The sequence below is a fragment of the Sphaerisporangium sp. TRM90804 genome (genome assembly GCF_029846175.1).
GTDB lineage: Bacteria > Actinomycetota > Actinomycetes > Streptosporangiales > Streptosporangiaceae > Sphaerisporangium.
The window spans coordinates 517763-568936 of the sequence record NZ_JARWAC010000007.1; the positions used below are offsets into that span (position 1 = coordinate 517763).

Annotated in this window: 74 protein-coding genes and 1 tRNA gene (1 of these 75 running past the window's edge); 66 read left to right on the forward strand and 9 right to left on the reverse strand. The window is 70.6% G+C overall.

What is annotated here, in order from left to right:
• Window positions 1-44 carry the beginning of a MauE/DoxX family redox-associated membrane protein gene (locus PYR91_RS09830; protein WP_279779132.1) on the reverse strand. 796 nt of this gene lie to the left of the window's left edge, so 44 of the gene's 840 nt are visible here — the first part of the coding sequence; its start codon is at window positions 42-44; its stop codon lies beyond the left edge, outside the window.
• A 65-nt stretch (window positions 45-109) separates the two neighbouring features.
• A complete protein-coding gene (locus PYR91_RS09835; RefSeq protein ID WP_279779133.1) occupies window positions 110-1048 on the reverse strand; it encodes a hypothetical protein in 939 nt (312 codons plus the stop codon).
• A gap of 290 nt (window positions 1049-1338) precedes the next feature.
• On the opposite strand from PYR91_RS09835, the gene PYR91_RS09840 reads away from it, so the two are divergent.
• Window positions 1339-1857, forward strand: a complete 519-nt coding sequence (locus PYR91_RS09840; RefSeq protein WP_279779134.1) for a SigE family RNA polymerase sigma factor — start codon at window positions 1339-1341, stop codon at window positions 1855-1857.
• An 83-nt stretch (window positions 1858-1940) separates the two neighbouring features.
• Window positions 1941-3542, forward strand: coding sequence for a fatty acid--CoA ligase (locus PYR91_RS09845; RefSeq protein WP_279779135.1), 1602 nt, complete (start codon window positions 1941-1943; stop codon window positions 3540-3542).
• 4 nt (window positions 3543-3546) lie between these two features.
• Here the strand turns inward: PYR91_RS09845 and PYR91_RS09850 are convergent, their stop codons facing one another.
• Window positions 3547-4125 carry a MarR family transcriptional regulator gene (locus PYR91_RS09850; RefSeq protein WP_279779136.1) on the reverse strand — a complete coding sequence of 193 codons (579 nt, stop codon included), beginning with the start codon at window positions 4123-4125 and terminating at the stop codon, window positions 3547-3549.
• A 103-nt stretch (window positions 4126-4228) separates the two neighbouring features.
• Between PYR91_RS09850 and PYR91_RS09855 the strand changes: the two genes are divergently transcribed.
• The gene (locus PYR91_RS09855) at window positions 4229-4792 is read left to right on the forward strand and encodes a YceI family protein (protein ID WP_279779137.1); all 564 of its coding nucleotides are present in this window, start codon (window positions 4229-4231) and stop codon (window positions 4790-4792) included.
• A gap of 458 nt (window positions 4793-5250) precedes the next feature.
• A tRNA-Ser gene (locus PYR91_RS09860) sits at window positions 5251-5340 on the forward strand.
• 104 nt (window positions 5341-5444) lie between these two features.
• Here PYR91_RS09860 and PYR91_RS09865 read toward each other — a convergent pair.
• The 3 genes from PYR91_RS09865 to PYR91_RS09875 form a co-directional block, all read right to left on the reverse strand.
• The gene (locus PYR91_RS09865) at window positions 5445-6599 is read right to left on the reverse strand and encodes a site-specific integrase (protein ID WP_279779138.1); all 1155 of its coding nucleotides are present in this window, start codon (window positions 6597-6599) and stop codon (window positions 5445-5447) included.
• A gap of 213 nt (window positions 6600-6812) precedes the next feature.
• Window positions 6813-7184, reverse strand: a complete 372-nt coding sequence (locus tag PYR91_RS09870; protein ID WP_279779139.1) for a hypothetical protein — start codon at window positions 7182-7184, stop codon at window positions 6813-6815.
• 153 nt (window positions 7185-7337) lie between these two features.
• Window positions 7338-7835 carry a hypothetical protein gene (locus PYR91_RS09875; protein WP_279779140.1) on the reverse strand — a complete coding sequence of 166 codons (498 nt, stop codon included), beginning with the start codon at window positions 7833-7835 and terminating at the stop codon, window positions 7338-7340.
• 460 nt (window positions 7836-8295) lie between these two features.
• Between PYR91_RS09875 and PYR91_RS09880 the strand changes: the two genes are divergently transcribed.
• The 34 genes from PYR91_RS09880 to PYR91_RS10045 all read left to right on the forward strand — a co-directional run bounded on the left by PYR91_RS09880 (window position 8296) and on the right by PYR91_RS10045 (window position 22195).
• Window positions 8296-8511 (forward strand): helix-turn-helix domain-containing protein, encoded by a 216-nt coding sequence (locus tag PYR91_RS09880; RefSeq protein WP_279779141.1) that lies wholly within the window; start codon window positions 8296-8298, stop codon window positions 8509-8511.
• A 72-nt stretch (window positions 8512-8583) separates the two neighbouring features.
• Window positions 8584-8784: a BldC family transcriptional regulator gene (locus PYR91_RS09885; RefSeq protein ID WP_279779252.1), complete on the forward strand. Its 201-nt coding sequence runs from the start codon at window positions 8584-8586 to the stop codon at window positions 8782-8784.
• Entirely contained in the window at window positions 8781-9155 is a 375-nt protein-coding gene (locus PYR91_RS09890; RefSeq protein ID WP_279779142.1) for a hypothetical protein, read from the forward strand. The genes PYR91_RS09885 and PYR91_RS09890 overlap by 4 nt, the downstream gene beginning before the upstream one ends.
• The gene (locus PYR91_RS09895; protein WP_279779143.1) at window positions 9152-9451 is read left to right on the forward strand and encodes a hypothetical protein; all 300 of its coding nucleotides are present in this window, start codon (window positions 9152-9154) and stop codon (window positions 9449-9451) included. The genes PYR91_RS09890 and PYR91_RS09895 overlap by 4 nt, the downstream gene beginning before the upstream one ends.
• Window positions 9448-9732: a hypothetical protein gene (locus PYR91_RS09900; protein ID WP_279779144.1), complete on the forward strand. Its 285-nt coding sequence runs from the start codon at window positions 9448-9450 to the stop codon at window positions 9730-9732. The genes PYR91_RS09895 and PYR91_RS09900 overlap by 4 nt, the downstream gene beginning before the upstream one ends.
• A complete protein-coding gene (locus PYR91_RS09905; protein ID WP_279779146.1) occupies window positions 9722-9907 on the forward strand; it encodes a hypothetical protein in 186 nt (61 codons plus the stop codon). Before PYR91_RS09900 ends, PYR91_RS09905 begins: the two co-directional genes overlap by 11 nt.
• Complete coding sequence (locus PYR91_RS09910) at window positions 9897-10166, forward strand: hypothetical protein (RefSeq protein WP_279779147.1); 270 nt, start codon at window positions 9897-9899, stop codon at window positions 10164-10166. Before PYR91_RS09905 ends, PYR91_RS09910 begins: the two co-directional genes overlap by 11 nt.
• A complete protein-coding gene (locus PYR91_RS09915) occupies window positions 10166-10621 on the forward strand; it encodes a hypothetical protein (protein ID WP_279779148.1) in 456 nt (151 codons plus the stop codon). Before PYR91_RS09910 ends, PYR91_RS09915 begins: the two co-directional genes overlap by 1 nt.
• Window positions 10618-11046: a hypothetical protein gene (locus tag PYR91_RS09920; RefSeq protein ID WP_279779150.1), complete on the forward strand. Its 429-nt coding sequence runs from the start codon at window positions 10618-10620 to the stop codon at window positions 11044-11046. Before PYR91_RS09915 ends, PYR91_RS09920 begins: the two co-directional genes overlap by 4 nt.
• A gap of 65 nt (window positions 11047-11111) precedes the next feature.
• A complete protein-coding gene (locus tag PYR91_RS09925; protein ID WP_279779151.1) occupies window positions 11112-11408 on the forward strand; it encodes a hypothetical protein in 297 nt (98 codons plus the stop codon).
• Entirely contained in the window at window positions 11405-11848 is a 444-nt protein-coding gene (locus tag PYR91_RS09930; protein WP_279779152.1) for a hypothetical protein, read from the forward strand. Before PYR91_RS09925 ends, PYR91_RS09930 begins: the two co-directional genes overlap by 4 nt.
• Window positions 11835-12047: a hypothetical protein gene (locus PYR91_RS09935; protein ID WP_279779153.1), complete on the forward strand. Its 213-nt coding sequence runs from the start codon at window positions 11835-11837 to the stop codon at window positions 12045-12047. The genes PYR91_RS09930 and PYR91_RS09935 overlap by 14 nt, the downstream gene beginning before the upstream one ends.
• Window positions 12048-12115: 68 nt before the next feature.
• On the forward strand, window positions 12116-12364 hold the full coding sequence (locus PYR91_RS09940; protein WP_279779155.1) for a hypothetical protein: 249 nt from the start codon (window positions 12116-12118) through the stop codon (window positions 12362-12364).
• A gap of 22 nt (window positions 12365-12386) precedes the next feature.
• On the forward strand, window positions 12387-12815 hold the full coding sequence (locus tag PYR91_RS09945; protein WP_279779156.1) for a hypothetical protein: 429 nt from the start codon (window positions 12387-12389) through the stop codon (window positions 12813-12815).
• The gene (locus PYR91_RS09950) at window positions 12815-13186 is read left to right on the forward strand and encodes a hypothetical protein (RefSeq protein ID WP_279779157.1); all 372 of its coding nucleotides are present in this window, start codon (window positions 12815-12817) and stop codon (window positions 13184-13186) included. The genes PYR91_RS09945 and PYR91_RS09950 overlap by 1 nt, the downstream gene beginning before the upstream one ends.
• On the forward strand, window positions 13183-13353 hold the full coding sequence (locus PYR91_RS09955; protein ID WP_279779159.1) for a hypothetical protein: 171 nt from the start codon (window positions 13183-13185) through the stop codon (window positions 13351-13353). The genes PYR91_RS09950 and PYR91_RS09955 overlap by 4 nt, the downstream gene beginning before the upstream one ends.
• Window positions 13354-13384: 31 nt before the next feature.
• A complete protein-coding gene (locus PYR91_RS09960) occupies window positions 13385-14368 on the forward strand; it encodes a hypothetical protein (protein WP_279779161.1) in 984 nt (327 codons plus the stop codon).
• Window positions 14365-14601, forward strand: coding sequence for a hypothetical protein (locus tag PYR91_RS09965; RefSeq protein ID WP_279779162.1), 237 nt, complete (start codon window positions 14365-14367; stop codon window positions 14599-14601). Before PYR91_RS09960 ends, PYR91_RS09965 begins: the two co-directional genes overlap by 4 nt.
• A 20-nt stretch (window positions 14602-14621) precedes the next feature.
• Window positions 14622-14900: a hypothetical protein gene (locus PYR91_RS09970; RefSeq protein WP_279779164.1), complete on the forward strand. Its 279-nt coding sequence runs from the start codon at window positions 14622-14624 to the stop codon at window positions 14898-14900.
• The gene (locus tag PYR91_RS09975; protein ID WP_279779165.1) at window positions 14897-15259 is read left to right on the forward strand and encodes a hypothetical protein; all 363 of its coding nucleotides are present in this window, start codon (window positions 14897-14899) and stop codon (window positions 15257-15259) included. Before PYR91_RS09970 ends, PYR91_RS09975 begins: the two co-directional genes overlap by 4 nt.
• Window positions 15256-15429 (forward strand): hypothetical protein, encoded by a 174-nt coding sequence (locus tag PYR91_RS09980; protein WP_279779166.1) that lies wholly within the window; start codon window positions 15256-15258, stop codon window positions 15427-15429. The genes PYR91_RS09975 and PYR91_RS09980 overlap by 4 nt, the downstream gene beginning before the upstream one ends.
• A gap of 44 nt (window positions 15430-15473) precedes the next feature.
• Window positions 15474-15704 carry a DNA-directed RNA polymerase subunit alpha C-terminal domain-containing protein gene (locus PYR91_RS09985; protein ID WP_279779254.1) on the forward strand — a complete coding sequence of 77 codons (231 nt, stop codon included), beginning with the start codon at window positions 15474-15476 and terminating at the stop codon, window positions 15702-15704.
• 11 nt (window positions 15705-15715) lie between these two features.
• On the forward strand, window positions 15716-16048 hold the full coding sequence (locus PYR91_RS09990) for a hypothetical protein (RefSeq protein ID WP_279779167.1): 333 nt from the start codon (window positions 15716-15718) through the stop codon (window positions 16046-16048).
• A gap of 7 nt (window positions 16049-16055) precedes the next feature.
• Entirely contained in the window at window positions 16056-16607 is a 552-nt protein-coding gene (locus tag PYR91_RS09995) for a hypothetical protein (protein WP_279779168.1), read from the forward strand.
• Window positions 16594-17160 carry a hypothetical protein gene (locus PYR91_RS10000; RefSeq protein ID WP_279779169.1) on the forward strand — a complete coding sequence of 189 codons (567 nt, stop codon included), beginning with the start codon at window positions 16594-16596 and terminating at the stop codon, window positions 17158-17160. The genes PYR91_RS09995 and PYR91_RS10000 overlap by 14 nt, the downstream gene beginning before the upstream one ends.
• 34 nt (window positions 17161-17194) lie before the next feature.
• Complete coding sequence (locus PYR91_RS10005; protein ID WP_279779170.1) at window positions 17195-17368, forward strand: hypothetical protein; 174 nt, start codon at window positions 17195-17197, stop codon at window positions 17366-17368.
• Complete coding sequence (locus PYR91_RS10010) at window positions 17365-18462, forward strand: hypothetical protein (RefSeq protein ID WP_279779171.1); 1098 nt, start codon at window positions 17365-17367, stop codon at window positions 18460-18462. Before PYR91_RS10005 ends, PYR91_RS10010 begins: the two co-directional genes overlap by 4 nt.
• Window positions 18455-18793: a hypothetical protein gene (locus PYR91_RS10015; RefSeq protein WP_279779173.1), complete on the forward strand. Its 339-nt coding sequence runs from the start codon at window positions 18455-18457 to the stop codon at window positions 18791-18793. The genes PYR91_RS10010 and PYR91_RS10015 overlap by 8 nt, the downstream gene beginning before the upstream one ends.
• Window positions 18786-19334: a winged helix-turn-helix domain-containing protein gene (locus PYR91_RS10020; protein ID WP_279779175.1), complete on the forward strand. Its 549-nt coding sequence runs from the start codon at window positions 18786-18788 to the stop codon at window positions 19332-19334. Before PYR91_RS10015 ends, PYR91_RS10020 begins: the two co-directional genes overlap by 8 nt.
• A complete protein-coding gene (locus PYR91_RS10025; RefSeq protein WP_279779176.1) occupies window positions 19331-19696 on the forward strand; it encodes a hypothetical protein in 366 nt (121 codons plus the stop codon). Before PYR91_RS10020 ends, PYR91_RS10025 begins: the two co-directional genes overlap by 4 nt.
• A complete protein-coding gene (locus PYR91_RS10030; protein ID WP_279779177.1) occupies window positions 19683-20183 on the forward strand; it encodes a hypothetical protein in 501 nt (166 codons plus the stop codon). Before PYR91_RS10025 ends, PYR91_RS10030 begins: the two co-directional genes overlap by 14 nt.
• Window positions 20180-20704, forward strand: coding sequence for a winged helix-turn-helix domain-containing protein (locus PYR91_RS10035; protein ID WP_279779179.1), 525 nt, complete (start codon window positions 20180-20182; stop codon window positions 20702-20704). The genes PYR91_RS10030 and PYR91_RS10035 overlap by 4 nt, the downstream gene beginning before the upstream one ends.
• The gene (locus PYR91_RS10040; protein ID WP_279779180.1) at window positions 20694-21311 is read left to right on the forward strand and encodes a hypothetical protein; all 618 of its coding nucleotides are present in this window, start codon (window positions 20694-20696) and stop codon (window positions 21309-21311) included. Before PYR91_RS10035 ends, PYR91_RS10040 begins: the two co-directional genes overlap by 11 nt.
• 35 nt (window positions 21312-21346) lie before the next feature.
• The gene (locus PYR91_RS10045; RefSeq protein WP_279779182.1) at window positions 21347-22195 is read left to right on the forward strand and encodes a hypothetical protein; all 849 of its coding nucleotides are present in this window, start codon (window positions 21347-21349) and stop codon (window positions 22193-22195) included.
• Window positions 22196-22202: 7 nt separating this feature from the next.
• Here the strand turns inward: PYR91_RS10045 and PYR91_RS10050 are convergent, their stop codons facing one another.
• The 3 genes from PYR91_RS10050 to PYR91_RS10060 all read right to left on the reverse strand — a co-directional run bounded on the left by PYR91_RS10050 (window position 22203) and on the right by PYR91_RS10060 (window position 23454).
• Window positions 22203-22643: a hypothetical protein gene (locus PYR91_RS10050; RefSeq protein ID WP_279779183.1), complete on the reverse strand. Its 441-nt coding sequence runs from the start codon at window positions 22641-22643 to the stop codon at window positions 22203-22205.
• Window positions 22640-22879 (reverse strand): hypothetical protein, encoded by a 240-nt coding sequence (locus PYR91_RS10055; RefSeq protein ID WP_279779185.1) that lies wholly within the window; start codon window positions 22877-22879, stop codon window positions 22640-22642. Before PYR91_RS10055 ends, PYR91_RS10050 begins: the two co-directional genes overlap by 4 nt.
• Window positions 22880-22998: 119 nt before the next feature.
• Entirely contained in the window at window positions 22999-23454 is a 456-nt protein-coding gene (locus tag PYR91_RS10060; RefSeq protein ID WP_279779187.1) for a hypothetical protein, read from the reverse strand.
• Window positions 23455-24303: 849 nt separating this feature from the next.
• Between PYR91_RS10060 and PYR91_RS10065 the strand changes: the two genes are divergently transcribed.
• From PYR91_RS10065 to PYR91_RS10200, 28 genes are all read left to right on the forward strand, one after another.
• Window positions 24304-25560: a DUF932 domain-containing protein gene (locus PYR91_RS10065; RefSeq protein ID WP_279779189.1), complete on the forward strand. Its 1257-nt coding sequence runs from the start codon at window positions 24304-24306 to the stop codon at window positions 25558-25560.
• 53 nt (window positions 25561-25613) lie between these two features.
• On the forward strand, window positions 25614-25826 hold the full coding sequence (locus tag PYR91_RS10070; RefSeq protein ID WP_279779191.1) for a hypothetical protein: 213 nt from the start codon (window positions 25614-25616) through the stop codon (window positions 25824-25826).
• A gap of 156 nt (window positions 25827-25982) precedes the next feature.
• Window positions 25983-26243, forward strand: a complete 261-nt coding sequence (locus PYR91_RS10075) for a hypothetical protein (protein WP_279779193.1) — start codon at window positions 25983-25985, stop codon at window positions 26241-26243.
• 723 nt (window positions 26244-26966) lie between these two features.
• Window positions 26967-28085, forward strand: a complete 1119-nt coding sequence (locus PYR91_RS10080) for an XRE family transcriptional regulator (protein WP_279779194.1) — start codon at window positions 26967-26969, stop codon at window positions 28083-28085.
• On the forward strand, window positions 28082-28621 hold the full coding sequence (locus PYR91_RS10085) for a hypothetical protein (protein WP_279779195.1): 540 nt from the start codon (window positions 28082-28084) through the stop codon (window positions 28619-28621). Before PYR91_RS10080 ends, PYR91_RS10085 begins: the two co-directional genes overlap by 4 nt.
• Window positions 28622-28866: 245 nt before the next feature.
• Window positions 28867-29280, forward strand: coding sequence for a hypothetical protein (locus tag PYR91_RS10090; protein ID WP_279779196.1), 414 nt, complete (start codon window positions 28867-28869; stop codon window positions 29278-29280).
• Between the two features lie 688 nt (window positions 29281-29968).
• Window positions 29969-30574, forward strand: coding sequence for an AAA family ATPase (locus PYR91_RS10095; protein ID WP_279779198.1), 606 nt, complete (start codon window positions 29969-29971; stop codon window positions 30572-30574).
• A 187-nt stretch (window positions 30575-30761) separates the two neighbouring features.
• Window positions 30762-31253 (forward strand): phage terminase small subunit P27 family, encoded by a 492-nt coding sequence (locus PYR91_RS10100; protein ID WP_279779199.1) that lies wholly within the window; start codon window positions 30762-30764, stop codon window positions 31251-31253.
• A 6-nt stretch (window positions 31254-31259) separates the two neighbouring features.
• Window positions 31260-33065 (forward strand): terminase TerL endonuclease subunit, encoded by a 1806-nt coding sequence (locus PYR91_RS10105; protein ID WP_279779200.1) that lies wholly within the window; start codon window positions 31260-31262, stop codon window positions 33063-33065.
• Between the two features lie 10 nt (window positions 33066-33075).
• Window positions 33076-33327, forward strand: coding sequence for a hypothetical protein (locus PYR91_RS10110; RefSeq protein ID WP_279779201.1), 252 nt, complete (start codon window positions 33076-33078; stop codon window positions 33325-33327).
• Entirely contained in the window at window positions 33324-34796 is a 1473-nt protein-coding gene (locus PYR91_RS10115) for a hypothetical protein (protein WP_279779202.1), read from the forward strand. The genes PYR91_RS10110 and PYR91_RS10115 overlap by 4 nt, the downstream gene beginning before the upstream one ends.
• Window positions 34786-35220, forward strand: a complete 435-nt coding sequence (locus PYR91_RS10120) for a hypothetical protein (protein ID WP_279779203.1) — start codon at window positions 34786-34788, stop codon at window positions 35218-35220. Before PYR91_RS10115 ends, PYR91_RS10120 begins: the two co-directional genes overlap by 11 nt.
• Window positions 35221-35468: 248 nt before the next feature.
• Window positions 35469-38081 carry a hypothetical protein gene (locus PYR91_RS10125; protein WP_279779204.1) on the forward strand — a complete coding sequence of 871 codons (2613 nt, stop codon included), beginning with the start codon at window positions 35469-35471 and terminating at the stop codon, window positions 38079-38081.
• A gap of 44 nt (window positions 38082-38125) precedes the next feature.
• On the forward strand, window positions 38126-38542 hold the full coding sequence (locus tag PYR91_RS10130; RefSeq protein ID WP_279779206.1) for a hypothetical protein: 417 nt from the start codon (window positions 38126-38128) through the stop codon (window positions 38540-38542).
• Window positions 38542-38826, forward strand: a complete 285-nt coding sequence (locus PYR91_RS10135) for a hypothetical protein (protein WP_279779207.1) — start codon at window positions 38542-38544, stop codon at window positions 38824-38826. The genes PYR91_RS10130 and PYR91_RS10135 overlap by 1 nt, the downstream gene beginning before the upstream one ends.
• On the forward strand, window positions 38823-39812 hold the full coding sequence (locus PYR91_RS10140; protein WP_279779209.1) for a hypothetical protein: 990 nt from the start codon (window positions 38823-38825) through the stop codon (window positions 39810-39812). The genes PYR91_RS10135 and PYR91_RS10140 overlap by 4 nt, the downstream gene beginning before the upstream one ends.
• Window positions 39809-40252: a hypothetical protein gene (locus tag PYR91_RS10145; protein ID WP_279779210.1), complete on the forward strand. Its 444-nt coding sequence runs from the start codon at window positions 39809-39811 to the stop codon at window positions 40250-40252. Before PYR91_RS10140 ends, PYR91_RS10145 begins: the two co-directional genes overlap by 4 nt.
• An 84-nt stretch (window positions 40253-40336) precedes the next feature.
• Window positions 40337-40540, forward strand: a complete 204-nt coding sequence (locus PYR91_RS10150) for a hypothetical protein (RefSeq protein WP_279779212.1) — start codon at window positions 40337-40339, stop codon at window positions 40538-40540.
• A gap of 32 nt (window positions 40541-40572) precedes the next feature.
• Window positions 40573-40845, forward strand: a complete 273-nt coding sequence (locus tag PYR91_RS10155) for a hypothetical protein (protein ID WP_279779214.1) — start codon at window positions 40573-40575, stop codon at window positions 40843-40845.
• Window positions 40842-41576 carry a hypothetical protein gene (locus PYR91_RS10160; protein ID WP_279779215.1) on the forward strand — a complete coding sequence of 245 codons (735 nt, stop codon included), beginning with the start codon at window positions 40842-40844 and terminating at the stop codon, window positions 41574-41576. Before PYR91_RS10155 ends, PYR91_RS10160 begins: the two co-directional genes overlap by 4 nt.
• Before the next feature lie 10 nt (window positions 41577-41586).
• Window positions 41587-41991, forward strand: coding sequence for a hypothetical protein (locus tag PYR91_RS10165; RefSeq protein WP_279779217.1), 405 nt, complete (start codon window positions 41587-41589; stop codon window positions 41989-41991).
• A gap of 9 nt (window positions 41992-42000) precedes the next feature.
• A complete protein-coding gene (locus PYR91_RS10170) occupies window positions 42001-42573 on the forward strand; it encodes a hypothetical protein (RefSeq protein WP_279779218.1) in 573 nt (190 codons plus the stop codon).
• A gap of 8 nt (window positions 42574-42581) precedes the next feature.
• Window positions 42582-43070: a hypothetical protein gene (locus PYR91_RS10175; protein WP_279779219.1), complete on the forward strand. Its 489-nt coding sequence runs from the start codon at window positions 42582-42584 to the stop codon at window positions 43068-43070.
• A 306-nt stretch (window positions 43071-43376) separates the two neighbouring features.
• Window positions 43377-46622 (forward strand): hypothetical protein, encoded by a 3246-nt coding sequence (locus tag PYR91_RS10180; protein WP_279779220.1) that lies wholly within the window; start codon window positions 43377-43379, stop codon window positions 46620-46622.
• The gene (locus PYR91_RS10185) at window positions 46622-49363 is read left to right on the forward strand and encodes a hypothetical protein (protein WP_279779221.1); all 2742 of its coding nucleotides are present in this window, start codon (window positions 46622-46624) and stop codon (window positions 49361-49363) included. The genes PYR91_RS10180 and PYR91_RS10185 overlap by 1 nt, the downstream gene beginning before the upstream one ends.
• Before the next feature lie 10 nt (window positions 49364-49373).
• Window positions 49374-49886 (forward strand): hypothetical protein, encoded by a 513-nt coding sequence (locus PYR91_RS10190; RefSeq protein WP_279779222.1) that lies wholly within the window; start codon window positions 49374-49376, stop codon window positions 49884-49886.
• Between the two features lie 50 nt (window positions 49887-49936).
• The gene (locus tag PYR91_RS10195) at window positions 49937-50434 is read left to right on the forward strand and encodes a hypothetical protein (protein WP_279779223.1); all 498 of its coding nucleotides are present in this window, start codon (window positions 49937-49939) and stop codon (window positions 50432-50434) included.
• A partial coding sequence (locus tag PYR91_RS10200) for a hypothetical protein (RefSeq protein WP_279779224.1) occupies window positions 50431-51174 on the forward strand: 744 nt, incomplete at its 3' end. The genes PYR91_RS10195 and PYR91_RS10200, both read left to right, overlap by 4 nt.

A 51174-nucleotide genomic window follows, 5' to 3' on the forward strand; every position in this document is an offset into this window, starting at 1 on the left:
ACAAGGCCGAGCGCGGCGGTGGCGACCGCCACATCCACCGTCACCCGGCACCTCCACGCGTCACCTGGTCGCCTCCCCGATCACTTCGTCCCCTCCAGCGGGCTCACCGTCATCCCATTCCGACGCGGGCGTTGAAGCAGCCCTTCACCAGATCCCCGCCCAGCTCGACGAACGAGACCGGCGACAGCTCCACGACGCGCCCGCGCGGCGAGGTGCCGCACTCCACGCACCGGTCGCAGAACCGCCCGGCCAGGCATCCGCAGGCCACCACCGGCAGCACCGCCGCGCGGCTCTCGCACACGTTGCTCACGTAGACCCGCGACCCGAGCGCCAGGTAGGGCAGCCCGACGCAGGAGGTCTCGGCGTCCTGGCAGCCGGAGTCGGCACGTTCCAGCATCGGGTACGCGACCCCGGCCTCACCCTCGTCGAAGGCGTCCGACCAGGCGGCCGTCCCGGAGATCCTCGACTGCACGCCGCCGTAAGCGGGCGGCGGCGGCGGGACGGCGACCGCCCGGTAGGGGGGCTGCGAGGTGGCGGGCAGCCGCGCGAAGGCGACGCCGTCCTCGCGGGTGCCGATGGCGTCGAAGAGGTAGCCCGGTTCCATGCGCGGGTGGCGCACGTGGACGCGGCCGGAGGCGCCGTAGGGGATCACCACCGTGCGCGTTCCCCGGTGCGGCCCGCAGTCGAGCTCGACCGTGCGGTCTCTGCCCTGCCGGCCCAGGGCGACGATGATCCCGGTGATCCGGGTGATGCCTGCCCACAGGCACTCGGCCACACGTCCCGACTGACGGGCGCGGATCACGACACGCGCGCCCAGCGGCAGGTCGCCGGGGGCGATCGGGCCCGCGTGCCAGGCCGTGGCCCAGGGCGCGATGACCAGCCGCTCCTCGCGCCCCTCGGGCGTCTCCACGATGACCAGGTGCGGGCTCACGTCGCGGATCTCGCCGTTGACGCCGGTCAGCGCGGGCGACTCCTGCTCCATCGCCGAGGGGGCGGGGCTACGGCCGAGGACGGCCGACGCCAGAGCGTGCCGGCGCTCGACGTCCATGGCCCCTCCCGGTCGCCGTGGCGAGTTCTCTCGCCCGTATAGGGTCACACGATTCGCCGTCGGCTCGGGATGGGGCGGGACAAATAATTCCTTCTCGGGTGAGCGTCGTGGAAAATTACCCACTCCCGGATGAACTCGTCACTGCCCGGCCCCGCCACCCGACTGTAACGATCTTTGCCGTCGGCGGGGCGAAACCTGGATGAAGGTTCAGCCGCATTATGGCCTCGGACTGCGATTCTGACGACGAGAACCCGAATGAATCACGGCCTTCGTCACGGCACGGGGATCGCATGAGCGGCAAGGACGAGGAGTTCCGCGAGTACGTCGTCGCGCGCGGCCCGGCCCTGTTGCGGGTCGCCCTGCACCTGACCGGTCAGCCCGCCGACGCCGAGGACCTGCTCCAGGCCGCCCTGGCCAAGACCTACCTGGCCTGGGACCGCATCAACGACCGCACGTTGCTCGACGGCTACGTGCGGCGCGCCATGGTCAACATCAACATCTCCTGGTGGCGCCGCAGGAAGCTGGAGGAGTACCCCTCCGAGGAGCTGCCGGACCTACCGGTCAGGGACCGGCCCGGCCCGGGCGAGCTCGACGAGCTGCTGGAGCAGGCGCTCAACCGCCTGCCGCCTCGCCAGCGCACGGCCGTCGTCCTGCGGTACTACGAGGACATGAGCGAGCCGGAGGTGGCCGAGGCGCTCGGCGTCAGCGTCGGCACGGTGAAGAGCACGGTGTCGCGGGCGGTGGCGAAGCTCCGCGGCGACCTGGTCGTCCTGGACGCGCCGGTGAAAGAGGCCCAGCCCCAGGTGTGAGGGCGGAGCCGCCTCCGGGTTCGGCCCAGCGCTTGTCTTCCCGGCCGCCGCCGGGCCAGACTCGGTGATCGGAGGTGGCACTGATGCGCAGCACGATGCCCGAACACCCGCTCACCATCACCTCGATCATGCGCCACGGCACCGGCCTGTTCGGCGACCGCGAGGTGGTCACCTACACCGGGACGGGGTACCGGCGCACGACGTACCACGAGCTGGCCCGCGAGACGGCACGTCTGGCCGGCGCGCTGCGCGGGCTCGGCGTCGACGGCGACCAGCGGGTCGCCACCTTCGCCTGGAACACCACCGAGCACCTCGCCGCCTACCTCGCCGTGCCGAGCATGGGGGCGGTGCTGCACACGCTGAACATCCGGCTCTTCCCCGAGCAGGTCGTCTACATCGCCAACCACGCCGAGGACGACGTCGTCATCGTCGACGCGTCCCTGGTGCCGCTGCTCGCGCCGATGCTGCCCGAGATGAAGACCGTGCGGCACGTGATCGTCGTCGGCGGCGCGCAGGTCGACACCACGCCGCTGGAGGCGGCGGGCAAGGAGCTGCACGACTATCGCGCCCTGCTCGACCAGGCGCCCGACCACTTCGACTGGCCCGAGCCGGACGAGCACAGCGCCGCGTCCATGTGTTACACCAGCGGCACCACCGGCCACCCGAAGGGCGTCGTCTACAGCCACCGCTCGGCCTACCTGCACTCCATGAGCGTCTGCACGGCCAACGCCGTGGGCCTGGGCGCGGGCGACCGCGTGCTGCCGATCGTCCCCATGTTCCACGCCAACGCGTGGGGCCTGCCGTACGCCGCGCTGATGGCGGGCGCGTCGCTGGTGATGCCCGACCGCTTCCTCCAGGGCGAGCACCTGGCGAGGATCATCGCCGACGAGCGTCCGACGATCGCCGGAGCGGTGCCCACGATCTGGGCCGACCTACTGCGCCACGCCCGTCAGCACGACTCCGACCTGTCCTCGCTGCGGCTGGTGCCGTGCGGCGGCTCGGCGGTTCCCGAGTCGCTGATGCGCGCGCTGGAGGACGAGTTCGGCGTCCGCGTCGTGCAGGCGTGGGGGATGACCGAGACCTCCCCGGTCGCGACGGTGGCCCACGCCGACTCCTGGGAGCTGCGGGCCACGCAGGGCAGGCTGCTGGCGGGCGTCGAGGGGCGGCTCGTCGGCCCCGGCGACACCGTGCTCGAACCCGACGGCGTGCAGGTGGGGGAGCTGGAGGTACGCGGGCCCTGGGTCACCGCCTCCTACCACCTCGACGAGGACACCTCGCGCTTCCACGACGGCTGGCTGCGCACCGGCGACGTGGGCAGGCTCGACGCCAACGGCTACGTGACGCTGACCGACCGCGCCAAGGACGTGATCAAGTCCGGCGGTGAGTGGATCTCGTCGGTGGAGCTGGAGAACGCGCTGATGGGGCACCCGGCCGTGCTGGAGGCGGCCGTCATCGGGGTGCCCGACGAGCGCTGGGGCGAGCGCCCGCTGGCCTGCGTCGTCCTCGACGGCACGGCCGAGGTGGCCGAGCTGCGCGACTTCCTGCGGGGGAAGGTGGCCCGCTGGCAGGTGCCCGAGCGGTGGGCGTTCGTCGAGGCCGTCCCCAAGACGAGCGTCGGCAAGTTCGCCAAGCGCGCCCTGCGTGAGATGCACGCGCGGGGCGAGCTCACCGTCGTGCAGCTCTGAGCGTCTACGCCTTCGACCGCAGTCGTTCGTCCGGACCGGCCTGGTTCGGAATGGTCTTGCGCGCACCGGCCTGGTCCGGCACGGTCGCGGCCGGCGCGCAGGCGGTGGCCCGAGCGGCCTCGGCGGCGCCGGCGGTCGCGCACGGGCGCACGACGTCCCTGATGACGCGCAGGGTGCCGAGCAGCGTGTCGAGCTGCTCGGGGGTGAGCAGGCCGGTGAACCACGTCTCGATGTCCTGCACGTGGCGGGGGATGACGCCCTCCAGGCGGGCGAGCCCGTCGGCGGTGAGCGTGGCGTAGGAGGCGCGCCGGTCGGAGGCGCAGGCAACCCGCTTGACGAGCCCTTCGCGCTCCAGCCTGTCGACCACGCGGGTCACCCCGCTGGTCGACAGAGACGTCTGCGCGGCTAGGTCGCTCATGCGCAGCTTCTGTTCGGGGGAGCGCCCGAGCCGGATGAGGGTCTCGAAGTCGACCTCGGAAAGCCGGGACTCCGCGAGCGCGGGGGACAGCTTGTCCATGAGGCCGGCCTGGACCTCGACAAGAAGGCCGATGGCCGTGAGGCGAGGGTCGTCGAATGAGGTCACGTGAACATCTTACCCGACGGTAGTTGACGGCGGGAATATTCCTCGGGTACATATCTGTTGAGGCAGACATCCTCACCGCAACTACTCACCGCAGGAGTCGTACATGAGCACTCGCGCCTGGGAAGGCCTGACCATCCCCCAGCCGGGCACCTTCGACCTGGATGCCTCGCACACGCGTATCGGGTTCGTCGCCAAGCACATGATGGTGACCAAGGTCCGCGGCCACTTCGGCGAGTTCACGGGGAGCATCACGCTGGCCGAGAACCCGCTGGACTCCTCCACCGAGGTGACGATCAAGGCCGCCAGCATCGAGACCGGCAGCCCCGACCGCGACACCCACCTGCGCAGCGACGACTTCCTCGCGGCCGACAAGTTCCCCGAGCTGACCTTCCGCAGCACCCGCGTCCTCAGCCACTCGGGCGACGAGTTCACGGTCGCCGGCGACCTCACGGTACGTGACGTCACCAAGGAGGTCACCCTCAAGGTCGAGTACGGCGGCTCCGGCGTGAACCCCTGGGGCGCCGAGGTCTTCGGCTTCTCGCTGGAGACCGAGATCGACCGCGAGGAGTTCGGCCTGACCTGGAACGTGGCTCTGGAGGCCGGCGGCGTCCTGGTCAGCAAGAAGGTCAAGATCGAGATCGAGGGCGAAGCCACCCGCCGAGCCTGACCCCGCAGCCCTCGCCGACGGCCCCACGGCAGCCCTCGCCGCCCCCGATCGCGCTCCACGACGATCCGCGGCAACCCGCCGCCCCGATCGTGAACCGCGACGATCAGCGGCGACCCGCTGTCCCGATCGTGAACCGCGACGATCCGCGGCGACCCGCTGTCCCGGCTCGCGAAACCGCCACGGCCCGCAGCGACCCGCTGTCCCAGATCGCGAAACGATCGCCCCGCGGCGACCTGCTACCTCGGATCGCGGACCGGTACCCACATTCTGTATCCACAGCCTGTGGATACAGAATGTGGGTACCGTCCTTTCTCAAACCCCCGCCCGCTGGCACGGCACCCGCGAGCCTCCACCGCAACGCCCCCGCCCCCACGGCCACCACGACTCACCCACCGACACGGCAACCCACTTTGCCGCCCGGCATGAACGCCGGTACTCTGTGCTGAGCCACTCGGCCAGGAGGCTTCGCCTAGTCAGGTCTATGGCGCCGCACTGCTAATGCGGTTTGGGTCTACAGCCCATCCGGGGTTCAAATCCCCGAGCCTCCGCAGGAAAAGGGCCCTTTCTCGTAAAGCGAGAAAGGGCCCTTTCGACGTCCTTAAGAGATCAACTAAGGCCGTGCCGGACCATTGCCGGACCATCCCGCAAACGATCATGCGCCCTTCCGGCGCCGCGGGATCATCGCCACCGTCGCCTCCGCCGCCGCCTGGGCCAGCTGAGGCAGCACCGCGGCGTACACGTCGGCGGTGAACGCGTACCGCGAGTGGCCCAGCTCGGCGCTCACGACCTTCATATCCACGCCCGCCGCCAGCATGATCGTGGCCGCACAGTGCCGAAGGTCGTGGAATCGAATAGGCGGCAGCCCAGCGGCGCGCGCGATCGCAGCGAACCGCTCTGAGACGTACTCCTCGCGTAGCGGCGATCCGTTCTCCTGCGTGAACAGCCGCCCCGAGTCGACCCACGTGGCACCGGCCGCTAGGCGCTCCTGGCGCTGGCGCAGGCGCCAAGCGCCGAGCAGGCCGACGTTCACCGCGTCGAGGGAGACCGTCCTCCAGGAGGACTCGGTCTTGAGGCCGGTGTCGTCCTCTTCTTCCGACTCCAGCAGGCTGATCGTGCCCTCTGCCAGCGCGGTGTTCTCCCATAACGCGCCGGCCGCCTCAGCTCGGCGCAGGCCTCGCGTCGCCACCAGGTGGTACAGCGGGTACAGCCGTTCCTGTGCCGCCTCGGCCTGGTCCAGGAACTTGCCGCACAACTCCGGTGTCCACACCATGACCTTGCCGGGGACACGTCCGGTCTGCCGCCACCGCTCGATCCGGGCCGCGGTCCACACCAGCGGCCGTACCTTGCGCACGGTCGGGAGTTCGACGTGCGGCGCGGGGTTGTGCACGATGCGCTTTTGACGCCATGCGGTGCCCAGTGCGCTGGACAGCACCCGGTGCACCCGATGAATCCGCGCTGGCGACAACGGCGTCTTGCGCTTCAAGCCGGGCTTCTGCCCGTCGGGCCGCGGCCGCGTCCAGGGGGCGGGCGCCCGGGCGGCGAGTAGCCGGCGGAGCATCTCGCTCTGGTGTCCGCCCTCGGGCGCATTGTTGATCTGCGCCATGGCGGCGTACAGCTCGGCCAGGTGACTCTCACGTAAGGCGTCCAGGGGGACGTGCCCCAGGCCTGGCTTGCCGTACAGCCGCACCGCCTCGACATACGACTTGCGAGTGGAGTCCTTCAGACTCTTCTTGCCGGCCAGCCAGATATCGAGCCAGCCGCCGAAGGTCAGGTTGCGCTCGATCACGATGCCCTTGGCGGTCTGCACCTGGAGGCCCGGAAGGGCTCGGTCCGCCTCGCCTTTCGTCCGGTACGGCCCCGCCCACGGGCGCCGGCGTTTGCCGTCGGTCCCAGGCGCTTCGTATCGGATCCACCATGCGCCATGATCGCGCTTGGTTAGCAACGGGCAGGACTGCCCGAGTTGCTTCCCGCCGGAATCGCGGCAGTTACACCGCTTGACAGGGCTTGGCATCGAAACCTCCTACGAGGAGAGGTGGCGAAGCAGGAAGGTGAGGTTGCCAGCGAGCTGCTCGGCGACCGTGAGGGGGACCAAGCCCTGCCGTAGGTAGAGATCAATCTGGTAAGGCTCGATGTCCAGCCGCACCGGCAGGCCGTGCATGTCGCGTTCCAGTAGTGGATGACATCGGACCACCGGTGCGGGATAGGAGCTCTTCCGCAGGTCCACAGTATTGAGCAGGTGGTTGCACGCCTCCTGAAGTGGGATGACGACGTCAGGATGGACGTCGGTTCGAGCTATGCGCAGTTCGATCAGCCCGGCCACCCAGCGGGAGGCGACTAGGCCGACCACGAACTCGATGGGGTCGGCGAGGCGGACGATGAGCTGAGGGGTCATGGCCAGTCGGGGCCTTCCCGTCGGACGGGCCGCCGTGCGGTGGCGGCCAGTTGCCTTGGTAGCCGATTGTTACCTGACCCTTCCTCATGTTGTCGTCCGAAACCGCGAACGACATCGGGTTGTTATGCTCCGTGGTTACCCGATTGCAGACGGTTATTCCCGCATATGACGGGCTATGTCTTCAGCCATCCGGAGGAAACGGGCACGCTCTTGCGGTGACAAATCGGGGGGAACTTGGATCGCTTCTCGAGACCCTGCGGCCACCTCTTCCACAATGCGAACAAAATTCGCTCGCTCCTTTTCTGACAGCCCTTGCGGAATAGGCACGGCCTCCCATGACCCATCGGGTGCATCCTTCAGTCTCGCCACTTCAACGCCGAGCCACTGGGCCGCGGCCAGCTCCGCCAGCACGCGCGGAGCCACACTCATCGCCACACCGAGCGCGCGCAGGCGCCACAGCTCTGGAGCGCGACTGACCCGCCCCTTTGCGAGCTGGTTGATCCATCCGTGCTGCAGCGAGAAGCCTGTCTGGGGATCAACGGCCCTCTCTGCCAGGGCCCGCTCGCTCTCCCCATGCTCGGCCAGGTAGTCGCGTACGAACCGACTCAACTGATCGTCTGCAGTGCCGGGAGTCCCACCTCTCGTCGGCATGCTCCTCCTCGCCTGGCGGCCGAATCGAACACCGGCCCTTCCCTTGTACACGATAGGTACTGAGGTCAACTAGGTATGGGAGTAAACCAGACTCACCGCTGGCAACACGATGCCGCACAACGGATTCGACAGGTGCCACTAGACATCCATCGGCAACGACAGGTAGTGTCCGATTCATCGAACAACGAGAGCGCGAGGTGCGCCTGTGGCAAGGTCCATTCCCATCCTCACCCCCACAGATCCGAAGAAGCTGCAGAGCGCCATGTATGCCGCTGGCCTTGACACCGTGCGCCTCGCCCGAACGGCCGGTGTGAGCAAGCAATACGTATCGCTGATCTTGCGAGGGCGCCGCCGCTGTCGCGCCTCCACGGCGCAGGCCATAGCGCAGGCCGTCGGTCGGTCGACGGCTGACTTTTTCACGTCGGTGATGTACGAACAATCGAACAACAAGGAGCTCGGTATGCCCGCTACGGACGTCAGGACTGACGACCCCTACCTCACCTTCGAGGAGGTCGCCAGCCTCGCACGGATGAAGGTGAAGACGTTGCGGCACCTGCGCCACACCGGTAAGGGCCCCGACTTCTTCAAGATCGGCCGCCGCCTGAAGATCCGCGAGTCCAAGGCCCGCGACTGGATCCGCAGCTACGAGACCGGCTCGCCCGCGCCGACCCCCTGAACGACGGCGCCCCCGGGCCGACGCACCGGCCGGGGGCGACAGCCAATCCCCGAGGAGGGATTCATGAAGTCTATGTGGCAGGACCTCAGCGCGTTCGCGGAGATTCTCACACCGGCTGAGGTCGCAGCGATCTTCCGCGTCGACCCGAGAACCGTCACCCGCTGGGCGAAGCAGGGCCACCTCACGCACTTCTGGACGCTCGGCGGCCACCGCCGATTCCACCGCGACGAGGTCCAGACCCTGATCAACGGCCAGGCCGGCGGCGACCGATGACCTACGCCTACGCCTACGCCGACGACACGACCCGTCTCGGCCTCCAGCAGCGCAGCGCCGTCGTACTGCTGAGCCTGCTGGCCCGTGACCTTCCGGTCGCCCACTGGTCCCTGACCGACGTTCTGGCCGTTGACGACGTTGACGGCGAGGTGGAGGGCCACCTCTCGGGCGGCGACGACGCTCAACGTCGGCTTGCGCTCACCGCGTGGGCCACAGAGTTCGGCGTCCCCGCGACCTGGAAGCAGTACAAGGATCACGACCCTGCGGGCGCCTGGGAGGTGCGGACCACGATCACCGGCGTCCGGGTCCGGATCTGGACGCAGCTCGCCACCTGCCCGGCAGCCGCCGCACCGCAGGGCGATGCCCTATGAGCGTCCTTCATGGCCACCGCGTGCGCCCGAAGGACGCGGCGATCCTCAGGCCGGAGATCGCCCCGCAAGAGGGCACGATCCCCGGCCGGGATCTAGTCGTCGGAGATGTCATCGACTTTCTCGGCCGCCGCTACGAGATCGACCACTTCATGCCCTACCTCGGCCAGCTCAGGGGCGTGCTCGGCGAGGGCGCCCGGGTGGCATGGAGTGGCGACTGGGGCATGACGATCGGCCCCAACGCCGCGATCCGCATCGTGCCGCGCCCGGCCGCCGCCATGCCCGGAGAGAGTCTGTGAACGGGCCGGACCACTTCCAGGAGGCCGAGCGCTGCGCCGCAGAGGCCGATGAGGCAGCCGAGTACGCCCAGCGCGAGGGCCAGGGGCGCGAGAACCCGGAGGACCAGGCCAACCGGGCTGCTGCCTGGCGGGCGGCCGAGCACGCCCGGGGGATGGGGCTGCTGCACGCCATGCTCGCGCAGGCCGCCGCCACCGCGATGCAGCCGTCGCAGTACAGCACGGGTCGGCCCGAGATCGCCCGGTGGTACGAGGTGGCGGGGGTGAAGCCCGATGCCGGGTGAGACCGCCCAGGTCCGCGTCATCGGCACGCCCGCCGGCGTGGCCGCCGTGGCGGACCTGATCCGCCAGCAGCCGGGCTGGGAAGTGGTTCGCGAGTCCTCCGCGCCCGCGCGCCGAGCCGGCCACGTGCGGCTGTACATCGACGTGTGTGCGGGCGAGGTGCGCGATGCGGGCTGACATCCGCTCCCGGGCGCTCGGCTACTACCGGTCCGGCGCCATCCGGGTCCTGGCCGCCAGCACCGCCGCGCCCTCGGATCGGCCCTTCTTCGTCGAGGCCCGGGTCCGGGGCCATCACAGCGACTACATCGTCCGCCACGAGCTGCGCGCGTGGACGTGCACCTGCCACGCCGACGGCTGCGCCCACGTGGCCGCCGTGCAACTGGCCACCGGCCATCCCTCGGCCGCCGCCCCTACCCCTTCCCCGAAAGGATCATGATGCCCCCCACCATCCGGGAGACGCGCATCGGCGAGGAGACCGTCAGCGCGCTCGACTACTTCTCCCGCCTGATCGGCGCGATCGAGGACGGCAACTGGCGCTACGCCCGCGACAAGCTGCGCCAGCTGCAGAACACGCTGGCCACCCTGGCCGCGCAGCTGGACCGCAAGAGCCCGGCCGCCGGGCCGCCGGTGGCCGCGTACGTGGCCAGGGAGTCCCTCCACTACCGGATCGGCAAGGCCCTGTACCGCCCGCCCGCCGGCGAGTCCACCCGCCCGGAGGTCGCCGACGACGACCCCCGGTTCACCGCCGGGCTTCTCATCGACGTGCAGGCGGTGCTGGAGCAGCACGGCTACCGCCTCCCCGACGCCGAGCGCGACCGGCACCAGGCGCTGGGCGGGCTGAAGGTCGCCCTACTGGCCGTGGTCCGCACCTTCGAGGGCGGGGCGCAGTGATCGTCGAGGACGAGGACGGCAACGACATCGACCTGCGCGACCTCGCGGACGATCGCGAGCCTGAACCGCCCGATGACCCACCGCCGCTCGACCTCGACGAGATCGAGGCCCTGTACCAGGCCGCCCTCGGGGAGTCGGTCGTCCTCGGCCAGCACGGCATGACCGTGATGTTCAACGCCGTGCCCGAGCTGCTGGCCCGGTTGCGCGCGGCCGAGGCCGAGCTGGCGGAGCTGCGCGGCTGGGAGCACCGGTACGAGTACGTCGTCACCCTTGGCGCAGAACCGGCCAAGGACCACCCGTTTGCGGCATCGGCTGAGTCCGCCGAGTGGATGCGGGTGCACCCCGAGTGCGGCACGCCGTGGGTCCGCGACGTCACCACGTCCCCGTGGCGCCGCTACGAACCGCCGCCCGAGCCGCCGTTCTAGCCCGTCGTGATGTGGTCTCCCGCCGCCCCACGGCGGGAGACCGGCAACCCCGAAAGGCACCCAACATGATCAACGATAGCGGCCCCGAGGAGACCACCTTCGCCTCCGCGCACAGCGGCGACCTGGTGCAGATCGCCGTGTGCAGCTCTCTGACCTGTACCCACCCGCCCGGCGACTGCCCCCGCGGCTGGCGACCGGCGGTACGGCTACTCGCCGAGCCGCGGCCCTGCCCCGACGGCTGCGGCGCCCGGTGCTGTACCGGCGTCACCACCGACGGCCACACCATCCCCGTCCACGCCGCGCCCACCCGCCGCATGCGGGTGGTCGAGCACGGCCCACGGCCCACCAGGAGATCTGCATGACCGACGATTCCGCCCTGCCCGCCGAGGCCTTCCCGCTGGCGATCTACAGCGCGGACCGGCACGCCACGCCCGACACCGTCCACGCGCAGGAGTCCGAGCAGGCGCTGATGCTGTGGATCTCCGGGCTGATGCTGTCGACGCCGCGCAGCGCCGACGACACCCGGCTGCACGCCGCGATCGACATGTCTCGGGCCATCGCCCGGGCGGCCGAGCGGCACGGCGCCCAGCTGCGCGCTGAGCTGGAGCGCCGCGACCGCGAGCGGCAGGCCGACAAGGCCGAGGCCGCCGTGCGCGCCGCGGAGGCCGCCCGGCGCCACGCAGACACCTCCCCGCCGGGCCCCGGCGACACCGTGCTGATCCCAGCGGCCGGCCGCGCCGACCAGACCCTGGCCATGCCCGTGGCCAACGGTGAGCAGGAGGTGACCGGTGCTGGCCGCTGAGGCTCGTGACCACACCGGGTCCCCCATCTCGCCGTACGCACGGGTGATAGGTCAGCGCCAGCGCCTGGCCACGGTGACCGACGTCGGCACCCTGGCCGGCCGCCCGGTGGTGTACCTGATGTGGGACCCGCGCCACCACCTGGCGGCCCGCCGCGACACCGTCGTGGCGTCGGCTGTTCGCGTGGTCGGGCGCCGGTAATGGGCCTGTCCTGGGGCGAAGACCCTACCCAGACACCTCCCGTACCCGGCGGCGACACCGATCTCGCTGTGCGGCTGATGGAAGCCCTGGAGGCCCGCGACGGCCAGGCGCCACCCGAGCCGCAGCCGTGCATGCTCGCCGAGCTCGACGCGTACGGCAGCCGCCGCCTGGCCCGCCAGGCCATCCACGCCCGCAGTCGCGGCTGGCGCGCCTGGTTCGGCCGGCGATGGCACCCGTTCCCCTGCGCCTGCGAGCGGTGGCACATCGGCCCGCGCCAGCGCCGTATCCGCCGTCCGCTCACCGCCGCGAGCTCCTGATCACCACCACACCGGAGACCTCATGATCATCAAGACGGAGATTCAGGACCAGGGGGCCACGGCGTTCGTCACCGTGTTCGCCGACCAGGACCCCATGCCCTGCGGCGTGCTGGTCATGAGCACCGCCGGGGCCGCCGAGCTGGTGGCACGCATTGCCGCCGGAGAGCCGCCCGAGGTTGAGGTCACGCCGAAGGTCGCCGCCCAGGTCCTCTACCACTACGGCCTGACCGGCGGCATGCAGGCCGGCTCGTTCATCACTGCGCTGATCACGGCGATGACGAAGGCCGATCGCGACCACCTCCTGCGGCTGTCGACCGTTTACCCCGCCTACGCCGTCGCCGTCTACCTGGCCAGGGACACCGAGCACGGCAGGGGCTGGCTGCAGAACGTCGCCAAGCAGCGCCTGGTGGCCGACGCCAGCCCGGCCGACCCGGCCGAGGAGACGAGCTGATGACGGAATGGCCGCCCCGCACCAGGTCCGGCGCCGATGAGGAGCCGCTCCAGGTCCGCGTCGACCGGCTGGAGCGCGAGCTGGCATCGATGACCGCCCAGCGCGATCTCCTGCGCGAGCACCACTCCTACGTCGACGACGGATCCCTGGACCACCTGCTTGCCCGCATCGGCGAGCTGCAGGCCGACAACAACCAGCTGCGCATCGCCGCCCAGACGGCAGACCGCAGCGAACTGCTACGCGAACGGGACACTAACCGCCGGTTGGAGGCCGAGCTGGACCGCCTCCAGCGCGCCAACATGGCCGCCGACGTGGAGCTGCAGCGCCGGCCGTGGCGGCGAGGGAGCGGCCCTGCGGGTGCGACGTCGTGAAGCTCAGACAGGCGTGCCTGCTGCGCGGCCACTGGCCCCGCATCCACCGCGGCCGCCGCGCCACCATCTGCCTGCGCTGCTGGCCCTGCCGCCACTGCGGCGGCACCACCACGGCCTGCGTGGGCGAGTGCAGCGGCCGATTACGCGACCCGCCCCGGGAGGAGTGACCGCGCACACGCGACACGGGACAGGAGAGGCATGCAGGCGGGAGACCCGATCTACTGGACGTGGATTCGCATTCTGCGGCGCGTGGAGCTGGGCTTCGGTGAGGGCAAGGCGCGTGTCGGTTCGGACACGGTGCAGCACGTCGCCGCCATGGCCGTTACCTACGGCGACCCCGACGGCACCCACATCCGCCCGAGCGTCGCCCGCCTCGCCCGTGTCTGCCGCAAGGACGAGAAGACCGTACGGCGGTGCCTAGGCCGCCTCCGGGAAGTGGGCCTGTTCATCCGCGTCTTCGAGGGCAGCTCAGCGGGCCGGTCCGGTAAGGCCGACGAATACCACCTGGCGATCCCGGACGATTTGCTGCAAAGGGTCGCGATGCTCGACCCGGACGAGAAGCACCTCGTTGTACCCGAAGGCGTTCAACCACCTCGTCTGAAGAAACCCCGGGCGAAGAAGACGGCCGCGCCCGCTGCAGAAACACCGGGTGGTGCACCCGCTGATGAACCGAAGCGGGTGGGCCGGCACCGGCTTCGCGAACCCGGATCACCGGGTGCAGCACCCGCTGATGTGCCTGTGGATAACCGGGTATCACCGGGTGCTGCACCCGGTGATCAAGAGCTACTTGCCGGTAATCACCGGGTGCTGCTTCCCGGAACACCGGGTGCTGCTTCCAAGAACACCGGGTGCAGCACCCGCCCACCTACACAGGGACCTACACAGAGACCAACCCAGCACGCAGACATCTCTCCGTACGGCGCTGAGGAGGAAGGAAGCAGCGCCGCTCGCCGTGAGCCTCCGGCCAAGACTTCGACTCCGCGGTATCGCCAGCCGCCGCTCATGGTCGCCGTCCCCGACCTGCCGGACACGGCCGACTACGAACGCGCTCGCGACGCCCTCGCCGTGCTCCCCGATCTCGGCCATGCGCTCATCACCCAGGCCCGCCGCGACCTCGGGCCCACAGCCCCGCTCACCGCGCTGGTCGTCCACGCCCACGCCCTGCTGCGGAGGTCCGCATGATCTGGCCCTGGCTCGTCGCCCTGCTGCTCGTCTGGTCCACCATCGGCGCCGTCACCGCCCACGCCGCCTCCCGGTTGTTGTCCAGGTCGCTTCACCGCAGGGCGGGGTGGCTCGGAGCTGCGGTGGCCTGGGCCGAGTACCTGGCCGGCGTCATCGTCGCCGGTGCCCTGTGGCCGGTGGCCATGGCCATCTGGGCGCGCGGCGGGCGATTCGAGATCGAGTGGACCAGGTGACGCAGCCGCCGCTGTTCGACGTGCCTGAGCCACTCGAGCCCGAGCCGTTGGCCCGCCCTCGGCGCAGCAAACGGCGCCGCCCGGGGCCCATCTGCGACGACTGCCACCGGCGTGTGTGGGCCAGTGACTCGCTACGCGCCGGTCCCGACGGCCGCCGCCGCGGCGACAAGTGCCGGCGCAAGGCGAACCGCCGCTGGCGCCGCCTGCGCCTGCGCATGGGCCGGATCCGCCGGATGCGCCCCGGCCCCAACCAGCTCTCGATCCTCGACCCCAACCCGACCGACCAGGAGTCCCCGTGATCACCAGCCCCGACCGCCGGCTCCGGCTATACGCCGTGCGCGCCACCGCCGTACTCGTCCCCGTGGCGGCCCTCATGCTCCTGCTGGTCCCCGGCCTCACCGGCGTGCTGCGCACCCTCGGCGTGCTCGCCGCCCTGCTGGTCGTCTTCCACGCCCTAGCTCGCACCGAGTCCCCACCGCCGCGACCCGGCCGGGAGGACTACCGCCGGGCCTTCCTGCACGCCTTCGCCGACCTGCGCGACGACCCCGACGACTTCGCCAGCCGCCTCGCCGACGTCGCCTACGGCGCCCAGCCCGCCCCGCACGAAGACCTGATCCGCACCCAGACGATCCGCCCCGTCCCCGGAGACCAGTGGTGACCCCGCCCGACCGCCGGCGCCTGCCCGTCTGGATCTGGGACCGCATCCTCACCAGCACCCTCCGGCCCTGCAGCCTGTGCGGCCACGCCCTGTGGACCGACAGCCCATGGACGATCTGCCGCCGCTGCGACCGCGCCCCCGGCGCACCCCTGCCCCCGAACTACCGCTGACCACCCGAACGCCAGACCAGCCGAACGGAGACCCCGTGCCCAGCATGCGTGACCTCGTCACCCAGACCGGCCTGCCCGACAACACCCCCATCCTCCGAGTGCTGTCAGGACTGACCTGGCACGTGCTCAACCCGCTGGCCGACGCCGAGATCGGCACCCTTGGAGCGCTCGCCCAGCGCACCGACGACGACCTGCTCGCGCTCCCCGGGTTCGGCCCGCGCCGCCTTGACGCCCTGCGTGCCGAGCTGCGGCGCATCGCCCCCGGCAAGGACTGACGGCGGCATCGGTGATCCCCCTGCCGCGCGAGCTGCGCGCCTGTCGCGACTGCGGCAAAGCGGTGCTGATCACGGTGACGCGCCTGGGCCGTTACCTGCTCGTCGACCCTCGGCCGGACGACAGGGGCAACCAGGCGTGCTACCGGGCCGAGCCGCGCACCTGGCACTCGCGCTCGCTCGACGCCGCCGGCGCGCTGCCGCCCGCGGCCTGGGAGCACCGATACGTGCCGCACGTCGCCACCTGCACACCCCCCGCCCGGCAGGAGGCGCTGCCCATCCCCCTGCCGCCCAACGTCACCCGGCTGGACCCCAAGCGCCGCAGGGCCCGCCGCCGACCCCGATAGGAGAACCATGTCCCCCCTGTCCCCGGCCGAAGAGCTGCGTGCCGCTGTGGCCCGCGTCCGCCATTGGCCCGCCGACCCGCTGATCGAGCCGCTCGCTGAGCTGCTGAGCCTGATCAGCACCAGCGTGGCCGAGTACGCCGCCACCGAACGCCCGGCTTCGGCTGACCGCGTGGCCCTGATCGATGAGCGCGGAGTCTGTCGCCCCGACTGGACCGCCGCTCTGGCGGTCGCCCGCGTGATCAACACCGAGCCCCGGTGCCTGGCGTGCACTGAAGCGCCTGCCCGGGACGGCAGCGAGTTCTGCCGCCTTTGCACGCCCGACGCCCACACCCGGCGGTGCGCCGCGCCCGGATGTGACCGGCCGATCGCCCGGCACCGGCTGATGTGCCTGGCGGACTGGCGCCTGGTGCCCGAGCCGACCCAGCGTGAGGTGACCCGCACCTACCGCACCAGGCAGCGGGACCTGAGAGCCCACCTGGCCGCCATCCGCGCGGCGCAGGACGCCGTCCGTCTGGCGCGCCAGGCGCAGGCCGCAGGGATCCGTGGTGTCCGTGCCTGACCCCCGCACCTCCGAGTCGCCTCCTGGCACCATCTGGGTCCAGTCCAACCTGCTGCCCAACGGCAGGTACGTCGTGGCCGTGCACTACGACGCGGACCGATCCCGCGTTCTGGACCGCGACGAGGCGCTGAAGTACGCCGCCGCCGTCCACGCCCTGGCCACCCACGCCGAGCACGACGCCGCGGTGGCCGCCCAGCTCTCCCAGCTCGGTCTGCCACGCGATGCCGTCGCGCAGGCCGTGGTCGACCTGCGCGCCCGCCGGCCGGCCATCGAGGAGGCCATCACAGCGCCGCTGTCGCTGACGCCAAGCGTCTCCGCCTCCCGTGGCGTCGGCTACCTGAAGCTGTCCATCAGCGGACGTCTGATCGCGCAGTGGGAGGTCGCCGACGCCCGTGACCACGCCAACAACGTCCTGACCGTGCTCGCGGCCGTCGACCTGGACGCCGTCTACCGCCGCTACCTGGTGATGACCGTCGGCCTGGACCGCAACCGCGCAGAGCGCGTCGTCGACGACCTCGCCAAGCACATCGCGAACGGAAACCGCCGTGGCTAAACGCGCCCCAATCCGTCCCCTGCCGCCACAGCCGATGCCGGCCCGGCCGTGCGCCTACGGCTGCACCCCCTCCATCGGGTGGCGGCACTACCGCTCGGTGGGGTGGGAGCGGGCCTGCCGATCCCACCGCGGCGGCCAAGCCCTGGAGCGTTCCGGGGACTACGTCGCCGACGTCGCCGACGTCGAGCGCGATGGGCGGCCCGCATGAGCGACGCCTTCGAGGCGGCCGACGTGCCCGCCCTGCGCCGGGACACGCTCACGTGGCTGACCGACGGCCGCGGCTTCGGCTTCCATGCGCAGATGTCCCGCTCGGCAGGCAGCATGCTCGGCCGCCCCGACCTCGACGGCAACCCCGCGGTCATGCGCGCCTACGCCGAACTGGTGTGCGAGCAGGAGACCCGCGCCCTGCGCGACGCCGAGCTGTACTACGTGACCGCCGAGATGACGCGCATCGTCCGCGCCGCCGCCGCCGACCTGCCCGCCTTCGTGCCCGCCGAAGGCGACTTCCCCAGCGCGGCCGGCCTCATCGTGTTCGAGTCGCCGCTGGCCGAGTACCGGCGCCCCGAGAACGACATCAGCGCCATGATCGTCGAGGGGCGTGTCGTCATGGACTTCCGTGACCAGCCCTACGAGGACACCCGGGTGGTGGCCGCCACCTGGAGCCCGTGCACCATGCGCGGAAGCTGGGAGCACGGCGGGGTGTGGATGGGTTTCTACACCAGCCGCGCCCTCATGCTCGAGCGCATCCTGGACGACCGTGTCCGCGACGACCTGCGGCCCACTCTGGGGCCCCTGGTCCCGGACAACGAGTGCGGCATCAAGTACGTGAAGCCGGCGGAGCGCGAGCACCAGGAGGAGCTGCTGCGAGCGCACGACCAGCCCGGCTACACCAGCCACTGGGCCAAGTACCTGATGGCCACGCTGCTGCTGATGCGCCAGCCGCTGACCTACCAGCGCACCGAGCCGATCCGGCGAGGCCTGCGCCGACAGTTGGAGCGTTCCGGACTCCCGGCCGGGCCCGTCCAGATCCTGGACGCCCGGCCCCGCCGCTACACCACCGTGCCGCGCGACCAGGAGGCCGAGGACCAGCCGGAGGAGGACACCAGCCGCAAGCTGTCGGTCCGTTTTCCGGTCCGCGGGTTCTGGCGCCAGCAGTGGTATCCCTCCCGCGGCCTCCATAGGCCCAAGTGGATCGCCGAGCACTGGCGCGGCCCCGACGACGCCCCGATCGCCCATCCAGAGCGTGTCCGCGTGCTGCGCTCCCACCCCGCTCAGCCCAACCAGGAGACCGACCATGGCTAGCATCTGTCCGCGAACCGTGCGGGGCCGGTACGGCGACCGTGACTGGCCGTGCATCCGCGGCGCCGGCCACCAGGGCGACTGTGAACCGCAGATCGACGCTCGCCACTACGCCGTCCCGCTGGAGGACATGCCCGCCAGGGCGCTGGCGAGTGAGCTGCGGGCCGCCCTGGCCCGTTTGGAGGCGTCCGAGCGCCGGATGCAGGCGTACGCGGCCAGTGTGGGCGCGCGCCTGGCGCGGCTGATCACCCAGCTTCAGACCCTCACCTCGGACCAGCGCAAGACCGTCCCAGCGGCGGCGGTCCGCGAGGCGCTGGAGCAGGCTCGTGGGTGAGCTGTGGCCCGACGACGGGCTCATCCGCATCGACCGATTCTCCGAGCGCGCCTGGCAGGGAGAACGGCTTCTGCACCTGCCTCCCCGGCTCTACCGGCTGCTGGTGGTCCTGCACACCAATGCCGGCACGGCCATGAGCCACGAGCGCCTCCTGCGCGACGCGTGGGGCTCCTCATGGCCCGGGGGGAGAAATGCGCTCGCCAGCGAGGTCGCGCATCTGCGGCGCCATCTGGGCGACCAAGCCCAAGAGTCCCGGTACATCGTCACCGTGCGCGGCGTCGGCTACCGCCTTGCGGAGTCAGCCGTCCCGTCGACGCCCTCACCCGGCGTCCCGGTCCGACCGGTCCGGGTGGACGGCCAGATCGTGCGAGATGCCACCGGCGCGGTCGTCGCGGTCGCCAGGACGCTTCGGGCGGCGACGTGGCTGGCGGCATGCGTGGACGCCACCGGCCCCGGCAGCGGCCCTGAGGACGCGCCGAGCGTCCACCCCGAGCGTGTCCGCGTCCTGCGGCCGCGCCCCACCGAGAGGACATCCTCATGACTGAGATCATCGGCCCGCACGGCAGGGCTCACCGAGTTGCCCGGGCCAACTACCGGAGCGCGCACGCCGAGCTCGACGGCTGGATCATCACCGCGCCCACCTGGCATCCCCTGTGGTCCCAATACACGTTGAACGTGATGACCCTCGCGGACATGCCGGGCGTCCCGGCCGCTACCAGGCAGCGGCCCGGCGTCACCCACGAGTTGCTGGTGGCGGCACTCGATCCGGTGTTGCGGGACCCGCAGGGCGCGGTCGTCGCGGTCGCGATGTCGCTGGCGGCCGCGACATGGCTGGCGGAGTGCGCGGCCGCCGCCGGCCGCGCTGCGGAGACCCGCGGGGAGGTGCCTCGTGGCGATCACTAGGCGGGCCCTGGCCGAGGTGCTTGCGGGCACCGTCCCGCTGGCCATCCACGAACTGCGAGGGGCGACCTTCGAGGAGCGCCGCGCCCGGGCCGCTGGCGGTGTGGACCTGATCTGCACCCAGGCCGACGAGATGATGTACGGCAAGAAGCCGACCGGCGTGCTGACCGCGATCATCACCGGGGTCGCCGCGTGCGCGTACCAGCCCGGCGGCGTGACGATCCTGGGCCTGCACGCGTGCACCCACCCGCACCCGGGGTGCCCGGCCTCGGCGACCAGGCCGCCGTGCTGCACCTGCGACCCCGAGCGATGCACCGCGCCCGCCGCCACCGGCCGCTGCCCGGCACCCGAGGGGTGCGCGTGGTGCCGCAACGGATGCTCCACGGCCGACGGCCATTGCTGCGCCCCGACGAATCCGATGGGCCGCCTGGTCTTTCTGCCGGCGCCCGGCCTGCCGGGTTTCCCGACCAAGGAGACACCACGTTCATGATTCGCTTCCCCGATGACGCGCTGATCCGCCTCGACAGGCAGGCACAGCAGGCCTGGCACGGCCCCCACCAGCTGAACCTGTCCCCGACCGCCTACCGCCTGCTGCTTCACCTGGTCGACCATGCAGGAGCGGTCGCCACCTACGAGGAGCTGCTGCGCGCGGTATGGGGCGGCAAGCAGCTGCGTGACCTGCGGACCGTCCACACCCACGTCCGGATCCTGCGTGGGGCCCTGGGCGGGGTGGCCGCAGGGCACTACATCACCACGGTGCGCGGCGTGGGCTACCGCCTGGAGACCAGCGCCGTACCCAGGCCCGGCGCCCCGGCGCCGGTCGTACGGCCGGATCGGCAGCCCCGGCTACCGCTGCGCGTCGTCCAACGTCAGATGCTCTACGACGCGAACGGCGAGCTGGTCGCGGTCGCAATGACCGCGCAGGTTGCGCACTGGCTGGCCGCCCGAATTGCGGAGCCGGATGCACCGGCGCAGATCACGACAGGGAGCACCGCACGCCATGGCCACTGAACCCCAGTCATGGCCCATCCGTGTCACCTTCACCTGGACTGGCCCGTCCGCATGCCTGCGCCACCTGGAACAAGGCGGCACCTTGGAGCACCGCCACGGCCACGACTACGCCTGGACCGTCACCCTGACGGGCGACGTCGGCCCCGGCACCGTAGAGCAGCGAGAGGGTCGGGCCATGTGGCTCGCCGAGGACGCCCTGGCTGCGCATCTTGGGAGCGTGCTGGAGCAGACCAACGACCCGGCACCGTACTTCACCCACCACGCTACCGAGCTACAGCTGGCGCCGATGGTTGGCGACCCCGACCAGACCGCCGACCGCCGCGCCGAGTGGGCCACGCGCCAGAATCCAGAGTGGTCATCCGACCACCCACAGCCACCTCTGCCGGGCGACGAGGGCCCGGCCGGTAGCCCGGCGTACCCTCGCACCGTCACCGACGACCAGAAGACCTGGGACGTCGCGCCCGAGGAGCGGCCGGAAAGGGCTTCCCGGTTCACCTGCCCGCGGTGCGGCCGCAGCTCAGCCCACCCCACCGACACGGCAGAGGGCTACTGCGGTGCCTGCCACGACTGGACCGGTACCCCGGCCAGCGAGCCGAGCCGCCCGTGACCCTGCCCTGCCCCGTGCCTCGCTGCGACCGCGTCATGCCCGGCATCCGCCCCATCTGCTGGGCATGCGACGCCGAACTCCAGCGCGACCTCGCAGAGGTGCCCGCCCTGGAGGTGGACCTGGGGGTGACGCTCAGCCGCCAGACCCGAACCGGGGACCGCGAAGGCGGCCGCCCGGCCGAGACGGCCCTGCCATGGGACCAGCGCGCGGCCACGGCCGCGGCCGAGCTGCACGCCACGCTCGTGCGCTGGCATCGCGTACTGGCCAAGGGCGCGCCCCGCGTGGCCGGCCCGATCTGCCTTGAGTGCCGGCACTCAAGCTGCGAGTGGAGCGATCTCGGCCGCGCGCCCGCTGACACCCTCGCCGACATCTCCCGCTGGGTGATCCGCCATCGCGTCCGTCTCCTGCGGCATCCGGCGGTGGCCGAGGCGGTCGATGACCTGCGCGCCGCGGTGAGGGGCGCGCGTCGCGCGATCGACCGGCCGCCAGCCACCTGGTACGCGGGCCCGTGTAGATGCGGGGCCGACCTTAACGCCCGACACGGCGCGCCGATGATCCGGTGTCGGGCGTGCGGCGCGCACGTCACCACCGCGGCGCAGGTGCGGTGGCTGCTCGCCGAGGCGGCGGATCATCTCGGCACGGCCACCGAGATAGCCCGGCTGTTGCACCCGTCCGGCATGAACGTCACCGCCGCGATGATCCGCGGCTACGCCCACCGCGGCGCCCTGGTCGCACGTGGGCGCGCCGGTCACCCGCTGTACCGGATCGGCGACGTGCTGGATCTCCTGGGCGGCGTGCTGCGGCCAGCCGGCCCCGCATGCGTGACGTGCCAGCACCGCACCTGCCAGCAGATCCGGGGCAAGAGAGTCCTGCCCGTAGCGTGAGGGACCGTCAGCCGTTGCCGCTTTCGTCGGGGTGGCTCTTGCGCGGGCGGCCCCCTCCCGCGCCTCGGCCGGGGCGAGCGGCGATCACCAGGTCCAGGGCTGCGCGCCGGATGTGCGCGACGCCCCCGACCTCGGACCAGCCGGGGAGCCGCCCGACCATGCGGTCATGACGCACCGTGCTGTACTCCACGCCCAAGTATTCGGCGGTGTCCTGCTCGTCCAGCAGGTCCTCCGGGTGCGGCCGGCCGATCGGCCACACTGGCAGCGGGCGCCCATCGCGAGCGGCTTCCACCTGGGCGCGGTCGTAGAGCGCCGTCTTGCGGCCGGGGTTCAGCGGCCGGAGCCCGTACCGGCCGGCGACCTTGGCGTTGCGCCACGTCGAGTACGCCTTGCCGAGGATCTGCGCGGCCTGGCGGCCGGTGACCGCGTCGCGGCCGTGCGGGATCAAGCGTCCCCCAGGGGTTCGTACGGCTCGGTGGGGTTGGGGTTGTAGTCACGGAACATGACCTCCGCCCCGTGCTCGTCGACCACGCGAAGGTGAAGCCAGAGCTCGGTGGTGCCCTCGCTGGTAGCGGCGGCCTGGGCGTGGGCCTGGCGGCACAGATCGTCCACCGCGGCCTCGGCCTCTGCGACGGTGGGGCGGGAGGCAAGGACGTTGTTCAGGTCGTCGCGGATCTCATACATGATCTTCCTTTCTCTGGGGCCGACACCAGCATGGGGCGGGGCCGGCTGGTCGCGAGGAGCCGAATCGAATTCTGTGGATACGCGGATACAGGGGGCGGGCTGAGTGCCCGCCCCCTGCGTCACAGACCGCGAAAGACCTTCCAAGCCAGGTCGTAAGCCGCTGTCCAGACCTTGATCTGGGACTCGGCGGCGGCCCGGTCGTCCATGATGACCACCAGCGGCCCGACCCGCACCCGCAGTTCCCCGCACCCGCTGGGGCTGTGCAGGGGTGTCTTCCCCTGGACGTCCCGGCCGGTGATCCGCCCGGCCAGGGCCACCGACACCCAGACCATCGAGCCGGGGTCCAGCATGTAGCCGGGCGCCGCATCGCCGGAGGGGAAGATCTTCGGTAGGGCGGCCGCCGCGTCTCTCCAGACCCGCTGGGCGGAGTGGGCGGCGTCCATGTCACCGATGGTGATCACCGCGCCTGGGGTGTAGACCCGGACCGCGTCCCGGAAGATCTCCGTCGCCGTGTCGTGCTCTCCGGCGTACCGGAGGGTCACCGTTGCGCGGCGGTCGGCCTTGATCTTCATCATCCGAGGCTCCTCTCTTGAGTTTTCAACCTGTCGCCGATCGGAGTTCCGACCCCCTCCCGACACAGAAAACATTACCACAGTCGTGCACCGATGGCGGGTGCTCTACGCACTCCGAAGGTAAAGAAAATCCAAGGTCAGGAGCTCCAGGAAGGAGGCGTCACCATTTCGGCCGGCCCGACGAAAACCAAAGACCGGCGAGCGGGGCCCGAGGGCCCTTAATCGGAAGCTCGCCGGTCTCTCGGTTGAAACTCCTCCAGAGGAGGACCTCCATCTTAGGCGCCAGGGCCTACGGCGCCCCCCCTGCGACGCAGCAGGTCCCTGGCGCTACCGTCCGCCCCTACTGCGCGTCCGGCTGCCAGCCCTCCGGCGCCTCCACCGTGCTGCTGTTCCCGCACCGGCAGGAGAACTCCACCCCGGCCTCGATGTCGGAATGGTGGAACCCCCGCCGGGTACGGGCTGCCGCCGCCCCAGACCGCGACCGAACGCCGCGTCGGCGGGATGTACCTGATCCAGATCATTTGGTCGTCGCGCTCGCAGGCATTGCAGCGCGGCTGGTTGTCGGCCATGGCTGGCCCCCCTTGGTTGTGACCACCCCCCGTGGGTGATCGACGGGCGTATCAAATACGGCCAAAGGGTTAAGGTCAATCGAGCCTGCCCGGTGGTGCTGGTTGACGTTGACCTGGGTGAACGCCGTCCTGTGATCGACTGGTCGCAAGAGCCTCGTGACGGGCTCGGCCCGACCTCCAAGAGTCGGAGCCCCAACTAACTTCCTTGTACTCGTTGACGCGAGGATTCCCTCCACGCATACTTAATTGTAGTCAGTACAACGAAGTTTCTGGGGAGGGCACCATGACCACCACGCTCGACGTCAACGCCGCATTTGCCGCCACCAAGGCCGACCAGCTCGCCGCCCAGCGCGCCGACCGCGACCGCCGCATCCAGGCCGAGACCGACAAGGCCGCCTGGATCGAGCGCGAGGTCGCCGAAGGCCGCATGACCCAGGTCGGCGCCGACCGGTACCGCGTCACCCAGGGCTGGGACGCCGGGGAGGCTTTCACCGTCCGCCGCAACCTCGCCGGGCAGATCGCCGAGGTGGTCGCCGAGCACGGCCTGGACGTCGCCGCCGACGGCACCGTGGCCCTGTACAGCGCGGTCCCCGCCTGGCACGGACTCGGCCAGATCATCCCCGGCGGGATCAGTGACATCGACGAGGTACTGCGCCTGGCCGGGATCGACTGGGACGTAGCCTGCCGCGAGGTGCGCTACAGCTTCATGGGCCCCGCCGAGGACGCGCCCACGCTGCGCACCGCCGACGGCTTCCACGTCACCCTGCGCGAGGACACCGGCCAGGCCCTGGGCGTCGTCGGCAGCCGGTACGAGGTCATCCAGAACCGCCGGATCTTCGAGTTCCTGGAGGAGCTCGTGGAACAGGGCGTGGTCTGGGAGTCCGCCGGAAGCCTGCGCGGCGGCCGCCGGGTCTTCGTCTCCATGCGCGTCCCGGAGAACATCGTGGTCGACCCCGGCGGCCTGAATGACGAGATCACCCTGTTCATCGCCGCGATCAACAGCCACGACGGCAGCAGCAAGGCCGAAACCGTGGTGACGCCGTGGCGGCCCGTCTGCAAGAACACCGAGCGGTTCGCCGTAAGGGACGCCCGCTTCCGCTGGGGCATCCGGCACACTGCCGGTGCCCTGGACCGGCTCGACGAGGCCCGGCGCAGTCTCGGCCTGACCCGCAAGTACGGCGAGGCGTGGGCTTCGGAGGAGACCACGCTCGCGCGCACCAAGCTGGACACCGGCGAGTTCCACCGGATCATCGGCGAGCTGTGGCCGCTGGAGGAGGGCGCGACCGGCCGCGCGCTCACCTACGCCGGGCTGCGCTACGAGCACCTGGACGCGATGTTCCGCGCCGAGTCCGAGCGCGTCGGCAGGACCGCCTACGCGGCCGAGCGGGCTGTGACCGACTACCTCGATCACGTCGCCCCCCGCCGCCCCGGCCGCACGATGACCGAGGAGGTCGCGCGCGCCACCGCCCTGCTGGAGGGGACGGACGACGAGCTGAAGTCCAAGGCCCACAAGAAGCTGATGCAGCTCGTTCGCCGCTGAACATCCCGGGGCGGCCCCCACGTGGGCCGCCCCACCTCCCACGGAGCACCCACATGATCATCCCGGACGACATCGCCACCCGCTTCACCGACGCCTTCGACCCCCTCGTGGCCGCCGAGGTGGCCCAGAGCCTGACCTGCTCCGAAGTGGACGCCCTGGCCGACCTGCTGACCGCGCTCGGCCGCCCCGATCTCGCCGCGGAGTGGGTGGACGCTCACGCCGACCAGGACGACCAGGGCGACGCGCACTACCGCCAGCCGCACTGACCTCCCGAACCCCTGAGGGCCGGACACGCGACCCGGGACCTACGTCCCTTCGACTCGCTTCCGGCCCTCAGGCATTCCACGGCAGGAAAGGAGATCTTCCCCATGGCTCCAGCCGGCGCGCACGCCCCTCCGCGTCACCACCCCCATAATCTTCCTATGACTGAGGACGATGCCGACCGCGACGTCTGGTGGACCATGGCCGACATCGCTGAGCACCTCGGCCTGAGAGTGCGCAGCGTCCGGACCTACCGCACCGCCGGCATCCTCCCCCGGGAGGATCACATGTTCGGCCGCACACCGGTGTGGCGGCCGGCCACCATCACCGGCTGGCAGCGCCCCGGGCAAGGGGCCGGCGGCGGCAGGCCCCGTAAGGACGCCACCGTGCCTCCAGAGCTCAGGCCTCAACCTCCGCAGTGATCCAGGGCGGACGGTAGTCGGGGCCGACGTGCACCTTCTGAAGGCGCTGACCTCGAGGGCAGGGACACTTCGGCGCGAGGCACTCATAGATCACATACGTGGTCCCTCGTGGCCGCCACTCGCGAGTGTTCCGATCCCATGACTTGATCACTTCTCCGTCCCATTCGTGGATCACTGCCGGCTCGTTCGCCGGGCACCATGTACACCTTGGCTCGTCCACTGTCGGACCCCCCTTCTGGCCGTCTGCACACCAACGGACGATGTGCACACCTCCGGGCGGAGGCGGCTGTAGTAGACCAGATAAGTGAACTAAGCGCAGGTTTGAGGTTTCCGCAGGTCAGAGGCGTTACATGACAGACAGCATGCGCAAACGCATCGTCGTGATCAGCTGACACGATCAGGCCCGCTCAGTGCGGGCAGCGGGCGCTCTGATCGCCGAGCCGTCGACGAGCGCCCCGACGCCCAAGGCCGGCCGCACCTGCTCTACCGGATCGGCGACATGCTGCCTTCTCGCTGGCAATGCCGGCCCTGATCAGAGCTGCACACCCAGTATGTTCGCAACACCTGTTGGCAACTCCGAGCCGGGAGGGTGCCACGTGATGGCGATCGCTTGACTAAGTGCTGCTTCACCTGGGGATATGTTCAGTTGGCGACGAGTTGACATGCACTCGCCAAGTACGTCCAACGCTTGCGATTTTCGCAATTAGAACATAGAGTCGGGCTATGGGTGGGGACACAAGCAAGCGGATCCAACAGCTGATAGCAGAGAGTGATCTCAATCAAACCGAGTTCGCCGCTAGGGTCGGCCTCGACGCACCCAAGTTTTCGAAGTCGCTAAGTGGAACCCGGCGCTTCACCTCCTTGGACCTGGCCCGTATCGCCGAGGTAGGAGGGGTGACTGTCGACTGGCTGCTCGGCATCGACAAGCCTGCGCCCGCCCTGGCCGCCCGCAGTCGCGACGTGACGACCTCCGAGAAGCAGGCCATCGCTGAGGCGCAACGACTGGCACAATTCTGGTCAGACCTGGCCTTCCTCAACTACAGGCAACCGCGGGTAGACCTAGGATCGACTCCTCGCCGAAGTTCGTGCCTCGTTCAAGGCCGCGAACTCGCGGAGTCGGCTCTAGAGCACGCGGCGAAGCGCGGCGTCGAACCCTGGCGAATGCGAGATCTCGCTCCCCTGGTCGAGGATGTATTCGGAATCGACGTTCGGATCATGCCTTTCGCCAACGGCTACGACGGTCTGAGCTGGGGCGACGACACCTGCAAACTCATGGTGGTTGCCACGTCCGAAGTCCCCGCACGCCAGCGGTTCAATATCGCTCATGAGCTTGGTCATCTCCTCGCTGGCGACGATCAAGGTCTTCACCTCGATGCCAACATGAGCGATGCGGAGCACAGGAAAGACCCTTCGGAAAAGCGGGCCAACGCATTCGCCACCGAGTTCCTGCTTCCGAGAAAAGTACTCCAGGAAAAGACGAAGAACATCGCATGGTCTGACCGGTCATTTGCCGAGCTAGCCTGTGATCTATGGGTCTCTCCCGTTAACCTCGCCTGGCGGTTGTATAACCTCAAACTGATCACCAGCGAGCAGTGCAGCAGGTTCCGCAGTATGCGAGGGATCGATACCGCCCTGCTCGCCGAGCGGATGGATCTTCACTGGCAGTGGATCGCCTCCGCAGGTCAACCCAGAGTCTCGGTGCCCCTGATACGGGCGGCCTTCCTGGCCTATCAGCGAGGTGACGCGACACTGCGGCCCCTCGCCAACATCATCGGCGTGGACACCGATTTCCTACGACACGCCATAGACGGAGCACGAGAGGAATCTCCTGTTTCCTCATGAGCTACTACGTCTACTGGTTTCCCGATAACACTGTGCTGATCAACTTCGCGTGCGTTTCCCGCCTGGACCTTTTGGAGCAGATTCTTCGCGGGCGCGGGCGCTGGACGGAGGCCATCGCCGAGGAGGCGAAGAGATCGGCGCGTATCTACCCCGACCTCGACAGCATCGCTCGAGATGCGTGGCTCGGTGACCCGATCGAGGTCTGGGAGCCCAACGACATACTGACTATCGAAAGAATCCGCCGAGCTGCGTTCGGCGGGACCGTCGATAAGCCTATGAAGCACCTTGGTGAGGCACAGACCTGCCACGTGATCCGAACCAATCCGGTGTACGCCCAGTCCTTCTGGATCACCGACGATCACGATGCTGCCGAGTACGCCAAGCGGCAAGGGATCACTACACGCGACACGATGGACCTGATGTCTGAAGGCGTTCAGGACGGCTGCTGCACGCGAGACGAAGGGTTCAAGCTCCTTGAGGAGATGGCACAGATGGGCCGTGCCATTCGTGTCCCCCGACATCCATCAGACCTATGAGGCGGGCAGCAACTTCGCCCTGATGGCACCGCTTGACACTGAGCTGGGCGAACGCCAACATGTGATCAGATGCAATCGATCAGGCCCGCCCCGGCGGGCCTTCCTTATCTCTGAGCGCTGGACTGTGGTCATACTGGGCAATGGCTTCGGAATGGGTTGCCCCCGTATGTGCTGGTGCAGCTGGGTCGATAGGTGTCTTCTTCACATGGCTATCCAGCCATCAAGGACGCAACCACGTTGAGCGAGTGGCCGAGCAGGCGGCCTCGGCCCAGAAAGATCTTGCCAGGGAAGAGCGTCGAGCTGCGGCTTACCTCGACGTACTGACCAGCGTGAACGGCATGACCTTCACGATCATCATGATGACCGCTGTGATGACGACGGGCGGAGAGCCCAAACAAGATCCCCTGCCGAATCAGTCAGAGCAAGCGGCGCTGAAGGCCAAGGTCACTGCCTACGGATCTCCAGAAGCCAGGGCGATCTTTGATGAGTGGTACAAGACCGCTCAAACTATGGTGAACACCTACAACCTCCTGCAGATGGACCTGGGCCCAGATGTCTCCCGTGCTGACCTGTGGAAGAAGCAGGAGGCCAGTCGGATGGCGCTAAACGAGGCGTCCGAACAGCTCAATGATCAGATGAATAGGGACTTGACGAGGTAGCGCATGGCCGCGCCGGCTGAGGCTATGCACTTTTCAGAAACTTCCTGACCCCTCGGGACGGTCAGGGAGATGAGAATGGGGAACCGGGAAGGGCGACGGGGACACGCGGCCCCCGTCGCCCGCCCAAGTCGCCGCTCTGCGCCACACGGAGACCGGCTGATGTCCACCAAGATTTGGGAATGGGCGGCCATCGCTGGCTGGCCCCGCGGCGCGCTCATCTCGTAGCTGCTACGTGACCAAGTGCCGTGGATCACGTTCGTGAGCTGGTACGCCATCGTCATCAGCCACACCACCATGTGGCCGGCCCGAGATCGTGAGGTCCTGTGTCCCCCCGCACAGGGCCTCACCTGCACGCCGGGGAGGTCGACGTGATGGTCACCGTCCAGCAACTGCAGCGCATGGCTGGTGCCCGTGCCGCGATCCTCGCCGATGGGGATTGGTAGAGCGTGGCGGGTTGTCTGGCCCGCCGCCTGCCCCTTCAGGAGGGGAGGAAGACGTGGACCTGATCAAGGAAGCAGCGCCTCGATCCTGAATGCCGTCCGCGCCGCCGCAGCGATGCTCGATCTGTCGCCAACTCCACACCACCGCGCGCCGCATCTGCCCAAACTGCGCGCGCGCCCGCCAGCGGGCCCGGCCTACCGCCGCTCGGCGGGGCCTGGGATATGACCATCAGAAGGCGGCGGCTCAGGTGCTGGCGGACGCGACCGTGTGCGCGGTCTGCCTCAAGCCGCCGACGGCGGCCGACCCGCTCACCGCCGGCCACATACTCGACCGGCAGCTCGGCGGCACCAACGACCCGAGCAACTACCAGCCCGAGCACCAGTCGTGCAACTTCGCCAAGCGCGCGGCTGACGCGCACGTCGTGCTGGTCACCGGCCCGCCGTGCGCGGGCAAGACCACCTACGCGCAGCACTTCGCCCTCGAGGGCGACTTGGTGCTGGACCTGGACACCATCGCCCGGGATCTTGGCAGCACCAGGTACTGGCACCACGACCCGGCGACGCTGGCCCGCGCCGATGCGGTGATGCGGCGCCAGGTGCTGAAGGTGGCGGCCACCCGGACGGGGCGAGTGTGGATCATCCGCTGTGTGCCTAACGGCCGGACGCGTACGGGGCTGGCGCGGATGGTGCGGGCGGACAAGGTGGTGGTGCTGCTGCCCAGGGGCAGCACCCTGGTGGCAAGGGCGAGGCGCAGGCCGGACGTGATGGCCACGGTGACGGCGATCAATGAGTGGCAGTCGGCCTACACCGAGGGCGCGCTGGACACGGTGATCACGAGCTGGCGCCGCCGTTGATCAAGGAGCCCATGATCATTGCTTGCCGGATCGGCCCATGTTTCCGCAGGTCGCAGGCCTAGACGAAACGATCAAGCGCCCACCCCCCGGGTGTGTTTTCCCAGGTCAGAAGGGGTGCCTCTAGACCTGCCGCCCAGGCTTCCGTTTTCCGTCTCAGAAATGGATCTTTTTTCCCGGAGGAGGGTGCATGACCGCAACAAAGGGGCGTAAAGCCACTCCGACGGGACTAAAGCTCATTGAAGGTCGCGGAACGGGCAGGGATGGGAAGGCGCGGGACTCGGGCGGCCGTGAGGTCAAGCCCGCCCCCGCCTTCCGTCGTCTTCCCCCTGAGCGCCCGGCGGATCTCAGCGGCACGGCCGCGGTGATGTGGGACGAGTTCGTCGCCGAGCTCGCCCGGCTGCAGCTGCTCGCACCGACCCACGGGCCCGCGCTGGAGATGGCCTGCGAGGCGTACGCCCGGTGGAAGGACGCCAAGGAGCGCCTGGGGTTCTCCGGGATGACGTACACCTCCGACAGCGGCCTGGTGAAGACCCATCCCCTGGTCGGCATCGTGGAGCGGGCGTCGGCCGAGTTCCGCGCCTGGTGCGCCGAGTTCGGCCTGACGCCGGCCGCCGAGACCAAGCTCACGTCACCGGCCGCTGACGGCGACAAGGAGAACCCCTTCGCCGGCACCGGGTAGCGCCCGGTGTCCCGGGTCGACGGCAAGAGCCCGGCGCCGGCGGGGACCAGGCGCCGCGGCCGCGGGTACGTGCCGAGCGCCGCAGAGCTCAAGCGGCTCAAGCTCTCGCCCGAGGTCGCGTGGTATCTGCAGGACCGTGGCATCCCGCTGCCGGACTGCCCGCCGACGATCAAGACTCCCGAGGCCGGGGAGCTGCTCAAGACGGCGCGCTTCGATCCCGAGCGCGTCGACAAGGTCTTGGCCGCTTTCCGCCAGCTGCGCCACACCAAGGGTCGCTGGGCGGGCCAGCCGCTCAATCCCGACCCGTGGCAGGTCGCGTACGTCATCGCCCCGGTCTTTGGGTGGGTGAAGAAGAACCGGCGCGGCCAGTGGGTTCGCGTCGTCCGCAGTCTCTACGTCGATGTGCCGAGGAAGAACGGCAAGTCGACGTTGTGCGGCGGGCTCGGGCTGTACCTGACGGCGGCCGACGGCGAGGGCGGTGCGGAGGTCGTCGCCGCGGCGACGACCAAGGAGCAGGCCAACTACGTCTTCGGCCCGATCAAGGCGCTGTGTGACCACGCGCCCGCGGTGAAGCCGTACGTCAAGTCCCTCGCCCAGAAGATCATTCACAAGGCGACCGGTTCGACGTTCTGCCCGGTCGCCAGCGTCGCCGAGGCGTTGCACGGCGGCAACATCCACGGCGGGATCATCGACGAGCTGCACGTTCACAAGGACGGGGCGCTCGTCGAGGCGATCGAGACGGGCACCGGCAGCCGTGACCAGCCGCTGATCGTCATCATCACCACGGCGGACGACGGCCGCACGAACACGATCTACGCCAGGAAGCGCAAGCGGGTCGAGGAGCTCGCGCGCCGGGTGATCCGGCACGCCAGCACCTACGGCGTGGTGTGGGGCGCGGACGAGAAGGACGACCCCTTCGCGGTCGCGACCTGGAAGAAGGCCAACCCGGGGTTCGGGATCTCACCCACGCACGAGTACCTGGAGGAGAAGGCCGCCGAGGCCCGCCAGGACCCGGCCGTCCTGGCCTCGTTCCTGCGGCTGCACCTGGGGATCCGCACCAAGCAGACCACCCGGTACATCACGCTGGCCGACTGGGACGGCGCGGCGGCCATCGTGGAGGAGGCGGCGCTGGCTGGCCGCGCGTGCCACGGCGGCCTGGACCTGAGCAACGTGGAGGACGTCACCGCGCTGTGCTGGCTGTTCCCGGACCGGGAGGCCGGCACCTTCGACGCGGTCTGGCGGTTCTGGCTGCCGGAAGCGCGGCTGAAGGACCTGAACAAGCGCACCGCGGAGAATGCCGAGGTGTGGGTCCGCGAGGGGTGGCTGACCCTGACCGCGGGGAACGTCATCGACCTGGAAGCGGTCGAGGCGCAGATCGACAAGGACGCCCAGGTGTTCGCCGTCCAGACCGTGGGCTACGACCGGTGGGGAGCCACCGACGTGGTGCGCCGGCTGGGTGAGAAGGGCATGACGTGCGTGCCCATCTCGCAGGGCGCCGCGTCGTTGAACGACCCGCTGAAGAACGTGCTGCGCACGTTGAAGGCGGGTCTGTTCCGGCAGGGCGGGCATCCGGTCATGCGGTGGATGATCGACAACTTGGCGACCGTCGCGACCCACGACGGCGCCTTGGTCAAGCCGGACAGGGCCAATTCCGGCGACAAGATCGACGGTGTGAGCGCGCTGGTCAACGCCATGAAGGAATGCATGGACGCCCAGCAGGCCGAACAGCAGGCACCGCCCGCGGCCGCCGACTCGGCGGCTCCCTGGGACGACCGCGACCTGTGGCGCCCGACCGGTCGCCTGAACATCTGAGGGAGGCCCGATGATCGTCAGTTTCCGGCTGCCCAGCATCTCGCTGGGCGCGGTCAGCAACATGGTCGGCCTGCTCGGCCTGGTCGCGGTCGCCGTCGCGGTGGGCGGCCTGCTCGGATCCTGGTGGTGGACGTGCCTTTCGGGCGGCGTCTTCGCGGTCGGCCTGGCCGTGCTGGCCGGGATGAGCGCCCAGGCGCAGGCCCAGGCCGAGGCCGCCGGGCAGGCGCCTGCCGTGCTGCGGCCGGCGGCTGAGGCGTCGTGAGGTCGATCTTCGCGCCGCCGCGCCGCCCCCAGACCCGGGCGGCGGAGGCCTCGCCCGCACAGATCGCCGCCACCGGCGCCTCTGGGTACGGCGCCGGTGACCCGGTCGACAACGAGCCGGGGTGGCGGCCGCTGGGGTCGGCGGGCCGGCGCGAGGTGCCGTACTGGACGCATGAGCGGGCCCGCACGTTTTCGGTGGCCGGCTACCGCAGCAATCCGATGGCCCGGGCGATCATCGACACCTACACCAGCTTCTGTGTCGGTGACAGCGGTGTGAGTTACCAGGTCACCAACGCGCAGGTGCGGGCCGTCGTGGACGAGTTCTGGGCCGACCCGCGCAATAACCTGTCGGGCATCCAGGAGTTGTTCCTCCGCGACCAGCTGATCATGGGCGAGACGCTGCTGGAGCTCATGGAGGGCCAGGGCTCGGGCGTGGTGCGGTTCTCGCCGATCGACACCACCGGCGTGACGAACGTGTCGCTGGTCGGCGGGAACCCGCTGTGGCCGCACCAGGTCATCTTGGGCCAGGCCGCGGGCGATGAGCGGCGGGTGACGGTCGCCGCGGTGGACGACGGCACCGGCCTGCGGACCGGCGGCGCGATGTGGTGGACCCCGTTCAAGACGTTGATCACCGACAAGCGGTCCATGCCGTTCATGACGCCGATCCTGGACTGGTTGGACGCCTACGACACCGTGCTGTCCAACCTGATCGACCGCACGGCGCTGGCCCGCTACCTGGTGTGGACGGTCAAGGTGGCCGGCGGCAAGGAACAGGTCGACCAGTTCGTGAGGGACCGCGGCGGGCTGCACGTGCCGCGCTCAGGGTCGGTCGAGGTCCACAACGAGTCGGTGGAGTGGTCGGCGAAGACGGCCGAGACCGGCGCGTATGAGGACACCGCGGCGAACCGGTCCGTGCTGACCATGATCGCCGGTGGCTCCGGTCTGGCCAAGACCTGGTTGGCCGAGCCGGAGGACGCCAACCGCGCGACGTCGCTGACCATGGCCGAGCCGGTACGGCGGCGCGTGCAGGGCGTGCAGCGGCAGTGGCTGGGCTACCAGACCGAGCTGAGCCGCTTCGCCGTGGACCGCGCCGTGGCCGCCGCCCGCCTGCCCAGGATGGTCGAGGCGACCGACCCCAAGACCGGCGAGACGTATGAGATCCCCGCCGCGATGGCGGTCACCGTGACCGGGCCGGAAGTGGCCGCGGCCGACGCCTCGATCGGCGCCCAGGTCCTGCTCAACCTGTCCACCGGTCTGGAGCACCTGGTCCAGAACGGCGTCCTCACCCGGGACGCGGCGGCCGTGGCCGCCCGCAAGGCCTGGGAGGACTACATGGGCATCCCGTACTCCTCTGACCTGGGCAAGCCCGATGCCGATCCTGACGACGTCGCGACGGCTGTCGACGACGCCAAGTCCAACAAGCTCGGCCGCCTGGCGGTCGTGGGAGGAGCTGGCCGAAGTGACACGTGATCAGGCTGCCCGCGCGATCGGCGTGGCCGTCACCGAGATCCAGAGCGCGGAGCACGCCGCTCACGGCGTGGCCGTGGTCATGTCCAACGGGGCGCGCCGGCTGATCACCGATGACGGCGTCTTCGCGACCGACGATCACCCCGGCAACGAGCACCTGCGGCGCTGGTACGCGCCCCTGGAAGGCGCGGAGCGCGACCTCGAGGTCGACCCCGATGACGGCCGCGCGGGGGAGATCGGCGCCGCCGGCGACGGCGGCCGCAGGCAGGGCGGCGGCGAGCTGGTGGTCTCGGACGGCTCTGCCGACCAGGCCATGAAGCCCGCCGGCGACGACCCGGAACGGGCCCAGGCCGAGCCCGAGCAGGAGCCGGCCAAGCCCATCGCGCGCAAGAGCCGAACCGAGCGGCTGGGGAGGGTGAACCGGTGACCTACACCACACACGGACACTGGATCGGGGACGGCGAACCGACCGAGCCGCGGCCCGCTGCGGTGGCCAGGTGCGGAGGGCCGGGCCTGTGCGGAGTCTGCAACCAGGAGGCGTGCACCGCCGGGTTCCGCGGCCAAGACGCCCCAGTCCCGGCGGCCGGAGCCGCCGGCGTCACGTGTCCCCAGTGCGGCCACACGTTCGAAGTGGGCACGGGCGCCCGCCCGCAGCGTGTGGGGGAAGGTCACCCGGTGACCTACACCAGGCACGGACACTGGATCGGCCCAGGCGAGCCCACCGAGCCCTGGCCCGGGGCGCCGGCCAGGTGCGGAGGGCCGGGCCTGTGCCCGGAGTGCAACCAGGAGGCGTGCACGGTCGGCTTCCGCGGCGAGGATGCCTCGCTGGCCGCGACCGGCGAGGCCGCGGCCCGCTGCCCCGCGTGCGGGCACACCTTCGACGCAAGCGCCGGCGACCAGCCGCGGCGGGTGACCGAGACGGCGACGGCGGTCGAGGCGCTCATCGATGGCGAGCTGTCCTACGACGACAAGCGCGAGCTGGTGCGCGCCGCGCTCGTCGCGCGGAACCGCACCCAGGCCGGCACCTCCTACGGCTGGGTGTACATCAGCGACCTGACCGACAGCGCCGTGGTGTACGCCAGCTTCACCGACGACCTCTACCAGTGCGACTACACGATCGGCGCGGGCAACACGGTCGAGCTCGGCGAGCCGTTCCGGGTGGTGCGCACCTACGCGCCCGACCCGGCCGCCGCGCCCACGCCGGACGAACCGGTCGCCGGCGAGGTGCTGGTGGAGACCCACCGGGTGTCGGCGGCCGCCGACGCCCGTGTCATCGAGGCCAAGGGCACCGGGGCGGACGGCGGCCGGATCTTCCGCGTCCGCATGATCCGCGCCGGCGACTCCAAGAACGGCCGCCGCTACCCGCAGGCCGTACTAGCGGCAGCGGCCGCCCTGTACGAGGGCAGCAAGGCCTTCGACCGCCACCGCGACCTGGCCGAGCTGAAGTCCGGCACCATCCAAGGCCTGGTCGGCGCCTACCGGCAGGTCGAGGCGGCCGAGGACGGCCTGTACGCCGACCTGCACCTGCTGCCGGGCGCGAAGCACGCGGCCGAGGCGCTGGACGCTGCCCTGGCGGGCCAGGCCGACGGCCTGAACCCGCTGGTGGGGCTGTCGCACGACGTCTACGCCACCTTCACGCCGGTCACCGAGAACGGCGTGCAACTGCAGGAAGCCACCGCCATCACCAAGGTCAACAGCGTGGATCTGGTCTCCGACCCGGCCGCCGGCGGCAAGGCCTCCCGTGTCATCGCCAACACCATCACGGGCGCGGAGCCCACAACCGAGACGGAGGCACCCGTGCCCGCGACGAAGCAGGAGATCCTGGCCGCGTTCAAGGACGCGACACCGGAGGAACTGGCCGAGGTCGGCCTGGCCAAGGCGGCCGAGACCACGGCCGTGCCGGCCAAGCCCGCCGATCCGCCCACGTCGGAGAAGGTGCTGGAGGGCACTGTCGCCCAGCCCAAGGCCGGGTGGATGGCCAAGGCGATGATCAAGGCGATGGTGGCCGACGCGGGCCTGCCCGAGACCGCCGTCGAGGCCATCACCGGCGCGCTGCCCGACCGGATCACCGAGGCCGACGTCGCCTCCCAGATCGCCGGCGTGAAGGGCGGGATGGCGATCCTGGAGCGGGCATCGCTGCTCCCGAGCGTTACCGTCACGGTGACGCAGGAGTCCCGTGATGCCAAGATCAAGGCGCTGGACGCGTTCTTCGACGGTCGCCACAGCGAGGGCTACCACTCATTCAAGCAGGCCTACTTCGACTTCACCGGCTACCGGTCCACCGACTGGACCGAGGATGTCAACCGGCGAATCTTGCGCGAGTCCTTCGGCATCGGCTTCGACTCCGGGATACGCGCCGAGGAGTCCTTGGACACCACCACCTGGGCGCAGGTCCTGGGCGACTCCATCACCCGGCGGATGATGGCGCTGTACTCGCTGCCCAGCCTGCAGTCCTGGCGGCAGATCGTCTCCTCCTTCGTGCCCATCAACGACTTCCGGACGCAGCGCGTCGGGCGGGTCGGCGGGTACGGGACGCTGCCGGTCGTGGCCGAAGGCGGCCCCTACCAGCCGCTCACCAGCCCGCCTGACGAGGAGGCGTCCTACGCGCTGAGCAAGAAGGGCGGGACGGAAGACTTGACGATGGAGATGATCGTCAACGACGACGTCCGGGCCATCTCCGCCATCCCGACCAAGCTCGGCCGGGCCGCCGCGCAGACATTGTTCCGCTTCGTCTGGGACTTCCTGCGGCTCAACGTCGTGTGCACCTACGACGGGGTGCCCCTGTTCCATGCCTCGCACGGCAACAACATCACCACCAGCGTCCTGACGCAGACCGCGCTGACCACCGCCCGGATGCGGATGCGTCAGCAGGCGGCCTACGGCGACGCCTCCGAGATCCTGGACAACACGCCGCGGCACCTGATCGTCCCGGCCGCGCTGGAGGAGGCCGGCTGGACGCTGGCCACCAGCGCCGTGTCGGTCGGCGGCGTCGCCACCGACGCCGAGCTGTCGCGCACGGCGCCGAACCTGCACCAGAACCTGAACCTGATCGTGCTGTCCTACCTGACCGACCCGAGCGACTGGTTCCTGGCGGCCGACCCGGCCGCGGTGCCCACCATCGAGATCGGGTTTTTCCAGGGCAGGCAGGATCCGGAGCTGTTCACGCAGGCGGACGGCAACGTCGGATCCATGTTCAACGCGGACAAGATGACGCTGAAGATCAGGCACATCTACTCCGGCACGGTCCTGGACCACCGCGGATTCTACGGCGGCGTGGGCGTCGCCTGAGCCCAGCCCGGCCCCACACCGACCAACACGAAAGGAGTCCGACAGTGACCCTGTGGAGCGAGCTGCGCGGCAACAACATCATGTGCATCCAGGTGCCCGCCAAGGCCATCAACGTGGCCGGCGAGCCCACCATTCAGGCACCCCAGCGCGGCACGATCATCGCCGCCACGTGGACGCCCGCCGCGGCGATCACCGCCAACGCGACCAACTACTTCACGCTGACCTTCCGCAACCGCGGCCAGGCCGGCGCGGGCACCGTCCAGTGGGCGACCGCTCGCCTCTACAACGTGCCCACCACCGGAGACAGCGTCGCCAACGTCCCGGAGGCGCTGACCCTGCACGCCACCCTGGCCAACCGCGACGTCGCCGCCGGCGACCTGCTGAGCGTGCACATCACCCACACCGCCAGCGGCCTGGCCGTCCCGGACGGGGTGGTCGCCATCACCTGGCGGCTGCGCTGATGGCCCTGATCAGGCCCGTCGCGCTGACGGGCTCTGATCAGGCGGTCGTCGCCGCCCCGGCCGTGTACCGGGGCCTCACCGTGCGGGAGACCTCCGGCTCGGCGGGCGCGGTGCTGCGCCTGCACGACAACGCCTCGGCCGGATCGGGGACCATCCTGCAGACGGTGGCGCTGGCCCAGGGTGAGAGCGCCAACCTCATGCATCCCGACGGCGTGTGGGCGGTGAACGGCATCTACGCCGACGTCGTGTCCGGCGCGATCGAGGGATCGGTCTACATCGCATGAACGGCGGCAGGATCCTGCGCGGCCGGGCCGCGACCCTCACCCACACGTTCCTGATGGACGAGGAGACGCCGGGCGAGTCCTCCACCCCGGTCACCGTGGCGATCACCGACGCAGGCGGGCACCCGGTCGCCTCGGGGACCGCGACCGGCGCCGGCGGACGGTACTCCTTCCCGGTGGCCGCCCAGGCCCAGCTCACCCATCTCACCGCGGCCTGGTCGGCCACCATCGGCGGCCAACCGGTACTCGAGGCCGACCTGGTCGAAGTGGTCGGTGGGTTCTTCTTCGACCTGGGCGTGGCGCGCGCCAGCGACGCCTCGCTCGCCGACACCGGCAAGTACCCCTCCGCCGACCTGGCGATCAGCCGCCAGGAGGTCGAGGAGGAGTGCGAGCGGATCTGCCAGCGGGCGTTCGTCCCCAGGTACCGGCGGGTCATCCTGGGCGGCAGCGGCACACCGGATCTGCTGCTGCCCGACGGCGGCGACGAGTACGTCGCCGGCATGCTGCTGCGCGGCGTGCGGACGGTGCGTTCGGCGAGCGTCGCGCCGCGCATCGGCCAGACCTTCGTGCCCCTGACGGTCGGCCAGCTGGCGGCGTGCGCGGTCACCGTCGACGGGCTGCTGCGCCGTACCGATGGCGGGGTGTGGACCGAGGGCATCTGCAACGTGCTGTTGGAGTACGAGTACGGGTCGGACGCCCCGCCGGCCGACCTGCGGCGTGCATCGCTGCTGCGGCTCAGGAGCCGGGCCAACATCCACCGCTCAGGGGTGCCCGACCGGGCCATCTCGTTCACCGTGGCCGAGGGCGGCACCTACCGGCTGTCGACGCCGTCGGCCTCACGCACCGGCGTGCCCGAGGTCGACGCGGTCTATGACCGGTACTCCCGCGGCCCGCGTGGCACCGGAGACCAGGACGGCTCCACGCCCGCGTCGCGATCGCTGAACTTCGACCCCCAGCGGGGGTCGCTGTTCCACGGGGGTGAGCGGTGACGGTGCTGGCGTCCAACGTGGTCGCGGTCAAGCAGAGGCTGTTCGACCTGATCGCGGATCTGCCGCTGGGTGATGTGCAGGTCTCCTACGGCCCGCCGGCCAACCCCGAGCGCGACATGGTCTACCTGGGCGGGGCTCAGGGGCCCTACGCGATCACCGCGATGCGGGTCGGGGGCCGGGTACCCCGTACCGAGACGCTGTCCCTGGCGGTGTACAGCGTCGCGACCGTCCCTGGTGGCACCGTCGCCGACGCCGAGGCCCGCGCGGTCGAGCTCGGCGGTCTCATCATCGCGGCCGTCGCCGGCGACCCCACGCTCGGCGACCTGGAAGGGCTGAAGCGGATCACCATCGCCGGGATGGAGCTGGAGTCCGGTGCCGACGACGACGCCGCCATGGCCGCGTTGACCTTGACGTTCGAGGCGCTGTCCCACCTGCAGTGAGCGCAGCAGGTGCACAGCGATCCGGGGGGACACCGTCTATTTCGGCGCGGCGATGATCGTCCGCGTCGTCGGGAAGGGGCTGAGATGGCAGACAAGAGCGAGAAGGCCGGTGACAAGGTCCGGGCCAGGGTCGTCGGGACGTGCGAGGTGGCCGGCACCGCGCCGGGCGGCACCGTGGACCTGGACCCGGAGCAGGTCAACGTTCCGGCGCTGGTCGAGGCGGGGCACATCGAGATCTCCAAGAGCGCGGCGGAGCGGCTGACCGCGCCGAGCGCTCCGGAGTCCTGATGGCCCGCAGGATGCTCCGTCACCGGGTGGTCGTGAGTGATAAGCCGGCCGTCGTCAAGATGGCCGGGGACCCGGTCCATGTCGCGGCCGGCCGGATCGGCGTGGGCGAGAACGCGGCCCGCGTCGTGGATTTCTGGGCCGAGGGCGCCGGCTGGGACGACCCCGACACCCGGGTGCCGCGGACCTTCCAGGTGTTCGGGACCGGTCACCCGCTCCCTGAGGGCGCCAGGTGGTGGGGGACGACACCGCGCTGCCCCGACGGCCTGGTGTGGCACCTGTACGAGCTCCCAGGGGGTCCGTCGTGAGCGTCATCGCGCTGCTGAACGCGTTCTGTTACGTCCACGCCCACGACTTCACCGCCGACTCCAACGCGCTGACCTTCTCCGGCGAGGCGGCCGAGAACGACGCCACCACGTTCCGCAGCCAGGGCTGGAAGACACTCGGGCCCGGCGGCCTGCGCTCGGGCGTGCTGAACATGGGCGGGTTCTGGCAGTCCGCCTCCTCCGACGCCGTGGACCCGATCACGTGGAACGACCTCGCCGTGCCCGACCGGGTGATGACCTTCGGACCGATCGAGACCGAGGGCAACCCCGCCTACATGTGGCAGGGCGCCCACTACCAGTACCAGCTCGGCGGTGCGGGTCTCGGCGAGCTGGCGCCGTACTCCCTGGAGGGGCACGGCAGCAACTCCATCGGCGTGGTCCGCGGCCGGCTGGCAGCCGCCATGCAGGTCAAGGCCGCCACCGGCGTGCTCGGCAGCGCGCTGCAGCTGGGCGCGGTTGGCGCCGCCCAGTACCTGTACGCGACCCTGCACGTGCTCGGCACCCCGGGGACGACGATCACCGTGCAGCTGCAGAGCGACGACAACGCCGGGTTCACCAGCGCGACGACCCGGGCGACGCTGGGCCCGATCACCACGGCCGGCGGCACGTGGATGCCGCGGGTAGCCGGCGCCATCACCGACGACTACTACCGGTTCAACATCTCGGCCGTGACCGGCAGCTTCACTCTCGCGGGCGCGATCGGCGTCCAGTAAGGAGACCCCCATGGCCGTGATGGCCCTGCTCAACCAGTACCTCGTGATCAACGCTGTCAACCTGTCCGACCACATGAAGGGCGCCACCCTGACCGTGGAGGCCGCCCAGCTGGACCCCACCGCGATGGGCGACGGCTGGGTCCGCGCCGCCGGCGGCCTGAAGAGCGGTCAGCTGCAGACCGAGTGGCTCGACGACGTCGCCGCCTCCTCGGTCGACGCCACGCTGTGGCCGCTGCTCGGCACGGTCGTGACGTTCGAGGTCCGGCTGGACGCCGGGGCGGTCGGCGCCGGTAACCCCAAGTACACCGGCAGCGTGTTCATCGGCTCGCACATGATCGGCGGGGGCATCGGCGAGCTGCCGATGAAGAACCCGACCTACCCGACCTCGGGCGCGGTCACCCGGGCCACCTCCTAGGAGCCCACCGTGGTGGTGGCGGTCAGCTTCGACGGCAACCAGGAGCTGCGCAAGCTCGTCGTCGATTTCGGGAAGATGCCGCCGGCACTGCGTAAGGAGCTCCGCCCGGCGCTGCAGCGGGGCGCGCAGCCGATCCTGGCGCAGTCGCGGGCGAACTCCGCCTGGTCCACGCGGATCCCGCAGGCGACCCGAATCAGCCCGAGGTTCGCCAAGCGCCGCGGCGGGATCGTCATCGTCGTCAGCAGTCGCCGCGCCCCGCACGCGCGGCCGTATGAGAACCTCGGCGACCCGGGTACCTTCCGGCACCCGGTGTTCGGGCCCTCCCGCAGGCGGGACATGGTGTTCGGCCGCGAGCTGCCCGGGGCGTTCAAGGCGGGCTACCAGAGCAGGGCGCGCACCGCCGGCGCTCGCCGCCGGTACGCGCGCAGGGCCGCGAACGGCGGCACCAGAGGCCTGCCGTGGGTCGCCCAAAGAGCCCGCCCGTTCCTGTTCCGCGCCGTCGAACAACGGGGCGGGGCGGTGACCGAGGCGTTAGCCAAGACCGTCATCGAGATCGGCCGCAAGCACGGCTGGAACAGGTAGGAGATCAGGTGGGGTTGCGTGAGCGCCTGGACGGCAAAGAGCGGCCGACACTGCCCTACAAGGTGCGGGTCCAGGACACCACAGCCGCCGAGGCCGCGCTCGGCGAGGCACAGGCCGAGCTGCTGATGGCGCTCGGCACCGAACGCGAAGCGACTGCCCAGGAGGCGGTCAAGGCCGCACTGGCCGCGCTGGAGGAGTGTTTCGAGCCCATCATCTTCACCGCGATGGATCCCGAAGAGTTCGAGGTGCTGGTGGCCCAGCATGCGCCCCGGCCGGATACCGAAGATGAGGCGTGGAACGTCGACACCCTGCCCCGGGAGACGTTCCTGCGGTGCGCGCCGCCGGTGTACACCCCCGAGGAGTGGCTGGAGTGGATCACCAGGACGTGCAACCGCACTGAGCGGGTGGAGCTGTTCAACGCCGCCGTGGCGGTCAACGTCAGAACGGTGTCCCCCACGCTCCCAAAAGGCTGGACGGAGATCCTGGACTCGCTCTAGAGCTGGAGATCTGCAGGGCCTACCGGATTCCGCACTCTGCCTTCCTGAGCTGGCGCCAGGACGACCGCGACAAGGCCACCTGGCAGCACCTGCGCGACCGTCAGCGGTGCTCAGGGTGCGGCACTCGGGCGGCGGAGTGGGATCCCGAGAAGGGCGGCCGCGCCGATGCCTACACCGCTGAGGTCCTGTGCTGCCCCGGTTGCGCCATGACCGGCGCCCTGTCCAGCGGCCTGACCGAACAGACGCCCGGCGCGCACACCGTGCTCGTGCCCAACGACCCAGACGCCCGCAAGGAGGTGAGACGCCGTGCCCACGCGCGATCTGAACGTCAAGATCGACGGTGACCCGAAGGGTTTCCAGGCCGCCGCCGCCAAGGCGGCCTTGGCCGCCAGGCGCCTGGAGCAGAGCCTGGCCCGGATGGAGGCCAAGCAGAAGACCACTCGCAAGAGCGCCACGCTGATGCGCAGCGAGCTGCTAGCGCTGGCCGCCGGCGCCACCACGGTCGCGCCGGCGTTCGCCGCGTCCGGCGCCGGCGTGGTGGCATTCGCCGCCCTGGCCGCCCCCGCGATCCTGAAGGTCGTCAAGGCACAGCAGGACCTGGTCGCCAACTGGGACAACCTCTCCGAGGGCGAGAAGGCCGCCGCGGTCGGCCTGCGTAACCTGATCGGCCAGTACAAGGCGCTGGCCCGGTCGATGGAGCCGGAGACCCTGGGCCTGTTCAACCAGGCGCTCGGCATGACCTCCCGGCAGATGCCCAAGCTCGTGCCCATCGCCCGGGGCGTGTCGTCCGAGCTCGGCCACTTCCTCGACAACCTGGAGCGGGCGATCGACGGGCCCGAGGGCCAGGAGTTCCTCAGTTTCCTGGAGCAGGCGTCTGGGCCGGCGACCCAGCAGATCGCCTCCACGCTCGGCTCGGCGGCCGGGGCGGCCACCAACCTGCTGCAGGCGCTGGGGCCGGTGGCCGGCGTCGGCCTCAAGACCGTCGCCATGCTGCTGGACCTGGTCGGCGCGGTGTCAGACGTCGCCCCCGGGCTGGTCCAGATGGCGGTGCTGACCATGGCCCTGCGGGGCCCGCTGGGCGGCCTGGGCGGCCTGCTGGGCACCGCCGGCGGGAAGCTGACCGCGTTCGGCGACGGCGCGGCCGGGGTGAAGGGAAAGGCCGGTGGGCTCGGCGCGGTGCTGACCGGGATGGGCACCATTTTGTCGGGGCCATGGGGTATGGCGGTCACCGGCGCGATCGCCCTGCTGGCGGTGTTCGCCGCGAGCCAGGCCGACGCTGCCGCACAGGTGGCCGAGTTCGAGGGCGCGATCCGCCAGGACGCCGGGGCGCTCGGGGTCGCCACCCGGGCGCTGACCACGCACAAGCTGGAGGAAGAGGGCCTGCTGGATCTGGCCCAGCGGTCCGGCGTGTCGATGTCGGCCTACACCGACGCGATCTTGGGGAACAAGGACGCCCACGCCGAGGTCACCTCGGTCATCGACCGACAGATCGCTGCGCTGAAGAAGCAGAACGACGAGAACGAGATCTCCTTCGAGGGGTACCGCGCCGGCGTCGAACCCTTGATCGAACTGCGGTCAGCCCTGCGCGGGAAGAACGAGACGATCAACGAGGCAGTCGCCTCCTACAAGCGCCTGCAGGACGCGCAGAAGGCCGGCGTCCAGCCGACCGACGCGATCAAGGTCGCCTGGGACATCGCCAGCGACGCCTCGGCGGATCTGAAGACCCGCGTCGATGCCCTGACCGCGGCGTTCGACGCCTACTTCAGTCCCGCCCTGGCGGTGCTCGGCGCCACCAACCGCTGGAAGGACGCGGTCGCCGAGACCGGCCAGGTGCTGAAGGACACCGGCAAGATCCTGCGGGACGGCGACTCCACCGACCAGCAGCGCAACGAGGCTCTGCGGGCCCGGCGTGAGCAGCTGGAAGGGCAGCTCGGCGTGCTGCGCGACTGGGCGCAGGCCGAGTTCCGCGCCACCAAGAACGTCAAGGCCTCCTCCCAGGCGATGATCGATCAGTTCCCGGCGCTGCTGCGGCTGGCCGGCGGCAGCCGGGAGGGCAAGGCTGCCCTGGACACCCTGATCGCGGCCATGGGCGGCACGGTCACCCGGGCGCGCGGCGCCACCACCGCGGTGGACAAGTTCGGCAACCGTGTCACGGTGCTGCCCAACGGCAAGGTCGTGGTCGTAAAGGCCAACACCGCCCAGGCGCAGGCAGCGCTGTCGGCGACACAGACCCGGATCAACAACCTGCAGGGCAAGACCGTCTACATCAACATGATCCGCCGCGATTTCGGTGTGAACGTCGGCCCCAAGACCGGGGTCCCGTGGGCGCCCGGGAGCGCCCGGGGCGGCATCGTGCGCCGCGCCGGCGGCGGTATGGTGCGCGGGCCCGGGACCACGACTTCCGACAGCATCCCGGCCCTGGTCGACGGCGGCGGCATGGTCATGCTGTCGGACCAGGAGTTCGTGATCAACGCCCGCCAGACGAAACGGCATCGCGGGCTGATCGAGGCGATCAACGCGGGCAAGTTCGCCGGCGGCGGCCTGGTCGGCGATGTCCGGGGCTACGCCGCCGGGGGGCCGGTGGACGCGCCGCTGACCGACTACGTCAGCCGGTTCATGGACGGCAAGGCGCTGTCCAAGACCGACTACGCGAAGGTCATCCGCGCTCGCCGGGACGCCGTCGACCAGCTGCGCCGCGCCGAACGCAAGCTCGCCGCCGACCGCAGGGCCCACAAGAGCGCGCGGACGATCGCCGATGACGAGGCCCGGGTGGCCAAGGAACGGCGTGACCTGGCCACGGCGACTGAGAAGCTCTCCGCGGCCTCGGCCCGGTACAAGCGCAGCAAGCTGACCCCGACCGCGCGCCTGACGGCCTCGCTCAACCTGGGTATCAAGAACACCGCGGCGTTCATCCGCAACCTGGAGACGATCGCCAAGCGCGGCTTCCCCGAGCTGGCCCGCCAGCTGCTGGCGATGGGCGGCCCGGAGGCCGAGAAGTACGCGGCCGGCGCGGCGAAGCTGTCGGCCTCCAAGCTCAAGGCCCTGGCGGGGAAGGTGGCCACGGCGGCGAAGTACCAGGCGAAGCTGGAGGCGCTGCCGGACATCCTGGCCGTCAAGGCCGCCAGGAAAGCCGGCGCCAAGAGCATCCCGCAGGTCATGCGGATGACCGGCCTGAGTGAGGAGGACCTGCAGGAGACCTACGCCGCGATGGGGTACGCGCGCGGAGGGATCCACCGGTACGCCCGCGGCGGGATCCGCCCGGGCCCGGGGATCGCGACCCGGCCGACCCTCCTGTTCGGCGAGGGCCGGGCGCCCGAGGGGTTCGTGCCCTACGACCCGGCCTACCGGCCACAGGCCATGGGCCTGGTCGCCCGGATGGCCGGCGACTTCGGCATGACCCGCGGCAGCGGCGGCGGGGCGGCCGGGCACGTCACCGTCACCCTGCACGTGGCCGGCGCCGACTCCGACCTCAAGCGCATGATCCGCAAGATGGTCCGCATCGACGGCCGCGGCTCGGTGCAGGTCGCCTTCGGCAAAAGCGCCAGCGCCTGATGGTGTTCCCCGCCACCCCGCTCGACGTCCTGGTCGAGCTGCAGCTGGCCGGCACGTGGACCGACGTGACCGCCGACGTCCTGATCCGCGACGGCGGGATCACCATCACCAGGGGGCGGCAGGACGAGGGCGAGGAGGTCGACCCCGGCGAGGGCGAGATCTCCTTCAACAACCGGCTCGGCAAGTACAGCCCGCGTAACCCCTCCTCGGTCTACTACGGGGTCCTGGGCCGCAACACGCCGGTGCGGGTGTCGGTGCTGTACGGGCCGACCTACCTCGGGCTGCCCGGCGCCGTCACCGACTACGTGAGCACACCGGATGTGGCCGCGCTGGACATCACCGGCGACATCGACGTCCGGATCGACGCGACGGTGGCCTCCTGGCGGACGGCGGCCGACCTGGCCGGCAAGTACGTCACCTCGGGCAACCAGAGGTCCTGGGCCCTGTCGCTGACCGACGCGGGAATCCTGCAGCTGCGCTGGTCTGCGACCGGCTCCGCCACGGTGATCACGATCGCCAGCACGGTGCCGGTCCCCGCCCCGTCGACCAGGCGCCGGGCGGTCCGGGCGACGCTGGACGTCAACAACGGCGCCGCCGGCAACACGGTGACGTTCTACACCGCGGCGACGATCGCCGGGCCGTGGACGCAGCTCGGCGACCCGGTCATCACCGCGGGTACGACCGCAATCTTCGCCTCCACCGCGGCGCTGAGCGTGGGCGATGTGGCGGACCTGGCCGCCGCCGCGGTGTACGGGCAGGTGCACGCCTTCGAGTTGCGCAACGGCATCGCCGGTAGCGTCGTGGCCAACCCCGACTTCACGATCCAGACCGCCGGCGCGGCCTCGTTCGCCGACGCCGCCGGCCGCACGTGGACCCTGGCCGGCTCGGCGGCGCTGACCACCCGGCGGGTGCGGTTCTGCGGGGAGATCTCCTCCTGGCCCTCGCGGTGGGACGTCTCGGGCAACGACGTGTGGGTGCCGGTCCAGGCCGCCGGCATCCAACGCCGCCTCGGCCAGGGCGCCTCCCCGCTCAACTCGGTGCTGCGGCGCGAGCTCACCGCGCCGGCCAACACCGGCAGCGTGCTGGGCTACTGGCCGCTGGAGGACGAGGACGGGGCAACCTCCCTGGCCTCCGGTGTCGGCGGCGGGACGGCCATGGCCATCACCGGCGCCCCGGACCTGGCCGCCTTCGAGGGATTCACCGGCAGCCTGCCCATCCCCACCTGGGCGGGCACCGCGATCGGGCGGCTGCAGCCCTACACCCCGACCGCGCAGACGCAGGTGCGGTTCCTGCTCGCGGTCCCGGCCGGCGGCGCGATCGGCGGCCAGGTCCTGGTCCGGGTGTGGTGCTCGGGATCGGCGGTGCGGTGGGACGTCGTCTACGGCACCGGCGGCACGCTGGCGCTGAAGTCCTACAACCGTGACGGCGACCTGCTCAGCGACTCCGGCACCGTAACGTTCGCGGTCGACGGCAAGCTGCTGAGGTGCTCGGTCGAGCTGACGGAGACCGGCGCCGACGTGGCCTGGCAGATCGTCACCCTGGAGGTCGGCGCATCGACCGGATCCGCCTTCTCCGGCACCCTGACCACCGACACCGTCGGCCGCGTCACCTCCGTGCGCATCGCCCCCGACCAAGGCCTGTCGACCACCGCGATCGGCCACCTGTCCGTCCACTCGGCGATCACCAGCATCTTCGACGGGGCGCCCGCGCTGCGGGCCTGGGTCGGTGAGACGGCAGGCGCCCGGGTCAAGCGGCTCTGCGCCGAAGAAGGCATCGCGTTCACCCCCGTCGGGGAGCTGTCGACCACCGCGGCGATGGGCCCGCAGCTGCCCGAGACGCTGCTGGACCTGATGGAGGAGGCCGCCGGCGCGGACGCCGGGATCCTCCTGGAGTCCCGTGACCGGATCGGCCTGGGCTTTCGGACCCGGAGCTCCCTGTACGACCAGGACGCGGCGCTGGTCCTGGACTACACCGCCGGGCACGTCGCGCCGCCGTTCGAGCCGGTCGACGACGACGCCGGCGTCCGCAACGACATCACCATCCAGCGGGCCGGCGGGTCCAGCTCCCGGGCGGTCCAAAGCACCGGGCCGGTGTCCACCTCGGCGCCGCCGGCCGGCGTCGGCCGGTATGAGGAGAGCGTCACCATCAACGTGGCCAGCGACGACCAGCTGGACAGCCAGGCCGGGTGGCGGCTGCACCTGGGCACCTGGGACGAGGCCCGGTACCCGCTGGTGAGTGTGAACCTGCTGCGCAACCCCGCGCTGATCGAGACGGTCGTGCTGCTGGACACCGGCGACCGGGTGACGATCGCCAACCCGCCGGCCTGGTTGCCGCCGGAGACGATCGACCTGATGGCCCAGGGCTACACCGAGACGCTGACCTCCTACGGCTGGGACCTGACGTTCAACTGCAGCCCCGCGGGGCCGTACCGGGTGCTGCAGCTCAACCACACCACCTACGGCCGCACCGACTCGCTGTACTCCACCCTCAACGCCGGGCTGAGCACCACGGCGACGAGCCTCACGGTGGCGGTCGCGGCCGGGCGGGCACTGTGGACGACGGCCGCCGGCGACATGCCGTTCGACATCGTCATCGGCGGCGAGGCGATGCGCGTCACCGCCATCTCCGGCACCAGCTCGCCGCAGACGTTCACGGTCACCAGGTCGGTCAACGGCGTGGTCAAAACCCACCTGGCCGGCGCGCAGGTCCGCCTGCGCTACCCCGTCGTCTTCGCCCTGTGAGGAGCACCTGGTGAGCTACCCCAACCTGGTCGCCGGCCAGATCGTCACCGCCGACGGGCTCAACCTGGACGCGCCGGTGATCCGCCTGGTCGACGGCCGCACCCACACCGGCGCCCTGGTCGACACCAACACCACCTCCGGCACCTACGCCGCGGTGACCTCGGCCAACCCGCAGAACTCCGGGCCGCTGTACGCCGGGCGCGCCTACCGCGCGGACGTCCAGGTCGGAGTGCAGTCCACCGTGGCCAACGACCGGATGCGGTTCTCGATCTGGGACGGCACCGTCGGCGTCACCCAGCTCGGCTCGTTCGAGCCGATCGTGCGCTGCGAGGCCGCCTCCAACTTCAAGAACAACCTGATGACCTTCGTGTGGCCGCAGCTCAGCGACACCACGATCAGCAACGTCAACCTCGGCCACCAGCGGTTCAGCGGCACCGGGACGTGCACGACCCGCATCGAGGTCCCCAGCTTCTGCTTCCTGATCTACGACCTCGGCCCCACCTCCCGGATCCAGAACCTGTGACCAGCGGCCGGCCCGGCCCGCCGGCTCCCTGCCCCCACGAAGGAGCTCTTGTGCCTGATGTCGTGTGCTCGCTCACCGTGCCGGACCCGCAGACCATCCCGCCCGGCGGGAGCGCGTACGTGGTGGTGCGGTTCCCCTTCGGCGTCGCCGAGTCCTACGACCCCTTCGACATGCACCCGCCGGTCCAGCCCGACGGCAGCACCGTCTCCTTCGCCGACCCCCGCTCGGGCCTGATCTGGCCGGCGCACCACGCCTGGGGGCGGCTGGACGCGATGCTGCACTGGGACGACGGCGACTACACCGAGGTACGCGACAGGTTCGTCCGCGACCCGCTGGGCATGTTCGGCCCGCCGGACTCCACCTGCACCCAGGACCATCCGGCCACCGGCGGCGGCCAGTACCTCGCCAAGTCCTGGGCCCTCTTCGTGCACCCGGGCGTCCCGCTGGGCCTGGCCGTGCGGCACAACTGCTCCCGCCCGCTGCGCCTGACGTTCGCCGAGTTCAAGCTGTCCTACCGCCTCGACGATCCCGGGCCGGTGACGCCGTGACGGCCATCCACGGCACGCTCCTTGGCCCCGGCGGTGGCCGCCCGCAAGCTGCGGCCGTCACCATCACCCTGGTCGACGGCCAGGGCCAGCCCGTCATCGGGTTCACCGGCGACGCCGAGGTCATCGGCGGCGCCACGCCGGTGGTCGACGCCGACGGCACGTGGACGGCAACGCTCACCCCCACCGGCGACATCACCTCCCCCCGTGGCGACACGCTGTACCGGGTCGACGAGCGCTCGGCCACCGGCCGGGCCCGGTACTACATCAGCGTGCCCAGCTCCGGCACCCCGTGGGTGGGTGACCTGCGCGTCACCCTGCCCGGCGATGCCGGGGAGGAGCTGGCTGGATACCTGCCGCTCGCCGGCGGCACCCTGACCGGGCCCCTGGTCCTGCAGGACGCCTCGCCCGCCGCGTCCGAGGCGTACGTGGACGCAGCCGGCGGCGGCGGGGGTGGCACCCCTTCGGGCACCGTGGCGGCAGAGACCTCCTACGGCCAGGCCACCGCCGCCGGCGTTGCCACGACGTACTCCCGGGGCGACCACACGCACGGCACGCCTGATCTGCCGACGCCGGGGGCGATCGGCGCGGCGAGTTCCGGCCACACCCACGCCGGGACCTACGACCCGGCCGGTACGGCGGCCGCTGCGGTGGCCGCGCACGAGGCCGACACCACGGCCGTGCATGGCATCGCCGACACCAGCGCCCTGGAGACGACCAGCGGGGCCACGGCGAAGGTCAGC

Coding starts and splice junctions, on each gene's coding strand:
- PYR91_RS10185 (WP_279779221.1), top strand. CDS start 46,622: ATGGTGTTCCCCGCCACCCCGCTCGACGTCCTGGTCGAGCTGCAGCTG.
- PYR91_RS10085 (WP_279779195.1), top strand. CDS start 28,082: ATGAGCTACTACGTCTACTGGTTTCCCGATAACACTGTGCTGATCAAC.
- PYR91_RS09885 (WP_279779252.1), top strand. CDS start 8,584: ATGTGGCAGGACCTCAGCGCGTTCGCGGAGATTCTCACACCGGCTGAG.
- PYR91_RS10060 (WP_279779187.1), bottom strand. CDS start 23,454: ATGATGAAGATCAAGGCCGACCGCCGCGCAACGGTGACCCTCCGGTAC.
- PYR91_RS09985 (WP_279779254.1), top strand. CDS start 15,474: ATGCGTGACCTCGTCACCCAGACCGGCCTGCCCGACAACACCCCCATC.
- PYR91_RS09965 (WP_279779162.1), top strand. CDS start 14,365: ATGATCTGGCCCTGGCTCGTCGCCCTGCTGCTCGTCTGGTCCACCATC.
- PYR91_RS10005 (WP_279779170.1), top strand. CDS start 17,195: ATGCCGGCCCGGCCGTGCGCCTACGGCTGCACCCCCTCCATCGGGTGG.
- PYR91_RS09845 (WP_279779135.1), top strand. CDS start 1,941: ATGCGCAGCACGATGCCCGAACACCCGCTCACCATCACCTCGATCATG.
- PYR91_RS10025 (WP_279779176.1), top strand. CDS start 19,331: ATGACTGAGATCATCGGCCCGCACGGCAGGGCTCACCGAGTTGCCCGG.
- PYR91_RS09960 (WP_279779161.1), top strand. CDS start 13,385: ATGCAGGCGGGAGACCCGATCTACTGGACGTGGATTCGCATTCTGCGG.
- PYR91_RS10080 (WP_279779194.1), top strand. CDS start 26,967: ATGGGTGGGGACACAAGCAAGCGGATCCAACAGCTGATAGCAGAGAGT.
- PYR91_RS10015 (WP_279779173.1), top strand. CDS start 18,455: ATGGCTAGCATCTGTCCGCGAACCGTGCGGGGCCGGTACGGCGACCGT.
- PYR91_RS10010 (WP_279779171.1), top strand. CDS start 17,365: ATGAGCGACGCCTTCGAGGCGGCCGACGTGCCCGCCCTGCGCCGGGAC.
- PYR91_RS09925 (WP_279779151.1), top strand. CDS start 11,112: ATGATCAACGATAGCGGCCCCGAGGAGACCACCTTCGCCTCCGCGCAC.
- PYR91_RS10075 (WP_279779193.1), top strand. CDS start 25,983: ATGACTGAGGACGATGCCGACCGCGACGTCTGGTGGACCATGGCCGAC.
- PYR91_RS09950 (WP_279779157.1), top strand. CDS start 12,815: ATGACGGAATGGCCGCCCCGCACCAGGTCCGGCGCCGATGAGGAGCCG.
- PYR91_RS10165 (WP_279779217.1), top strand. CDS start 41,587: ATGGCCGTGATGGCCCTGCTCAACCAGTACCTCGTGATCAACGCTGTC.
- PYR91_RS09835 (WP_279779133.1), bottom strand. CDS start 1,048: ATGGACGTCGAGCGCCGGCACGCTCTGGCGTCGGCCGTCCTCGGCCGT.
- PYR91_RS10055 (WP_279779185.1), bottom strand. CDS start 22,879: ATGTATGAGATCCGCGACGACCTGAACAACGTCCTTGCCTCCCGCCCC.
- PYR91_RS10110 (WP_279779201.1), top strand. CDS start 33,076: ATGATCGTCAGTTTCCGGCTGCCCAGCATCTCGCTGGGCGCGGTCAGC.
- PYR91_RS09945 (WP_279779156.1), top strand. CDS start 12,387: ATGATCATCAAGACGGAGATTCAGGACCAGGGGGCCACGGCGTTCGTC.
- PYR91_RS09840 (WP_279779134.1), top strand. CDS start 1,339: ATGAGCGGCAAGGACGAGGAGTTCCGCGAGTACGTCGTCGCGCGCGGC.
- PYR91_RS10140 (WP_279779209.1), top strand. CDS start 38,823: ATGAACGGCGGCAGGATCCTGCGCGGCCGGGCCGCGACCCTCACCCAC.
- PYR91_RS10065 (WP_279779189.1), top strand. CDS start 24,304: ATGACCACCACGCTCGACGTCAACGCCGCATTTGCCGCCACCAAGGCC.
- PYR91_RS09875 (WP_279779140.1), bottom strand. CDS start 7,835: ATGCCGACGAGAGGTGGGACTCCCGGCACTGCAGACGATCAGTTGAGT.
- PYR91_RS10135 (WP_279779207.1), top strand. CDS start 38,542: ATGGCCCTGATCAGGCCCGTCGCGCTGACGGGCTCTGATCAGGCGGTC.
- PYR91_RS09930 (WP_279779152.1), top strand. CDS start 11,405: ATGACCGACGATTCCGCCCTGCCCGCCGAGGCCTTCCCGCTGGCGATC.
- PYR91_RS10045 (WP_279779182.1), top strand. CDS start 21,347: ATGCCCGGCATCCGCCCCATCTGCTGGGCATGCGACGCCGAACTCCAG.
- PYR91_RS09905 (WP_279779146.1), top strand. CDS start 9,722: ATGCCGGGTGAGACCGCCCAGGTCCGCGTCATCGGCACGCCCGCCGGC.
- PYR91_RS10070 (WP_279779191.1), top strand. CDS start 25,614: ATGATCATCCCGGACGACATCGCCACCCGCTTCACCGACGCCTTCGAC.
- PYR91_RS09910 (WP_279779147.1), top strand. CDS start 9,897: ATGCGGGCTGACATCCGCTCCCGGGCGCTCGGCTACTACCGGTCCGGC.
- PYR91_RS10035 (WP_279779179.1), top strand. CDS start 20,180: ATGATTCGCTTCCCCGATGACGCGCTGATCCGCCTCGACAGGCAGGCA.
- PYR91_RS09895 (WP_279779143.1), top strand. CDS start 9,152: ATGAGCGTCCTTCATGGCCACCGCGTGCGCCCGAAGGACGCGGCGATC.
- PYR91_RS10150 (WP_279779212.1), top strand. CDS start 40,337: ATGGCAGACAAGAGCGAGAAGGCCGGTGACAAGGTCCGGGCCAGGGTC.
- PYR91_RS09890 (WP_279779142.1), top strand. CDS start 8,781: ATGACCTACGCCTACGCCTACGCCGACGACACGACCCGTCTCGGCCTC.
- PYR91_RS09855 (WP_279779137.1), top strand. CDS start 4,229: ATGAGCACTCGCGCCTGGGAAGGCCTGACCATCCCCCAGCCGGGCACC.
- PYR91_RS09880 (WP_279779141.1), top strand. CDS start 8,296: ATGCCCGCTACGGACGTCAGGACTGACGACCCCTACCTCACCTTCGAG.
- PYR91_RS09995 (WP_279779168.1), top strand. CDS start 16,056: ATGTCCCCCCTGTCCCCGGCCGAAGAGCTGCGTGCCGCTGTGGCCCGC.
- PYR91_RS09915 (WP_279779148.1), top strand. CDS start 10,166: ATGCCCCCCACCATCCGGGAGACGCGCATCGGCGAGGAGACCGTCAGC.
- PYR91_RS09870 (WP_279779139.1), bottom strand. CDS start 7,184: ATGACCCCTCAGCTCATCGTCCGCCTCGCCGACCCCATCGAGTTCGTG.
- PYR91_RS10040 (WP_279779180.1), top strand. CDS start 20,694: ATGGCCACTGAACCCCAGTCATGGCCCATCCGTGTCACCTTCACCTGG.
- PYR91_RS10100 (WP_279779199.1), top strand. CDS start 30,762: ATGACCGCAACAAAGGGGCGTAAAGCCACTCCGACGGGACTAAAGCTC.